General features: G+C 70.4%; 54 protein-coding genes and 4 pseudogenes (2 of these 58 cut by a window edge). 33 read left to right on the top strand and 25 right to left on the bottom strand.

Annotation, left to right across the window (positions count from 1 at the left end):
• On the bottom strand, positions 1-227 hold the 5' end (the start) of the coding sequence (locus A8W25_RS26695; RefSeq protein WP_067165942.1) for an FAD binding domain-containing protein. 664 nt of this gene lie to the left of the window's left edge; 227 of the gene's 891 nt are visible here — the first part of the coding sequence; the start codon lies at positions 225-227; its stop codon lies off the left edge, out of view.
• A gap of 258 nt (positions 228-485) precedes the next feature.
• Between A8W25_RS26695 and A8W25_RS26690 the strand changes: the two genes are divergently transcribed.
• From A8W25_RS26690 to A8W25_RS26685, 3 genes and pseudogenes are all read left to right on the top strand, one after another.
• On the top strand, positions 486-2,162 hold the full coding sequence (locus A8W25_RS26690; RefSeq protein ID WP_067165941.1) for a PucR family transcriptional regulator: 1,677 nt from the start codon (positions 486-488) through the stop codon (positions 2,160-2,162).
• Positions 2,163-2,353: 191 nt separating this feature from the next.
• A pseudogene (locus A8W25_RS35185) lies at positions 2,354-2,818 on the top strand (hypothetical protein); the annotation flags it as partial.
• A 112-nt stretch (positions 2,819-2,930) separates the two neighbouring features.
• Entirely contained in the window at positions 2,931-3,230 is a 300-nt protein-coding gene (locus tag A8W25_RS26685; protein ID WP_067165938.1) for a hypothetical protein, read from the top strand.
• Here the strand turns inward: A8W25_RS26685 and A8W25_RS26680 are convergent.
• Entirely contained in the window at positions 3,227-4,405 is a 1,179-nt protein-coding gene (locus A8W25_RS26680; protein WP_079126412.1) for a YihY/virulence factor BrkB family protein, read from the bottom strand. The genes A8W25_RS26685 and A8W25_RS26680 overlap by 4 nt on opposite strands.
• Positions 4,406-4,422: 17 nt before the next feature.
• On the opposite strand from A8W25_RS26680, the gene A8W25_RS26675 reads away from it, so the two are divergent.
• The 3 genes from A8W25_RS26675 (at position 4,423) to A8W25_RS26665 (ending at position 8,283) form a co-directional block, all read left to right on the top strand.
• Positions 4,423-6,057 (top strand): acyl-CoA dehydrogenase family protein, encoded by a 1,635-nt coding sequence (locus A8W25_RS26675; RefSeq protein WP_067165934.1) that lies wholly within the window; start codon positions 4,423-4,425, stop codon positions 6,055-6,057.
• 365 nt (positions 6,058-6,422) lie between these two features.
• Positions 6,423-7,676 carry a helix-turn-helix domain-containing protein gene (locus A8W25_RS26670; RefSeq protein ID WP_067167262.1) on the top strand — a complete coding sequence of 418 codons (1,254 nt, stop codon included), beginning with the start codon at positions 6,423-6,425 and terminating at the stop codon, positions 7,674-7,676.
• Positions 7,677-7,719: 43 nt separating this feature from the next.
• Complete coding sequence (locus tag A8W25_RS26665) at positions 7,720-8,283, top strand: GNAT family N-acetyltransferase (protein ID WP_067165931.1); 564 nt, start codon at positions 7,720-7,722, stop codon at positions 8,281-8,283.
• Here A8W25_RS26665 and A8W25_RS26660 read toward each other — a convergent pair.
• A complete protein-coding gene (locus tag A8W25_RS26660) occupies positions 8,280-10,901 on the bottom strand; it encodes an NACHT domain-containing protein (protein ID WP_067165928.1) in 2,622 nt (873 codons plus the stop codon). The two genes, A8W25_RS26665 and A8W25_RS26660, sit on opposite strands and share 4 nt — an antisense overlap.
• Before the next feature lie 179 nt (positions 10,902-11,080).
• On the opposite strand from A8W25_RS26660, the gene A8W25_RS35640 reads away from it, so the two are divergent.
• The 11 genes from A8W25_RS35640 to A8W25_RS26610 all read left to right on the top strand — a co-directional run bounded on the left by A8W25_RS35640 (position 11,081) and on the right by A8W25_RS26610 (position 20,561).
• Complete coding sequence (locus A8W25_RS35640) at positions 11,081-11,164, top strand: putative leader peptide (RefSeq protein ID WP_310591794.1); 84 nt, start codon at positions 11,081-11,083, stop codon at positions 11,162-11,164.
• A 115-nt stretch (positions 11,165-11,279) separates the two neighbouring features.
• A complete protein-coding gene (locus A8W25_RS26655) occupies positions 11,280-12,977 on the top strand; it encodes a nitrite/sulfite reductase (protein ID WP_067165925.1) in 1,698 nt (565 codons plus the stop codon).
• On the top strand, positions 12,974-13,153 hold the full coding sequence (locus A8W25_RS26650; protein ID WP_067165923.1) for a hypothetical protein: 180 nt from the start codon (positions 12,974-12,976) through the stop codon (positions 13,151-13,153). Before A8W25_RS26655 ends, A8W25_RS26650 begins: the two co-directional genes overlap by 4 nt.
• Positions 13,150-13,857 carry a phosphoadenylyl-sulfate reductase gene (locus A8W25_RS26645; protein ID WP_067165920.1) on the top strand — a complete coding sequence of 236 codons (708 nt, stop codon included), beginning with the start codon at positions 13,150-13,152 and terminating at the stop codon, positions 13,855-13,857. Before A8W25_RS26650 ends, A8W25_RS26645 begins: the two co-directional genes overlap by 4 nt.
• On the top strand, positions 13,857-14,426 hold the full coding sequence (cysC, locus tag A8W25_RS26640) for an adenylyl-sulfate kinase (protein WP_107470796.1): 570 nt from the start codon (positions 13,857-13,859) through the stop codon (positions 14,424-14,426). The genes A8W25_RS26645 and cysC overlap by 1 nt, the downstream gene beginning before the upstream one ends.
• The gene (gene cysD / locus A8W25_RS26635; RefSeq protein WP_067165918.1) at positions 14,423-15,361 is read left to right on the top strand and encodes a sulfate adenylyltransferase subunit CysD; all 939 of its coding nucleotides are present in this window, start codon (positions 14,423-14,425) and stop codon (positions 15,359-15,361) included. Before cysC ends, cysD begins: the two co-directional genes overlap by 4 nt.
• A complete protein-coding gene (locus A8W25_RS26630; protein WP_067165916.1) occupies positions 15,362-16,702 on the top strand; it encodes a sulfate adenylyltransferase subunit 1 in 1,341 nt (446 codons plus the stop codon). It abuts the gene before it with no gap.
• A 240-nt stretch (positions 16,703-16,942) separates the two neighbouring features.
• Positions 16,943-18,055 carry an aliphatic sulfonate ABC transporter substrate-binding protein gene (locus tag A8W25_RS26625; protein ID WP_067165913.1) on the top strand — a complete coding sequence of 371 codons (1,113 nt, stop codon included), beginning with the start codon at positions 16,943-16,945 and terminating at the stop codon, positions 18,053-18,055.
• A gap of 36 nt (positions 18,056-18,091) precedes the next feature.
• Positions 18,092-18,880 (top strand): ABC transporter ATP-binding protein, encoded by a 789-nt coding sequence (locus A8W25_RS26620; RefSeq protein ID WP_067165910.1) that lies wholly within the window; start codon positions 18,092-18,094, stop codon positions 18,878-18,880.
• The gene (locus A8W25_RS26615) at positions 18,867-19,787 is read left to right on the top strand and encodes an ABC transporter permease (protein ID WP_067165909.1); all 921 of its coding nucleotides are present in this window, start codon (positions 18,867-18,869) and stop codon (positions 19,785-19,787) included. The genes A8W25_RS26620 and A8W25_RS26615 overlap by 14 nt, the downstream gene beginning before the upstream one ends.
• A 6-nt stretch (positions 19,788-19,793) precedes the next feature.
• Positions 19,794-20,561, top strand: a complete 768-nt coding sequence (locus A8W25_RS26610) for a sirohydrochlorin chelatase (protein WP_067165906.1) — start codon at positions 19,794-19,796, stop codon at positions 20,559-20,561.
• Between the two features lie 6 nt (positions 20,562-20,567).
• Here A8W25_RS26610 and A8W25_RS26605 read toward each other — a convergent pair whose 3' ends face one another.
• On the bottom strand, positions 20,568-21,551 hold the full coding sequence (locus A8W25_RS26605) for an ArsR/SmtB family transcription factor (RefSeq protein ID WP_067165903.1): 984 nt from the start codon (positions 21,549-21,551) through the stop codon (positions 20,568-20,570).
• Between A8W25_RS26605 and A8W25_RS35180 the strand changes: the two are divergent.
• Positions 21,435-22,757 (top strand): annotated as a pseudogene (locus tag A8W25_RS35180) (MFS transporter); the annotation flags it as partial. The gene A8W25_RS26605 and the pseudogene A8W25_RS35180 overlap by 117 nt on opposite strands.
• A 25-nt stretch (positions 22,758-22,782) precedes the next feature.
• On the opposite strand, the gene A8W25_RS26590 reads toward A8W25_RS35180, so the two are convergent.
• The 4 genes from A8W25_RS26590 to A8W25_RS26575 form a co-directional block, all read right to left on the bottom strand.
• On the bottom strand, positions 22,783-25,242 hold the full coding sequence (locus tag A8W25_RS26590) for a right-handed parallel beta-helix repeat-containing protein (protein ID WP_079126409.1): 2,460 nt from the start codon (positions 25,240-25,242) through the stop codon (positions 22,783-22,785).
• Between the two features lie 121 nt (positions 25,243-25,363).
• On the bottom strand, positions 25,364-25,990 hold the full coding sequence (locus A8W25_RS26585; RefSeq protein ID WP_067165893.1) for a DsbA family protein: 627 nt from the start codon (positions 25,988-25,990) through the stop codon (positions 25,364-25,366).
• A 112-nt stretch (positions 25,991-26,102) separates the two neighbouring features.
• Complete coding sequence (locus A8W25_RS26580) at positions 26,103-26,651, bottom strand: DUF1697 domain-containing protein (protein ID WP_067167258.1); 549 nt, start codon at positions 26,649-26,651, stop codon at positions 26,103-26,105.
• A 76-nt stretch (positions 26,652-26,727) separates the two neighbouring features.
• On the bottom strand, positions 26,728-27,936 hold the full coding sequence (locus tag A8W25_RS26575; protein WP_067165891.1) for a S8 family peptidase: 1,209 nt from the start codon (positions 27,934-27,936) through the stop codon (positions 26,728-26,730).
• Between the two features lie 411 nt (positions 27,937-28,347).
• Here A8W25_RS26575 and A8W25_RS26570 point away from each other — a divergent pair, with 411 nt between their 5' ends.
• A complete protein-coding gene (locus tag A8W25_RS26570) occupies positions 28,348-30,618 on the top strand; it encodes an MMPL family transporter (protein ID WP_067165888.1) in 2,271 nt (756 codons plus the stop codon).
• Positions 30,619-30,782: 164 nt separating this feature from the next.
• Here the strand turns inward: A8W25_RS26570 and mgt are convergent, their stop codons facing one another.
• From mgt to A8W25_RS26550, 4 genes are read right to left on the bottom strand one after another with little or no spacing between them, the layout of a single operon-like run.
• Positions 30,783-32,033: a macrolide-inactivating glycosyltransferase gene (gene mgt / locus A8W25_RS26565; RefSeq protein WP_067165885.1), complete on the bottom strand. Its 1,251-nt coding sequence runs from the start codon at positions 32,031-32,033 to the stop codon at positions 30,783-30,785.
• A gap of 41 nt (positions 32,034-32,074) precedes the next feature.
• Positions 32,075-33,367: an ABC transporter substrate-binding protein gene (locus A8W25_RS26560; protein ID WP_067165882.1), complete on the bottom strand. Its 1,293-nt coding sequence runs from the start codon at positions 33,365-33,367 to the stop codon at positions 32,075-32,077.
• Complete coding sequence (locus A8W25_RS26555; protein ID WP_067165881.1) at positions 33,367-34,215, bottom strand: carbohydrate ABC transporter permease; 849 nt, start codon at positions 34,213-34,215, stop codon at positions 33,367-33,369. The genes A8W25_RS26560 and A8W25_RS26555 overlap by 1 nt, the downstream gene beginning before the upstream one ends.
• Positions 34,212-35,141: a carbohydrate ABC transporter permease gene (locus A8W25_RS26550; RefSeq protein WP_067165878.1), complete on the bottom strand. Its 930-nt coding sequence runs from the start codon at positions 35,139-35,141 to the stop codon at positions 34,212-34,214. Before A8W25_RS26550 ends, A8W25_RS26555 begins: the two co-directional genes overlap by 4 nt.
• A 147-nt stretch (positions 35,142-35,288) precedes the next feature.
• On the opposite strand from A8W25_RS26550, the pseudogene A8W25_RS26545 reads away from it, so the two are divergent.
• From A8W25_RS26545 to A8W25_RS26535, 3 genes and pseudogenes are all read left to right on the top strand, one after another.
• Positions 35,289-35,675: pseudogene (locus A8W25_RS26545) on the top strand (hypothetical protein); the annotation flags it as partial.
• 589 nt (positions 35,676-36,264) lie between these two features.
• The gene (locus tag A8W25_RS26540) at positions 36,265-36,678 is read left to right on the top strand and encodes a hypothetical protein (protein WP_158942743.1); all 414 of its coding nucleotides are present in this window, start codon (positions 36,265-36,267) and stop codon (positions 36,676-36,678) included.
• Between the two features lie 179 nt (positions 36,679-36,857).
• Positions 36,858-37,268 (top strand): VOC family protein, encoded by a 411-nt coding sequence (locus A8W25_RS26535; protein WP_067165874.1) that lies wholly within the window; start codon positions 36,858-36,860, stop codon positions 37,266-37,268.
• Here A8W25_RS26535 and A8W25_RS35475 read toward each other — a convergent pair.
• From A8W25_RS35475 to A8W25_RS33000, 4 genes and pseudogenes are all read right to left on the bottom strand, one after another.
• The gene (locus A8W25_RS35475; protein ID WP_067165872.1) at positions 37,265-37,663 is read right to left on the bottom strand and encodes a transposase; all 399 of its coding nucleotides are present in this window, start codon (positions 37,661-37,663) and stop codon (positions 37,265-37,267) included. The genes A8W25_RS26535 and A8W25_RS35475 overlap by 4 nt on opposite strands.
• A gap of 187 nt (positions 37,664-37,850) precedes the next feature.
• A complete protein-coding gene (locus A8W25_RS26525; RefSeq protein WP_067165869.1) occupies positions 37,851-38,399 on the bottom strand; it encodes a winged helix-turn-helix domain-containing protein in 549 nt (182 codons plus the stop codon).
• A 125-nt stretch (positions 38,400-38,524) separates the two neighbouring features.
• The gene (locus tag A8W25_RS26520; protein ID WP_067165866.1) at positions 38,525-39,403 is read right to left on the bottom strand and encodes a GNAT family N-acetyltransferase; all 879 of its coding nucleotides are present in this window, start codon (positions 39,401-39,403) and stop codon (positions 38,525-38,527) included.
• A gap of 187 nt (positions 39,404-39,590) precedes the next feature.
• A pseudogene (locus tag A8W25_RS33000) lies at positions 39,591-39,776 on the bottom strand (IS5/IS1182 family transposase); the annotation flags it as partial.
• A 398-nt stretch (positions 39,777-40,174) separates the two neighbouring features.
• Between A8W25_RS33000 and A8W25_RS34535 the strand changes: the two are divergent.
• From A8W25_RS34535 to A8W25_RS26505, 4 genes are all read left to right on the top strand, one after another.
• Positions 40,175-40,351 (top strand): hypothetical protein, encoded by a 177-nt coding sequence (locus A8W25_RS34535; protein ID WP_199831834.1) that lies wholly within the window; start codon positions 40,175-40,177, stop codon positions 40,349-40,351.
• A gap of 182 nt (positions 40,352-40,533) precedes the next feature.
• Positions 40,534-41,001: a peptidase inhibitor family I36 protein gene (locus A8W25_RS26515; protein ID WP_079126407.1), complete on the top strand. Its 468-nt coding sequence runs from the start codon at positions 40,534-40,536 to the stop codon at positions 40,999-41,001.
• Positions 41,002-41,507: 506 nt separating this feature from the next.
• The gene (locus A8W25_RS26510) at positions 41,508-41,792 is read left to right on the top strand and encodes a hypothetical protein (RefSeq protein WP_067165860.1); all 285 of its coding nucleotides are present in this window, start codon (positions 41,508-41,510) and stop codon (positions 41,790-41,792) included.
• Positions 41,789-42,184, top strand: a complete 396-nt coding sequence (locus A8W25_RS26505; RefSeq protein ID WP_067165858.1) for a hypothetical protein — start codon at positions 41,789-41,791, stop codon at positions 42,182-42,184. The genes A8W25_RS26510 and A8W25_RS26505 overlap by 4 nt, the downstream gene beginning before the upstream one ends.
• Before the next feature lie 62 nt (positions 42,185-42,246).
• Here A8W25_RS26505 and A8W25_RS26500 read toward each other — a convergent pair whose 3' ends face one another.
• A complete protein-coding gene (locus tag A8W25_RS26500) occupies positions 42,247-42,660 on the bottom strand; it encodes a hypothetical protein (protein ID WP_067165855.1) in 414 nt (137 codons plus the stop codon).
• A gap of 128 nt (positions 42,661-42,788) precedes the next feature.
• Between A8W25_RS26500 and A8W25_RS34160 the strand changes: the two genes are divergently transcribed.
• Positions 42,789-43,343 carry a hypothetical protein gene (locus A8W25_RS34160; protein ID WP_158942741.1) on the top strand — a complete coding sequence of 185 codons (555 nt, stop codon included), beginning with the start codon at positions 42,789-42,791 and terminating at the stop codon, positions 43,341-43,343.
• Between the two features lie 299 nt (positions 43,344-43,642).
• Here the strand turns inward: A8W25_RS34160 and A8W25_RS26490 are convergent, their stop codons facing one another.
• Together A8W25_RS26490 and A8W25_RS35170 are read right to left on the bottom strand one after the other, a co-directional pair.
• Positions 43,643-44,185: an MOSC domain-containing protein gene (locus A8W25_RS26490; protein ID WP_067165850.1), complete on the bottom strand. Its 543-nt coding sequence runs from the start codon at positions 44,183-44,185 to the stop codon at positions 43,643-43,645.
• Positions 44,186-44,567: 382 nt separating this feature from the next.
• A complete protein-coding gene (locus A8W25_RS35170; RefSeq protein ID WP_067165849.1) occupies positions 44,568-44,891 on the bottom strand; it encodes a hypothetical protein in 324 nt (107 codons plus the stop codon).
• A gap of 486 nt (positions 44,892-45,377) precedes the next feature.
• Here A8W25_RS35170 and A8W25_RS26480 point away from each other — a divergent pair, with 486 nt between their 5' ends.
• Positions 45,378-45,866: an RICIN domain-containing protein gene (locus tag A8W25_RS26480; RefSeq protein WP_067165846.1), complete on the top strand. Its 489-nt coding sequence runs from the start codon at positions 45,378-45,380 to the stop codon at positions 45,864-45,866.
• Between the two features lie 170 nt (positions 45,867-46,036).
• Here the strand turns inward: A8W25_RS26480 and A8W25_RS34530 are convergent, their stop codons facing one another.
• From A8W25_RS34530 to A8W25_RS26465, 3 genes are all read right to left on the bottom strand, one after another.
• Positions 46,037-46,228: a hypothetical protein gene (locus tag A8W25_RS34530; protein WP_067165843.1), complete on the bottom strand. Its 192-nt coding sequence runs from the start codon at positions 46,226-46,228 to the stop codon at positions 46,037-46,039.
• 5 nt (positions 46,229-46,233) lie between these two features.
• Positions 46,234-46,701: a hypothetical protein gene (locus A8W25_RS26470; protein ID WP_234386588.1), complete on the bottom strand. Its 468-nt coding sequence runs from the start codon at positions 46,699-46,701 to the stop codon at positions 46,234-46,236.
• 225 nt (positions 46,702-46,926) lie between these two features.
• Positions 46,927-47,910 (bottom strand): GNAT family N-acetyltransferase, encoded by a 984-nt coding sequence (locus A8W25_RS26465; protein ID WP_067165838.1) that lies wholly within the window; start codon positions 47,908-47,910, stop codon positions 46,927-46,929.
• A gap of 403 nt (positions 47,911-48,313) precedes the next feature.
• Between A8W25_RS26465 and A8W25_RS34525 the strand changes: the two genes are divergently transcribed.
• From A8W25_RS34525 to A8W25_RS26445, 4 genes are all read left to right on the top strand, one after another.
• A complete protein-coding gene (locus A8W25_RS34525; RefSeq protein WP_067165836.1) occupies positions 48,314-48,529 on the top strand; it encodes a hypothetical protein in 216 nt (71 codons plus the stop codon).
• 322 nt (positions 48,530-48,851) lie between these two features.
• The gene (locus A8W25_RS26455) at positions 48,852-49,985 is read left to right on the top strand and encodes a hypothetical protein (RefSeq protein WP_158942739.1); all 1,134 of its coding nucleotides are present in this window, start codon (positions 48,852-48,854) and stop codon (positions 49,983-49,985) included.
• A gap of 103 nt (positions 49,986-50,088) precedes the next feature.
• Positions 50,089-51,660: an NF041680 family putative transposase gene (locus tag A8W25_RS26450; protein ID WP_324616328.1), complete on the top strand. Its 1,572-nt coding sequence runs from the start codon at positions 50,089-50,091 to the stop codon at positions 51,658-51,660.
• A 90-nt stretch (positions 51,661-51,750) separates the two neighbouring features.
• On the top strand, positions 51,751-52,143 hold the full coding sequence (locus tag A8W25_RS26445) for a peptidase inhibitor family I36 protein (protein ID WP_067165831.1): 393 nt from the start codon (positions 51,751-51,753) through the stop codon (positions 52,141-52,143).
• 312 nt (positions 52,144-52,455) lie between these two features.
• Here A8W25_RS26445 and A8W25_RS33670 read toward each other — a convergent pair whose 3' ends face one another.
• From A8W25_RS33670 to A8W25_RS26430, 3 genes are all read right to left on the bottom strand, one after another.
• Positions 52,456-52,650 (bottom strand): hypothetical protein, encoded by a 195-nt coding sequence (locus tag A8W25_RS33670; protein WP_067165828.1) that lies wholly within the window; start codon positions 52,648-52,650, stop codon positions 52,456-52,458.
• A gap of 385 nt (positions 52,651-53,035) precedes the next feature.
• Positions 53,036-53,350: a hypothetical protein gene (locus A8W25_RS26435; protein WP_158942737.1), complete on the bottom strand. Its 315-nt coding sequence runs from the start codon at positions 53,348-53,350 to the stop codon at positions 53,036-53,038.
• Positions 53,347-53,538, bottom strand: a complete 192-nt coding sequence (locus A8W25_RS26430) for a hypothetical protein (protein WP_067165823.1) — start codon at positions 53,536-53,538, stop codon at positions 53,347-53,349. The genes A8W25_RS26435 and A8W25_RS26430 overlap by 4 nt, the downstream gene beginning before the upstream one ends.
• Before the next feature lie 450 nt (positions 53,539-53,988).
• On the opposite strand from A8W25_RS26430, the gene A8W25_RS26425 reads away from it, so the two are divergent.
• A protein-coding gene (locus A8W25_RS26425) for a helix-turn-helix domain-containing protein (RefSeq protein ID WP_067165820.1) crosses the window boundary here: on the top strand, positions 53,989-54,971 show its 5' portion. 205 nt of this gene lie beyond the right edge of the window; the window shows 983 of its 1,188 coding nt (coding positions 1-983); its start codon is at positions 53,989-53,991; its stop codon lies off the right edge, out of view.

The following is a 54,971-nucleotide window of genomic DNA, read 5'->3' as shown; positions in this document are numbered from 1 at the left end:
ATGATCTGGGTGTACGACACGGACGCGCCGAGCCGTACGGTCTCCTCGCCGACCTCCCACGCGCGCAGCAGCTCGATGCGGTTCAGGTCCAGAAGGTACTCGGGCCGGCGGTGGTCGAAGTTGATCTCGACCATCACATCGGTGCCACCCGCAATGGGCACAGCCGTGGGGTGCTCGGCCTTGGCGGCGAGCGCCTCCTCCCAGCTGGCGGGGCGAAGGAAGTCCATGAGTGGCTCTCTTCTTCTCAATCGGGGTCGTTCGCGCGGGTCCCGGGGACGGCAGGCCCTTGGCTATGAAGTCGTTCATGTGCTGTTAACGCTGTGTGGCCCCAGTACACAAGCCTCACTCCGCCGGGTGCAGTCACCGAAACCATGAAGGAGTTGGCTGGTCTCCATCTACGTCTTGTAGATTCGTATGAAAGGCGGTGCTCAGTTACCCCACCGCTTTCCACCGGCAACAACAAGACAGATCGGCGGCGACACGCGATGCGGCTGCGCGCACTTCTGGAGACCGACGCGCTGGGGCTGCGGCTACTCGGCGGCGAGGACGAGCTGGACCGCACCGTACGCGGTGTGATGACCACTGACCTGCGCGATCCGAGCCGCTATCTCTCCGGCGGCGAGCTGGTCCTCACCGGCCTCGCCTGGCGCCGTGACGCCGACGATTCCGAGCCATTCGTACGGATCCTGGCCGGAGCCGGGGTGGTCGGCCTGGCGGCCGGCGAGGCCGAGCTGGGCGCGATCCCGGATGACCTGATCCGTGCGTGTACACAGCACCGGCTGCCGCTGTTCGCGGTGAACGAGTCGGTAGCCTTCGCCACCATCACGGAGCACGTGGTGCGCCAGGTGTCCGGCGAGCGGGCCGGGGACCTGGCGGCCGTGGTCGACCGGCACCGGCGGCTGATGACGTCGGGGCCCGCGGGCGGCGGCCCGGAGGTCGTCCTGGACCTGCTCGGCTCCGACCTGGACCTGCGGGCCTGGGTGCTCTCCCCCACCGGACGGCAGATCGCGGGCGCGGGCGAGCCGCTCGCCCCGTCCGTCGCCGCCACTCTGTCGGGTGAACACCTCGGCGCGACCCGCACCGGCCGCCGGGGCCCGCACCGGGCCGTGGTGCAGGGCACCACGTACTCGCTGTTCCCGATCCGCCACAGCGGGCGCGGGGCCGCCCCGGCCGCCCGTGATGTGCGCGAGACGGTCCTGTCGGACTGGCTGCTGGCCGTGGAGGCGGACGCGGGCGACTGGCCCGCCGCCCGGCTCGACCTGCTCCAGGGCGTCACCCAGCTGATCGCCGTGGAGCGCGACCGCCGCGACGCGGCCCGTACGGTACGCCGCCGGCTCGCCCAGGAGGTCCTGGAGCTGGTACAGACCGGTGCCGCGCCCGCCGAGATCGCGGCCCGGCTGCGGGTCGCCGCCCCCGTGCTGCTGCCGGGCCTCGGCTCGGCGCCGCACTGGCAGGTGATCGTGGCCCGGGTCGACTGGAGCCAGTCGGCCGCCACCACCGCGGAGATCGCGGGCGGTCCGGTCGCCCAGGCCCTCCTTGAGGAGGTCCTGGTCGACCCGGCCGTCACCGGCTCCGACTCCTCGGACCGCATCGCGGTCGCCCATGCGGGCGACGAGGCGATCGCGCTGGTCCCGCTGCCCGCGGTCGGCCCGGAGGGCAGCGAGGCCGGGCTGCACGCGGACGCGCTGCTCGCCGCGGTCCAGGCTCCCCTCTCGGCGGGCCTCGCCGACGACGGACGCCTGACACTGGGTGTCAGCGCCGCCGTGCACTCGGCGGAGGGGCTGCGCGGCGCCCTGGAGGAGGCCCGGCACGCCCGCCGGGTCGCCGCCGCCCGCCCGGGCCGGGTCTGCGCGGCCGGCCACCACGAGCTGGCCTCGCACGTCCTGCTGCTGCCGTTCGTCCCGGACGACGTGCGCCGCGCCTTCACGGCCCGTCTGCTCGACCCGCTGCGCGACTACGACCGGCGCCACCGCGCCGAGCTCATCCCGACCCTGGAGGCGTTCCTCGACTGCGACGGCTCCTGGACCCGCTGCGCCACACGACTGCATCTGCACGTCAACACCTTGCGCTACCGGGTCGGCCGGATCGAGCAACTGACGGGGCGTGATCTTTCGCGCCTGGAGGACAAGCTGGACTTCTTCCTGGCCCTGCGGATGAGCTGAGGGGGCGCGCGGCCGACGCGGCGGGGCCGGAACACCACCGGGACGCGCCGCAATTCGCCGTTTGTGAAGGAATTCACGCGTGGGCCTTGGCCCGGCGTGCCAATCCGTGCTGAGATTCGCCACACGGCTCAACAGCTCGGACTCAACGGCTCGATGGCGCGCTCGGGGAGGGCAACGTGGCGTACTCCGCCATGTCTGATTCCGGAACGACTGCAGAGAACGGGGATCCGCTCCATCCGCTCCAGACGGCAGTGTGGCGGCTGCGCTCGCGCGGCTGCTGGACGGACGCGGCGGCCCTGCTCGAACCGCACGGTGCCCAGCCGGAGGCGGCGCTCCAGCGGGCCGCCCTGCTCACCGAGCAGTGTCTGTACACCGGGGACGGCTGGGCCGAGGCCGAGGAGGCCCTGCGCGGCGCGGAGGCGGTGGCCGGGGACGACGAGGAGCGCGGCGCGGCGGCGTGCGAGCGCGGCCAGCTGGCGTACGCCTCGACGCTGCTCGGGGTGCGCGACCGCGCCGACGAGGCCCGTTCGGCGCTGGGCCGGGCGGCGGCGCTGATCGCCCCGGCGGCGCGGGGGCGGGCGCTGCTCGACTTCCGGCGGGGGCTGCTCGCCGAGAACGTGGCGGACGCGCCGCAGGCGGCCCGGGCCGCCTACCGCCCTCCTCGCCCCCGTCCGCACCGTCCTCGTCGACCACGACGGCACCCTCTCCCGCCCCCACGCGCGCGAGGCGATCCGGGCGCTCGTCGGCTCGGGGCGGCGGATCGTCGTGGTGACCGGTGGCACGGTGGAGGCCGTGGAGAGGGTGCTCGGGGACGCGGCGGGCGACCTGGCCGGGATCCGGGCGCGGACGCAGATGGGCGAGGACGCGATCCTCCAGTCCCTCGGCACCGTCGCAGGGGCGCTGGTCGTCGGCCGGATGCCCGGCGCGGCCGCGACCGCCGCCCGGCTCGGCGTCCCCTACATCGGCCTGGCCGACGGGGCCGCCTCGGCGGCGGACCTGCGGGCGGCCGGGGCGACGCTGGTGACCACCTCGCTGGGGGCGATCACCGACGCGCTCCAGGAGAACTAGGGCCTGTCCTTGCCCTGCCCGTCCCGCGTCCCGTGCAGCCGGGACTTCACGTCGTCCGGCGGCAGGAAGCGCGACCACCGCTCCGGGTACTCCGAGGGCATTCCGGCGTCGGCGGGGTCCAGGTCGTCCAGGTCCTCCGGCTCGGCCTGGTAGGCGGCCCGGGCCTGGGCCGCGCGGGCCACGATCTCGGCGGCCTGGGCGGTCTTGACCCGCTCGTTGGCGGCGCGGGCGGCGGCCGTGGCGACCGACGGCCACACCCGGTCGATGGCCGCGTTCACGGCCGCGCCCACCAGGACCGCGAAGGCCGAGACGCCGATCCACAGCAGCACGGCGACGGGCGCGGCCAGCGAGCCGTAGATGGTGGGGCCCTCGACCGTGTTGGTGAGGTAGATCCGCAGCAGGAACGACCCGAGCACCCACATGGCCAGCGCGACCAGGGCGCCCGGCACGTCCTCGATCCACGGTGAGCGGACCGGTACCGAGACGTGGAAGAGGGTGGTCAGAAATGCCACCGAAAGGAGGATCATCACGGGCCAGTACAGAACGCTGATCAGATCCGTGCCCCACGGGATCAGCTCGACCACCCGGTCCGGGCCGACCACAGCCAGCGGCAGCACCACCGCGCCGATCAACAGGGCCACGATGTAGAGGAGCAGCGAGAGCATCCGGGTGCGCACGATGCCCCGGTGGCCGTCGAGCCCGTACATCACGGTGATGGTGTCGATGAAGACGTTGACGGCCCGGGAGCCCGACCAGAGCGCGAAGGCGAAGCCGAGGGAGACGATTTCCGGCCGTTTCCCCTTGGTGACGTCCGCCAGGAGCGGCTCGGCGAAATCGTGGACGCCCCGGTCGGAGAGGACCGACTGGGCGGCGTTGATGATGTTCTTGTTGATGGTGGCGACGGTGTCCGTGTTGGTCCAGCCGTCCACGTAGCCGAGCAGCGCGATCAGGCTGAGCAGCAGCGGAGGCAGCGAGAGCAGGGTGAAGAAGGCCGCCTCGGCCGCGAGCCCGAGGATGCGGTACTCGATGCACGAGTTGACGGTGTCCTTCAGGAGCAGCCAGGCCATCTTCCGCTTCGATACGTTGCGGTAGAGGACGCGGGCCCGATGGAGACGGCTCGGGGCCCGGTGGAGTCGGCCCGATGGCCGCTCGGGTGTTTCATTTGCTGGCTGCACCTCCTTACCGTATCGGCATGGCAGCCACCACCCACACAGTGACCAACCAGGCTCCACCCCTGGTGGGATACGACGTCTTCTTGTCCGACCGCGCTCTTGCCGAGGGGGTGGAACGGCATCTGGCGCCCGAGATCGCCGCGGAGGCGCGGGACGAGCTCAGCGGGCTCGGACGCACGGCGGGCTCCGCGCAGGCGCAGGAGTGGGGCGTGCTCGCGAACGAGAACCCACCGAAGCTGCGCACCCACGACCGCTACGGCAACCGGATCGACGAGGTCGACTTCCACCCGAGCTGGCACCGGCTGCTCGGCCACGCCGTGGGGGCGGGGCTGACGGACGCCTGGGGGCGGCCGGGCGGCCATGTGCGGCGCGCCGCCGGGTTCCTGGTGTGGACGCAGGCCGAGGCGGGCCACGGGTGCCCGCTGTCGATGACGCACGCGGCCGTGCCCGCGCTGCGGGCCGACCCGGCGCTGGCCGCCGAGTGGGAGCCCCGGCTCACCTCCCATGTGTACGAGGAGGGGCTGCGGCCGGCCGGTGACAAGGCCGGGGTGCTCTTCGGGATGGGCATGACGGAGAAGCAGGGCGGCAGCGACGTCCGGGCCAACACCACGCAGGCCAGGCCGCTCGGGGACGCCGGTGAGTATCTGCTGACCGGTCACAAGTGGTTCTGCTCGGCGCCGATGTGCGACGGGTTCCTGGTGCTGGCGCAGGCGCCCGGCGGGCTGACCTGCTTCCTGGTGCCCCGGGTGCTCGACGACGGCACCCGGAACACGTTCCGCATCCAGCGGCTCAAGGACAAGCTGGGCAACAGGTCCAACGCCTCCAGCGAGGTCGAGTTCGACGAGACGTGGGCGCGCCGGGTCGGGGACGAGGGGCGCGGGGTGCGCACCATCATCGAGATGGTGGCGGCGACCCGGCTCGACTGCGTGGTCGGCTCGGCGGCGCTGATGCGGCAGGGCGTGACGCAGGCGATCCACCACGCGGCGTACCGCAGCGCGTTCGGCGGGGTGCTGATCGAGAAGCCGCTGATGAGGAACGTCCTGGCGGATCTGGCCCTGGAGTCGGAGGCGGCGACCACGCTGGCGCTGCGCCTCGCGGCCGCCAACGACTCGGGTACGGAGGAGGAGCGGGCGCTGCTGCGCCTCGCGGTGCCGGCCGCCAAGTACTGGGTGACCAAGCGCTGTACGCCGGTCGTCGCCGAGGCCCTCGAATGCCTGGGCGGCAACGGGTACGTGGAGGAGTCCGGGCTGCCCCGGCTGCTGCGCGAGTCGCCGCTGAACTCGATCTGGGAGGGCTCGGGCAACGTCCAGGCGCTGGACGTACTGCGGGCGCTCCAGCGTGAGCCGCACGCCCTGGACGCCTTCCTCCAGGAGGTCGGCCGCGCGCGCGGCGCGGACCACCGGCTGGACGGGGCGATCAAGAACCTGCTCACGGAGCTCGCGGACCTGGACGGCATCGAGGCCCGGGCGCGCCGTCTGGTGGAGCGGATGGCGCTGGTGCTCCAGGGTTCGCTGCTGGTGCGCTGGGCGCCGTCGGAGGTCGCGGACGCGTTCTGCGCGTCCCGGCTCGGCGGCGACTGGGGCACGGCCTTCGGGACGCTGCCGCACACGCTCGACCTGGGCGCGGTCGTGGAGCGGGCGCGCGCGCAGGTCTGACCGGCGGTGGGAGCGGGCGCCCGGGGCCTCAGCGGCCCGGGCGTCCTGACCGGGACGTGCGTCGGGGGTGGTGCTGCGCCGACACGGCACCACCCCCGCACTCCCATGCGCCCTTGCGGGCCATGAATGACCGGACGTCCGGTGTTCCACCACCTTCGTACACACGCACGGCCGTTCGCGAGAGTTGCAAAGGGTTGCAACCTTGTGAGGCATATCGCCCCGCGCCAACGCCCGGGCGGGCACGATGAATACGTGGCACCCGCGTTCACCGACACGCTCTGAACTCCCCCCCCTCGGAACGCCGGTGCCGGCAGGAGGACCCAGTGCAGGACACCACCCCCCTCGACCCGGCCCGGCTGGCCGCGATGGACGTACGGGAGGCCACCCGGCTGCTGAAGGGCATGCGGGCGGCCGCGCTCGCCGGACTGCCCTCCAGGCTCGCCCCGCGCGCGGAGATCGACGCCTCCTGGCGCCGGGTGCTGGGCCGCGGCCTGGACCCGGACGGCGCCGGCCACGCCGGGCTGCTGCCGCTGGCGGAGGTGGAGCGGCGCCGGCAGGCCTCGCCGCTGCGGGAGGTGCTGCCGGTGCTGCGGGAGGCGCTGGTGTCGGTGGCGGACGCCGCGCAGCACATCATGGTCGTCTCCGATGCCGACGGGACGCTGCTGTGGCGCGAGGGCCACGCCTCCGTCCTGAAGAACGCCGACGCGCTGGGGTTCCAGGTCGGGGCCGACTGGAGCGAGGGGGCGGTGGGAACCAACGGGGTGGGCACCCCGCTGATCACCGGCCGCCCGATGCAGGTGTACTCGGCCGAGCACTTCGTCTCCACCCACCACACCTGGACGTGCGCGGGCGCGCCGGTCGTGGACCCGCGCGACGGACGGCTGATCGGCGTGGTGGACGTGAGCGGCCCGCTGTCGACGATGCACCCGGCGACCCTGGCGTTCGTCACCTCCGTCGCCCGGCTGGCCGAGGCCGAGCTGCGCACCCGCCATCTCGCCGCCGTGGAGCGGCTGCGGACGGTGGCCGCGCCCGTGCTGTGCCGGATCGGCGGCCGGGCGCTCGCCGTGGACACCAACGGCTGGACGGCCGCGGTGACGGGGATGCCGCCGGTGGACCGGCTGCCGCTGCCGAAGTCGTTCCGGGCGGGCCGGGTCTGGCTGCCCTCGCTCGGCATGTGCGCGGTCGAGCCGCTGCCGGGCGGCTGGCTGGTGCGGGCGGTCGGCGACGGCGCGGGGCGGGCGGACGCGCTGCCCCGGCGGGTGGTGCTGGATCTGCGCCGCCCGCGCCGCTCGTCGGTGACGGTGTCGGGGGACGCGGGCAGCTGGGCGCAGGAGCTGAGCCCGCGCCACGCCGAGCTCCTGTATGTACTGGCCCTGCACCGGGCCGGGCGCACGGCCGCGCAGCTGGCGCACGACATCTTCGAGGACCCGACACGTACGGTGACGATACGGGCGGAGATGTCCCGGTTGCGGCGCCATCTGGCCGAGGTGCTCGCCCATCGGCCGTACCGGTTCGCGGAGGACGTGGAGGTGGAGGTGATCCAGCCGGCCCATCCGGCGGACCTGCTCCCCCACTCCACGGCCCCGGCGGTCCGAGGTGCCCGCCACCACCCGTACTGACCTGCGCTTGAAGGCGGGCCCTTCCCCGTGATTCGGTGACGGCATGAGCATCCCCGTCACCACCTGGTCCCTGGAGCAGACGTCCCCGGCCGACCTGCGCCCCGCCGCCGAGCCCACCGGAGACATCCGGATCGTCCGCGCCGAGGTGCCCTCGCCGGAGTTCAGCCGCTTCCTCTACACGGCGGTCGGCGGCGACATCCACTGGATCGACCGCCTGGCGTGGCCGTACGCGAAATGGCGGGAGTTCCTGGCCCGGCCGGGCGTGGAGACGTGGGTGGCGTACGAGAACGGCACCCCGGCGGGTTACGTCGAGCTCGAAGCGCAGGACGAGGGCGCGGTGGAGATCGTCTACTTCGGCCTGCTCCCGGCGTTCCGGGGCCGCCGCATAGGCGGCCACCTCCTCTCCCACGGCATCGCCCGCGCCTGGGACCTCGCCGACCGCTGGCCGGACCGCGCCGCCACCAAGCGGGTGTGGGTGCACACGTGCTCCCTGGACGGGGAGCACGCGATGGACAACTATCTGCGGCGCGGGTTCCGCCTCTTCGACACGAAGGTGGAGGAAGAGGCGGAGGTGGAGACGCCGGGGCCGTGGGCGGGGGCGCACTAGTCCGGCCGGTCCGCCTGGTCGGGTGAGCGCGGTTTCAGGTGGTCCCGGACCAAGCCGCGCAGGAGCGCGTCGAAGGCGCGGGCGTGGCGGAGGGGGAACCGCGATCGCGCGCCCTGTGCGCCGGCCCGTTCCCAGTCGGCCCTAGGGACCACTCCGAACTGGCAGAGCAGGGCCCCGGCGAACGACCGCTCGGGGGCGGGAAGCTGGGCGAGCATGCGGACCTGGACCGCATGGAGGCCGGCCAACAGGAGAAAGCGCTCCCCCACCTCCGGGGCGACACCGTCGTACAGAGCCTGTGCCACCCGGAAACCCGAGACCGCCTCGTCGGCCCCGAGTCCCAGCTCCCGCGCCAGCCTCGCGTCGGACACCTGCGGGGCAAGGTGGGCGAGCGGTGCGCTCGCGTCTCCCACGAGGGCCAGCGCGGCCAGGATGCGCGGGTCGACCCGCACTCCGTACGGCACGCCCAGCCCTCCCTCAGCCCATATCTGCCCCGCGAACAGGCTCACCCGCTTGACGAGGTGGTCGTCCTCCCCGGTGGCGAAGGGCCTCCACACCCACAGGAAGTTGTCGTCGAAGGACCGCTGCGGGAGCTCCCGCAGCGCCTGCTCGATCTCCGGGTCCCGCAGCATGTCCCCCATGAAGAACGCGGCCGCCCGCCACATCTCGATGTGCTCCCCGGGGTAGGCCGCGAGCACCGCCGCCGCGCGCGGCGTCCGGATCTGCAACAGCAGCCGTAACGCGCCCCGTTCCCCGCGCAGCACTGCCCGCCGCAGCGCGGGGACCGCCAGGTCGCCCATGGCCACGAGGGCCGGTCCGGCCCCCGGGACCGCGGGCAGCAGTTCGGCGAGCCGTTCCGCCGCCCTCGGCAGATTGGTGGCGGCGAGCGCGGCCAGGGCCGCCTCCTGGCGGTCGGCGCGGCGGCCGTCGGCCGCGAACTCCGAGAGCATGTCGAACACGGCGGTGCCCCGTGGCCGCCGGTCCCCCGCCACCACCCCGAACGCGGCGATCACCGCCTGGCGGTCCGCGCCCGGCTCCCGGCCCAGACGGTCCCGGAACATCCCGACGATCTCGTCGACGAGCCCCCCGTCCACCACCTGCGCGTCCGCCAGACACTGGAAGGCAAGCACCGGATCCCGCTCCAGCACCGCCCGTACGACCTCCGTGCAGTCCCGCGGCTCCGCGCCGCACCACAGCCGTACCGTCTCCCGCCACGCCGCCGGGTCGCGGGCGTAGCGGGCGAGCAGGCCCGGCGGGTCCGCCGCGAGGCGGGTCGCGGCCAGGTACTCCTGGAGCGTGAGGTGCGCGAACTGGTAGCGCTCCCCGCTGTCCACCGCGAGGAGCAGCCCGCTGCGCTCGACGATCTCCTCCAGGACCTCCTGGGCCCGGTCCTCCGGACGGCCCTGCTCCGCGAGCGCGGCCCGTACGTGCGTGAGCACCGCCCGCTCGGGCAGCGCCAGGCGGTCGTGGACGTCCGAGGGGATGTCCTGAGCGGCCAGCGCCAGGCGTTGCAGGACCGCCTTCTTCACCGGGTGCGAGAAGCGCGCGTCCCGCCGGCGGTCGCCGAGCAGGCCGTCCGTGACCTGCTTGTAGAAGTCGGCGCGGGTGTGCGGAAGCACCTGGTCCGTGCCCGCGTACACATGGCTGTACAGATACGCGATCATCGTCAGGAGCAGCGGGTTGCGCGCCAGCGGCATCAGCTGCGGGGTGTCGCGCAGCGCGCCGAGCAGCTGCTCCACGGTGTCGGCGGGCAGATGCTCCGGCCAGGGCCAGCCATGCAGGAAGCGGCGCACCAGGCGCTCGTCGAACTCCTCGACCCGCAGTGTGCGGTCGGCGTCCTCGTTGAACTCGCCCCGGTAGACGGCGATCCGGCAGGTGACCACCGTCCGGCACTTCGCGTGGGTCCGCATGAACTGGCCGATCGCGTCCGCGACCTCCTTGCGCCGGGTCGTCGGCACCTCGTCCAGACCGTCGAAGTACACGGCGAGGCGGCCCTCGGCGAGCGCCCGGTCGGCCCACTTCCCGGCGCCCGGGAAGTCATGGTCCGCGAAGTGTTTCACGATGTGGTCATGGAGGTCCCCCTTCTCCAGGTTCACCTCGTGCAGCTTCAGCAGGACCGGTACGTCCACGAGCTCCCCCGGCTCCGCCCTCGGCGGGCGCCGGCGCCCGTACCAGGCGCGGCGCCGCGGCCCGTCCGGGCGGTAGCGCTCGCGGCACCAGGCGAGCACGGTGTGGCGCAGGAGCATCGTCTTGCCCGCGCCGGGGACGCCGAGGACCACGGCCCGGCGCGCCTCGCGCAGTGACGCCGCCGCCTCGTTCCGCTCGGCGCCCGCGCCGAAGCCGGAGGCGGTGCGCAGCGGGACGTACACCGCCGCCATGTCCATGGCCTGCGCGTCGTCGACCCGGAAGGAGACGGAGAAGCGCTCGTGGCGCTCGTGGACGCGGACGATATAGCGGCGCAGCGCCGTGCGGGCGAGCAGGGCGCTGCCCGCGAGGCGGTGGTAGAGGAGGGCCGCCGTCTTGTCGACGAGCGTCCTGAACCAGTCCTTCAGCTTGAGGAGCAGGACGCCGAGGACGAAGGCGCCCGCCGCCGGGATCCATGACCGGAACTGTTCCCACATGAGCGTGCCCCCCTCGCCCGCGGCCTCCCCGGCACCAGGCAGGATAGGAGCGCCGCGGGTCCCGCGTCCGGCGGACGGCCGAGGTGACCCACAACACATCGTCTCGGCATTCGGGACATTGTTGTCCACATTTTGGATAGTGGTGGACTGGCCGGAGACGCGCGTGACACGCTTCCGTCATGTCCGGAACTGGAATTGCCTTGGTGAGTCGACGACACGTCGACCTGGGCCGCATGTCCAGCGCCATCTGTCCGGCCCGCTGAGAGACCCCAGCACCGCCGCCCCCAGTCTTCTTCACCGTACTTGCGCACCGCCGCGCCCTCAGCGCGAGTGTGCAGGTCAGAGCCGCCCTCCTGCAGTCCCGAAGGACGTATCCCCATGGCCGCCACCCCAGACAAGCCCGCCTCCACCGCCGCCCGCCGCAAGCCGGGGCGCCACCGTGGTGAAGGCCAGTGGGCCGTCGGTCACTTCACCCCGCTCAACGGGAACGAGCAGTTCAAGAAGGACGACGACGGTCTCAATGTGCGGACACGTATTGAGACGATTTACTCCAAGCGTGGTTTTGACTCCATCGACCCCAACGACCTGCGCGGACGGATGCGCTGGTGGGGTCTGTACACCCAGCGCAAGCCCGGGATCGACGGCGGCAAGACCGCGATCCTGGAGCCGGAGGAGCTGGACGACAAGTACTTCATGCTGCGCGTGCGCATCGACGGCGGCCGGCTGACCACCCAGCAGCTGCGGGTGATCGGCGAGATCTCGCAGGAGTTCGCGCGCGGGAGCGCGGACATCACCGACCGGCAGAACATCCAGCTGCACTGGATCCGCATCGAGGACGTCCCGGAGATCTGGAACCGGCTGGAGGCCGTCGGGCTGTCCACCACCGAGGCCTGCGGCGACTGCCCGCGCGTCGTCATCGGCTCGCCGGTCGCCGGGATCGCCGAGGACGAGATCATCGACGGCACCTGGGCGATCGACGAGATCCAGCGGCGGTACATCGGCAGCAAGGAGTTCTCCAACCTGCCGCGCAAGTTCAAGTCCGCGATCTCCGGCTCGCCGCTCCTCGACGTGGTCCACGAGATCAACGACATCGCCTTCGTCGGCGTCGAGCACCCCGAGCACGGCCCCGGCTTCGACCTGTGGGTCGGCGGCGGTCTGTCGACCAACCCGAAGATCGGTGTCCGGCTCGGCGCCTGGGTCCCGCTGGAGGAGGTCCCGGACGTCTGGGCGGGCGTGATCGGCATCTTCCGCGACTACGGCTACCGGCGGCTGCGCACCCGCGCCCGGCTGAAGTTCCTGGTCGCCGACTGGGGTCCGGAGAAGTTCCGCCAGATCCTGGAGGACGAGTACCTCAAGCGCGCCCTGGTCGACGGTCCGGCGCCCGCCGAGCCCACCCGGCGCTGGCGCGACCACGTCGGCGTGCACCGCCAGCAGGACGGCCGCTTCTACGTCGGGTTCGCCCCGCGCGTCGGCCGCGTCGACGGCGCCACGCTGACGAAGATCGCCGAGGTCGCGGAGGCCCACGGCTCGGGCCGCGTCCGTACCACGGTCGAGCAGAAGATGATCGTCCTCGACGTCGAGGAGGCGCAGGTCGAGCCGCTCGTCGAGGCCCTGGAGGCGCTGGACCTGACCGCGAAGCCGTCCCCGTTCCGGCGCGGCACCATGGCCTGCACCGGTATCGAGTACTGCAAGCTGGCGATCGTCGAGACCAAGGCGCGCGGCGCCGCGCTCATCGACGAGCTGGAGCGCCGCATCCCGGACTTCGACGAGCCGATCACCATCAACCTCAACGGCTGCCCGAACGCCTGCGCCCGTATCCAGGTCGCGGACATCGGTCTCAAGGGCCAGCTGGTCCTCAACGACGAGGGCGAGCAGGTCGAGGGCTACCAGGTGCACCTGGGCGGCGCGCTCGGCCTGGACGCGGCCTTCGGCCGCAAGGTCCGCGGCCTGAAGGTCACCTCGGCCGAACTGCCGGACTACGTCGAGCGCGTCCTCAAGCGCTTCGAGGCCGAGCGCGAGGCCGGCGAGCGGTTCGCCACCTGGGCCGCGCGCGCCGACGAGGGGGCCCTGTCGTGAGCGAGCGAGCGGCGCCCTTCTACTGCCCGTACTGCGGGGACGAGGACCTGCGCCCTTCCGAGGAGGGCCACGGGGCCTGGGAATGCGCGAGCTGCAACCGCGCGTTCCGGCTCTCGTTCCTCGGACTGCTGGCCCGTGGGCCGCGGTCCAACGACCTGCGGGAGGAAACCTCATGACGACCCTTCAGGCACACTCGGCCGACGAGCTCAGGGCGCTGGCGGAGACCGCCGGGCGCGAGCTGGAGGAGGCCGAGCCGCTCGACATACTGAGCTGGGCGGCCGACACCTTCGGCAAGCGGTTCTGCGTGACCTCCTCGATGGAGGACGCGGTGGTCGCCCATCTCGCCTCGCGGGCGATGCCCGGCGTGGACGTGGTGTTCCTGGACACCGGCTACCACTTCCCGGAGACCATCGGCACCCGGGACGCGGTGGCGGCCGTACTGGACGTCAACGTCATCACGCTGACCCCGCGTCAGACCGTGGCCGAGCAGGACGCCCAGTACGGGCCGAAGCTGCACGACCGCGACCCGGACCTGTGCTGCGCGCTGCGCAAGGTCAAGCCGCTCCAGGAGGGCCTGACGGCGTACTCGGCGTGGGCGACCGGCCTGCGCCGCGACGAGTCCCCGACCCGGGCCAACACCCCGGTGGTCGGCTGGGACGAGAAGCGGCAGAAGGTCAAGGTCTCCCCGATCGCCCGCTGGACGCAGGACGACGTGGACGCGTACGTGACGGAGCACGGCGTGATCACCAACCTGCTGCTCATGGACGGCTATCCGTCCATCGGCTGCGCTCCCTGCACCCGCCGGGTGGCGGAGGGCGAGGACGCGCGGGCCGGCCGCTGGGCCGGGCGCGACAAGACCGAGTGCGGGCTGCACGGCTGATGACCAACACCCAGGAGAACCAAGTGAGCGGGCACACCACCGGAGCCACCGTCTGGCTGACCGGGCTGCCCAGCGCGGGCAAGACCACCCTCGCGTACGAGCTGGCGGACCGGCTGCGCGACGAGGGGCACCGGGTCGAGGTGCTCGACGGCGACGAGATCCGCGAGTTCCTCTCGGCCGGGCTCGGCTTCAGCCGCGAGGACCGGCACACCAATGTGCAGCGGATCGGCTTCGTCGCCGAACTGCTCGCCGCCAACGGCGTCAAGGCGCTGGTGCCGGTGATCGCCCCGTACGCCGACAGCCGTGACGCGGTCCGCAAGCGCCACCAGTCCGAGGGCACCGCCTATCTGGAGGTGCATGTCGCCACTCCCGTGGAGGTCTGCTCCGAACGCGATGTGAAGGGCCTGTACGCCAAGCAGGCGGCCGGCGAGATCAGCGGGCTCACCGGGGTCGACGACCCCTACGAGGCGCCCGAATCGCCCGACCTGCGGATCGAGTCGCACCAGCAGACCGTGCGGGAGTCCGCGTCCGCGCTCCACGCACTGCTCACCGAGAGGGGTCTCGCATGACGACGACCGCCGCCGCCCCCACCGAGGGCAGGGACACCCCGTACGCGCTCACCCACCTCGACGCCCTGGAGTCCGAGGCGGTGCACATCTTCCGCGAGGTGGCGGGCGAGTTCGAGCGGCCGGTGATCCTCTTCTCCGGTGGCAAGGACTCGATCGTCATGCTGCATCTGGCGCTGAAGGCGTTCGCCCCCGCGGCGATCCCCTTCACGCTGCTGCACGTGGACACCGGGCACAACTTCCCCGAGGTCCTGGAGTACCGCGACCGCGCCGTCGCCCGGCACGGCCTGCGCCTGCACGTGGCCTCCGTCCAGGAGTACATCGACGCCGGAAAGCTGCGCGAGCGCCCCGACGGTGTCCGCAATCCGCTGCAGACCGTGCCGCTGACCGAGGCCATCCAGCAGCACCGCTTCGACGCCGTGTTCGGCGGCGGGCGGCGCGACGAGGAGAAGGCCCGGGCCAAGGAGCGGGTGTTCTCGCTGCGCGACGAGTTCTCGCAGTGGGACCCGCGCCGCCAGCGCCCCGAGCTGTGGCAGCTCTACAACGGCCGGCACGCGCCGGGCGAGCACGTGCGCGTCTTCCCGCTCTCCAACTGGACCGAGCTGGACGTGTGGCAGTACATCGCCCGCGAGGGCATCGAGCTGCCGCAGATCTACTTCGCGCACGAGCGCGAGGTGTTCAGGCGGGCCGGCATGTGGCTGACCGCGGGCGAGTGGGGCGGCCCCAAGAAGGACGAGAGCACCGAGAAGCGGCTGATCCGCTACCGCACGGTCGGCGACATGTCCTGCACCGGCGCCGTCGACTCCGACGCGACGACGCTGGACGCCGTGATCGCCGAGATCGCCGCCTCCCGGCTCACCGAGCGGGGCGCGACGCGCGCCGACGACAAGATGTCCGAGGCCGCGATGGAAGACCGCAAGCGCGAGGGGTACTTCTAAATGACCACCACGATCGAGCAGTTGGCGGGTCTCTCCGCCACCACCCTGCTGCGCTTCGCGACCGCCGGGTCCGTCGACGACGGCAAGTCCACCCTGGTGGGCCGGCTCCTGCACGACTCCAAGTCGGTCCTCACCGACCAGCTGGAGGCCGTCGAGGCCGCCTCCGCCAAGCGCGGCCAGGAGGCCCCCGACCTGGCGCTGCTCACCGACGGCCTGCGGGCCGAGCGCGAGCAGGGCATCACCATCGACGTCGCCTACCGCTACTTCGCCACCCCCCGGCGGCGGTTCATCCTGGCCGACACCCCCGGGCACGTGCAGTACACCCGGAACATGGTGACCGGCGCCTCCACCGCCGACCTCGCCCTGGTCCTGGTCGACGCCCGCAACGGCGTGGTCGAGCAGACCCGCCGGCACGCCGCGGTCGCCGCCCTGCTGCGGGTGCCGCACGTGGTGCTCGCGGTCAACAAGATGGACCTGGTCGGGTACGAGGAGAAGGTCTTCGCGGCGATCGCCGAGGAGTTCACCACGTACGCCGGCGAGCTGGGCGTACCGGAGATCACCGCGATCCCGATCTCGGCGCTGGCCGGCGACAACGTGGTGGAGCCGTCCGCCCACATGGACTGGTACGGCGGCCCGACCGTCCTTGAGCACCTGGAGACGGTCCCGGTCAGCCACGACCTCACCGGCTGCCACGCCCGGCTGCCCGTGCAGTACGTGATCCGCCCGCAGACCGCCGAGCACCCCGACTACCGGGGCTACGCGGGCCAGATCGCGGCGGGCACCTTCCGGGTCGGCGAGAGCGTGACCGTGCTGCCCTCGGGCCGCACTTCGAAGATCTCCGGGATCGACCTGCTCGGCGAGTCGGTGGACGTGGCCTGGACCCCGCAGTCCGTGACGCTGCTCCTCGACGACGACGTCGACATCTCGCGCGGCGATCTGATCGTGCCGAGCGGGGACGCGCCCGCGACCACGCAGGACGTGGAGGCGACGGTCTGCCATGTGGCCGACCAGCCGCTCGCCGTCGGCCACCGCGTGCTGCTCAAGCACGGCACCCGTACGGTCAAGGCGATCGTCAAGGACATCCCGTCCCGGCTCACCCTCGACGACCTGTCGCTGCACCCGCACCCGGGGCAGCTGGCCGCCAACGACATCGGCCGCGTCAAGATCCGTACCGCCGAGCCGCTGCCGCTCGACTCGTACGCCGACTCCCGCCGCACCGGTGCCTTCATCCTGATCGACCCGGCCGACGGCACCACGCTCACCGCGGGCATGGTCGGCGAGTCGTTCGCCGCTCCCGAGCCCGTCAGGGCCGAGAACGAGCCGGACGGGTGGGACTTCTGACCATGACCACCCACGACTTCTACTCCACGTTCGCCAAGGAGGGCGGCCGCGTCGGCAGCGGCGTCCTCGGCAGCGGGCAGGGCGGAGTGGGCCGATGTGCGCGATGACGTACGCGCACCGCTCGCGCGCCCAGCGGCTCCACCCGCAGCACCGCTCCAGACGAAAACCCGCCGACCTCCCGGCCACCTTCCCCGTCCCCAGGGGGAGTTGACCGCCGGGCCAACGAGAGGAACACCTCCCGTGCCTGCCAATCACCCCGCTCTCCGCCGCGGCCTCGCCGCCGCCGCGGCCCTCCCCCTGCTCGTCCTGGCCGCCTGCAGCTACGGGTCGCAGAAGGACAAGTCCGACGGCGCCCAGAAGGCCGGGGTCGCCGCCGACGCCAAGAAGCTGTCGGCGGACTCGGTGAAGATCGGGTACTTCCCGAACCTCACCCACGCCACCGCGCTGGTGGGCGTCCAGGAGGGTCTGTTCCAGAAGGAGCTGGGCGGCACCGAGGTGAAGACCTCCACCTTCAACGCGGGCCCCTCCGAGATCGAGGCGCTGAACGCCGGGGCGATCGACATCGGCTGGATCGGCCCCTCCCCCTCGATCAACGGCTACGCCAAGTCCAAGGGCCAGAACCTGCGCATCATCGGCGGCTCCGCCTCGGGCGGGGTGAAGCTGGTGGTGAACCCGGACAAGATCAAGTCCCTGGACGACGTCAAGGGCCACAAGATCGCCACCCCGCAGCTCGGCAACACCCAGGACGTGGCCTTCCTCAACTGGATCGCCGAGAAGGGCTGGAAGGTCGAGGCCCAGAGCGGCAAGGGCGACGTCTCCGTGGTCCGCACGGACAACAAGATCACCCCGGACGCCTACAAGTCCGGCTCCGTCGACGGCGCCTGGGTGCCGGAGCCGACCGCGTCCAAGCTGGTCGCGCAGGGTGCGAAGGTGCTCCTGGACGAGGCCGACCTGTGGGCCGACAAGGAGTTCGTGATCACGAACATCATCGTGTCGCAGAAGTTCCTCAAGGCGCACCCCGACGTCGTCGAGGCGGTGCTGCGCGGCTCGGTGAAGACCAACGACTGGATCAAGGCCGACCCGGACAGGGCCAAGGCGTCCGCGAACGCCGCACTCAAGTCGCTCAGCGGCAAGGCGCTGCCCGCGAACGTCCTGGACCCGGCGTGGCAGTCGATCAAGACCACCGACGACCCGCTGGCCGCCACCCTCGGCATCGAGGCCGACCACGCGGTCAAGGCCGGTCTGCTGAAGAAGCCCGACCTGGACGGCATCTACGACCTGGCCCCGCTCAACAAGGTCCTCAAGGGCCTGGGCAGGCCCGAGGTCGCCGACGCCGGCTTCGGCGTCAAGTAACCCCGTATCCGCACCAGTTCCCAGGAGGTGACGACCATGGCCACCGCAGTCGCCGCGGCCGAGGAGCGTGCCACGACGGAGTACGCCGCCCGGATCGGGCACGTATCGAAGTCGTTCGCCGGCCCCGCCGGCCCCCAGCTCGTGCTCGACGACATCACCCTCGATGTCGCACCGGGCGAGTTCGTCACCCTCCTGGGAGCCTCCGGGTGCGGCAAGTCGACGCTCCTGAACCTGGTGGCGGGCCTCGACAAGCCGACCGCCGGAACGATCGAGACGCCCGGCGGGCGGCCCGCCCTGATGTTCCAGGAGCACGCGCTCTTCCCATGGCTGACCGCGGGCAAGAACATCGAGCTCGCCCTGCGGCTGCGCGGGGTGCCCAAGGCCGAGCGCCGCGGGCGCGCCGAGGAGCTCCTTGAGCTGGTGCGGCTGACCGGCGCGTACGGCAAGCGGGTGCACGAGCTGTCGGGCGGGATGCGCCAGCGCGTGGCGATGGCCCGCGCGATCGCCCAGGACAGCCAACTGCTCCTGATGGACGAGCCGTTCGCGGCGCTCGACGCGATCACCCGGGACGTCCTGCACGACGAGCTGACCCGTATCTGGCGCGAGACGAACCTGTCCGTCCTGTTCGTCACGCACAACGTGCGCGAGGCCGTCCGCCTCGCCCAGCGCGTGGTGCTCCTGTCGTCCCGGCCGGGCCGGGTGGCGCACCAGTGGACCGTGGACATCCCGCAGCCGCGCCGTATCGAGGACTCCGACGTGGCGGAGCTCTCCGTAGAGATCACCGAACAACTGCGTGGGGAGATCCGCCGCCATGGCCAGCACTGAGACGTCCGAGGCCGAGAAGGCCGGCAAGGCCGTCGGGGCCCCCAGGGACACCCATGACCTGGCCGGTCTGGAGGCGGGCCTCGACGCGCTGGAGACGGTCCAGAGCGGGCGCACCCCGCTGCGCGAGACCCTGGTCCAGAAGGTGCTGCCGCCTGTCTCGGCGATCGCCCTGGTCCTGGCGGTCTGGCAGGGCCTGGTGTGGGCGGAGGTCGCCGACAGCACCAAGCTGCCTTCGCCGTCCTCGGTCTGGTCGGGCCTGCGGGAGCTGTGGCTCCAGGGCACCCTGCTCGACATCGTCTGGACCAGCGTCTCGCGCGGACTGCTCGGCTTCCTGCTCGCGCTGGCGATCGGCACCCCGCTGGGGCTGATCGTGGCCCGGGTGAAGTTCATCCGGGCGGCCATCGGGCCGATCCTGTCCGGTCTCCAGTCGCTGCCCTCGGTGGCCTGGGTGCCCCCGGCGGTGATCTGGCTCGGCCTGAACAACTCGATGATGTACGCGGTGATCCTGCTGGGCGCGGTGCCCTCGATCGCCAACGGCCTCGTCTCCGGCGTCGACCAGGTCCCGCCGCTGTTCCTGCGCGCGGGCCGCACGCTGGGCGCGACCGGGCTGCGCGGCACCTGGCACATCGTGATGCCCGCCGCCCTGCCCGGCTATCTGGCGGGCCTCAAGCAGGGCTGGGCGTTCTCCTGGCGCTCGCTGATGGCCGCCGAGATCATCGCCTCCTCGCCCGATCTGGGCCTGGGGCTCGGCCAGTTGCTGGAGAACGGCCGCAACAACTCCGACATGCCGGGCGTCTTCCTCGCCATCTTCCTCATCCTGATCGTGGGCATCGCGATCGACCTGCTCATCTTCAGCCCGCTGGAGCGCTATGTGCTGCGCAGCCGCGGTCTGCTGGTGAAGAGCTGAGCCACGATGTACGGACCCGTCCTCCTCGTCATCGCCCACGGCAGCCGCGACCCGCGGCACGCGGCGACCGTGCACGCCCTGGTGCGGCGCGTGCGCTCGCTGCGCCCGGGGCTGCGCGTGGAGACCGGCTTCCTGGACTTCAACGCCCCGGCGGTGCCGCGGGTCCTTGAGCGGCTGGCCTTCGAGGGCGTACGTGAGGTCGTGGCCCTCCCCCTGCTCCTGACCCGGGCCTTCCACGCCAAGTCCGACATCCCGGCGGTGCTCGACCAGGCGCCGCCGCAGCTGGACATCCGCCTCGCCGATGTCCTCGGCCCCTCACCGCTGCTGCTCTCCACGGTGGAGCGACGGCTCCAGGAGGCCTTGTACGAGGCGGGGCTCGCCCCCGCCGACAAGCGCTCGACCGGGGTCGTCCTGGCCTCGGCGGGCTCCACGGACCCGGAGGCGATCGCAGTGATCGCAAACGTAGCGCGGGAGCTGCGGCACACCGGTTGGTGCGCCGTGCGACCTGCGTTCGCCTCCGCTGTGTTTCCCGGGGGCTATCCCCGTACGGAGGACGCCGTACGGGAGTTGCGGGCGTCCGGTGTGCGGCGGGTCGCCGTCGCCCCGTACGTCATCGCCCCGGGTTTCCTGCCGGACCGTATCGCCCGGGGCGCCGAGGGCGCGGACGTCCTCGCCGATGTGCTGGGCGCGGCCCCGGAGCTGGCCCGGCTGCTGCTCGTGCGGTACGACGAGGCACGGCAGCGGGCGCGGTGCCCGCAGGTGCTCAGCGCCTGACCGGCCTCACCCTCTGAGCAGTTCGTTCCCGAGCGCCGTGCGGGCGTACTCCACTCCCCGGCCGCGCCGGCTCCGGTGCAGCAGCCCCGCGTCGTAGAGCACCGACAGATGCTGGCTGACCGCGCCCGGGGTGACGTCGAGGCGCCGGGCGAGCTCGGTGGTGGTGGCCGGATCGGCGAGCAGGGTCAGCAGCCGCGCCCGGGCCGGGCCGAGCAGCCGGACCACGGCGCGGTCGCTGACCGGAGGGGGCGTCTCGGCGAGCCTTCCCCGGCCGTGCGCCGGGTAGTTGAGCACCGGCGCCCGGGTGGTGTCGACGGAGGTGATGGCGCCGCGCACGAACGTCGTCGGGACCAGCACCATGCCCCGGCCCGCCACCTGGACGTCGGCGGCCGGCCAGATGGCCGGGACCGGGTGCCGCAGCCGCAGTACCCCGGGCCGCCAGGTCAGCCGCGTGTCGAGGCCGCAGAAGAGCCCGGCCGCCCCCTGCTCGGCCAGCACCCGTGACTGATGGGCGAGATCGGCCTCCAGGACCGCCCTGGCCCTGGGCCACCAGTCGGGGGCGAGACACTCGTGCCAGTACCGGTCGAAGGCCGAGGCGATGCGCTCCAGGAGCGCGGCCGGGTCGGCGAGCCCCTCGGCGACGACCGGCGGGAGCGGCACGCCGGGACCGAACGTCCGCCGGAAGTCGGGCTCGATCGACTCCACGGGCGTGGCCCGCAACTGCGCCAGCTGCTCGGCGAACGAGGGCCGCACACGCTCCGGCCGGGGCGTGAGGAAGTCCGGGATGAAGCCGTGCGGGGCGATGAGCGCGTCGAACAGCTCGGTGTCCTGACGCTCGTACAGCGGCCGCAGCCGCCGCAGCCAGGGCCGCTGATGCGGGAACCGGGAGCCGTCCCACCAGCCCCAGAGCGAGAAGACCGCCTCCTGGTAGGGCGAGTACGCGAAGGACGTACTGGCCAGATCGCCCACACCGAACCTGAACTCGATCACTCCCGGCCCCCGTGCCCCCGGCATCCTTTTAGCCGGACACTAAATGAGTGCCCCTGGCGTGTACACAGCGGGTTGGCTGTCCCCATGACCACCGCGCAGACCCGCCCCCGCCCCATGGCCAGATCCGCCTTCGTCCCGGACGAGCCGGTGCTCCGCCGGCTCGCCCTGATGACCGCCCTCAACTCCTTCGGCAACGGCCTGTTCTTCCCGGTCAGCGTGCTCTACTTCACCCGTATCTGCGGTATCGGGACGACCCAGGTCGGCTTCGGCCTCACCATCGCCGGGCTGTTCGGCGTCGCCGCCGGCATCCCGGCCGGGCGTGCCGCGGACCGCTGGGGCAGCCGCCGGGTGATCGCCGCGCTGTGGCTGGGCTGCGGAGTGGCGATGGCCGGGTACTCCCTGGTCCACGGGTACGCGGGCTTCCTGGTGGCGGCTGTCTGCTTCGGCGCGCTCAACCAGTCGAGCTGGGGCGTCAAGGGCGCGCTCTTCGCGGACGTGCTGCCCGCCGCGACCCGGGTGGAGGCGCGCGGCTATCTGCGGATGGTCACCAACGCGACGATGGGCCTGGGCGGGGCGATCGGCGCGGTGGCTCTCCAGATGGACACCCGGGGCGCCTACATCTCCCTGATCCTCTTCGACGCGGCGACGTATCTGATCCCCGCCGTTCTCGTACGGACCCTGCCGCTCAACGAGGCCGCGTCGGCCGCGCGAGAGGCGAACGGCTCGGCCGACACCCCGTCCGAGAGCCGCTGGCGCGCGGTCCGCGACCTGCCGTATCTGGCGGTGACCGTGCTCAACGCCGTGACGACCCTCCAGTTCAGCCTGCTCGAAGTGGGCATGCCGCTGTGGATCGCCGAGAACACCGAGGCCCCGCGCTGGTCGGTCGCCATGGTGATGATCGTCAACTGCGTCCTGGTGGCGCTGCTCCAGGTCCGCGCCACCCGGGGCGCCTCGGACGTGCCGGGAGCGGTACGGGCGATGGGCCGCGCGGGACTGCTCCTGGGCGCCTCCTGCGTGGTGTTCGCCCTGTCCGCCGGCCTCTCCCCCCTGTGGGCGGTGGCCGTGCTCGCGGCGGGCGCGGTGGTCCAGGTCTTCGGCGAGGTACTGTCCTCGGCCGGCGGCTGGACCCTGGGCTACGAACTGGCCGACTCCCGCGCCCACGGCGTCTACCAGGGCGTCTTCAGCTCCGGCTCGGCCGCGGCGATGATGGCGGGCCCGGCCCTCGTCACGATCACGGCAGTGGGTCACGGCTTCGCGGGCTGGGCCTTCCTGGCAGCCCTCTTCGCCACAGCGGGCCTGGCAGTACGCCCGGCGGTGCGGTGGGCCCAGCGGGACGGCGAATGGAGAGGAGAGAAGCCGGCGTAGGCGCGGCTTCGGGGCGGGGGGCGTCCCCGGCGAGAAAGCGCGGGCACTCCACCCCGTCCGGGGACACGGACCCGTCCCCGCCCAACCCAACCCCCCTCAGGACCGCGACCCGCTTGAACTCCGCCACGTCGACACTCGCCCGCCCCGCCTCCGTACCGTCGGGCCGCAGGGCGTACGCCGTATAGCCGGTGACCGGCGAACCCCCGTCGACGAAGCTGGGGTTGAACGTCACATACAGCCCGTCGCCGCCGCCCGTACTCGTCCCCACCCGCGCCGGCGCCTCCGGCACGGACACCGCCCCGACCCTACGGGTGAGCACACTCGCGTACGCGGGCTCGATCCCGGCATGGGCGACGGTCTCCGGGGGCGCCTCGGACAGCCCGGCCATGATGTGGTTCCCCCTGGTCACCAGCCCCTTGTTGGAGCCGTCGGGAGCGCCCTCCTCCCACCAGTTCCCCTCGATCAGCGTCGGATCGTTGTTGCCGAGCGCATCGCGGTAGTCGGTGTGGCGGCTGCCCACGTTCGCGTAGGCCGCCCCGAAAAGAACATTGCCCCGCACGGTCTCGTACGTACAGCCGTTGTCGGTGTAGACGCTCTTGCCCAGGCCCCACTGGTCGTGGATGACGTTGCCGGTGACCTGCTCGCCGTCGGCCATCGAGGTGCCGGTCAGGCCCTGGGTGTAGATGCCGCCGCCGTCGTCGAGCAGCTGCATGTAGTCGAAGATCAGGTTGTCGCGCACCGCGTTGTCGTGGCTCGGGTTGGGCGTCGCGGGTGAGCCGATCTTGTCGGGCCAGCCGCCCCAGCCCAGCGAGATCGCGCTGTAGCCGAGGTGGTCGAGCTGGTTGTGCGCGAGGGTGGTGTGCTGGGTGTACCCGTCGAGAATGCCGACACCGCCGTGGTACTCGCGCGGAAGCCCGTAGAGGTGATTGTTCGTCACCTCCACTCCTGAGGCGGCCTGTTGGCCGTCCACCCCACCGATCTCCAGCCCATTGCCCGAGATGTCGGTGAAGACACTCCCCCGCACGACCGAGTCCGTGGTCCCGGCACCGAGGTCGAGCCCGGCCGCGCCCAGGTGCGCGAAGACGCAGTCGCTGATGCCGATGCGCTGCCCGTACGCGAAGGACACATTGCCCGGCATCTTCGTCCAGGAGGCGAACGGGCAGCTGCCGCCGTCGACGAAGCCGCAGAGGCCCTGCGTCGCCCAGCCCTTGGCCCCGGTGAGGGTGTAGCCGGCCTGGATCTCGGAGAAGCCCTCGGGCCCGGACGGCGTCAGCCAGGTCGCATAGCCGAACTGGACGCCCTGGAAGGCGATGTCGTGCAGGGGCGCGGCCCGGGTGCCCCGCCCCTCCACGAGCTTCTCGGCGAAGGCCGCCTCCACATCGGCGCGGCCCAGGTCCTCGCCCTTGCGCGGCAGGTAGTACACGGTGTGCGCAGCGCGGTCGAGGTACCACTCGCCGGGCCGGTCGAGGAGTTCGTAGGCGTTCTCCACGTACGAGGCCCTGCCGCTGTTGGTGAGACGGCCCGGACCGACCATGCTCACGGTCCGGCCGGGCCGGTCGGGGAACTCCACGCGCCTGGTGGAGTTGTCCCAGCAGGGCTGGGCCATGGTGATCGCGGTGCCGCGCGCCGAGGCGATCCGGCAGCGCGGCTCGGTCCACTGGCCGAGGCCGTTGCGTTCGACGTTCCAGAGCGCCTCGCCGCTGGTGTAGACGAACTCGGCGTCGGAGGGGTGGCGCCAGCGCGCGAGCGTGTCGGCGGTGGCGGTGTAGCCGGTCGCCGTCACGCCCAGACCGACCGGGACCTCGCCGCGGGCGCGCTGGGCGCGCACCCCGTCCACGTACAACTGCCGGGTGTCGGTGAGCCCCTGGGGCGCGGGGGCGGACCAGAGCCCGGGGCGCCCGGCCACCGGGCGCCAGCCCTCGACCCTGCGTCCGCCGCTGATCAGGGTCGATTCGGCGCCCGCGCCCTGCCAGACGATCCGGTGCCCGGCCGGGCCGGAGTCGCGCCCGTCCAGGACGAGCGGCCCGGTCGTCCGGTACGTACCGGGGGCCAGGTGCACGGTGATGTCGCCGGAGTAGCGCGCGGAGCCGTAGTGCGCCGCCTTGTCGCGCGCCAGGTCGCGGGCGCGGGTGAGGGTGCGTACGGGGTGGCCCGACGTGCCGTCGGCGGCGTCCCGGCCGGAGGGGGAGACATGGACGTCGGCGGTGCGCGGCACGGCGTGGGACCCGGCCCCGGCCGACGGCACCAGACCGGGGCCGGTCAGGACCAGGGCGGCGAGCACACCGGTCAGTACGGCTCGTAGGGGCGTGCTCCGGAGCGCGGGCATGCTGCCTCCTCTGGGGTCCAGGGAAACATAGGAGCACTGACGCCGGACGGTCAACGCGTGAGCCGAATTTTCTCCGTACTGGCACTCAACTCCCGCCAGTCATCGGATCACTTGATACGGCTCAGTCGAAGCGGAGACCGCCGGTACGGGTCCGCTTCAGCTCGAAGAAGTCCGGGTGGGAGGCGATCACGCGCACGCTGTCGAAGAGGCGGGCCGCCTCCTCGCCGCGCGGGATGGATCTCAGCACCGGACCGAAGTAGACCGTCCCGTCGAGGTGCATCGTCGGGGTTCCGACATACGCGTCCGCCTCCGGATCCTTGCCCGCGTCGTGGCTGCGCCGCACCGCCTCGTCGTACGCGGGGTCGTGGGCGGCGTCCGCGAGCGCCGCCGGAAGGCCGAGCTCGGCCAGCGCCTGCGCGATGACCTCGTCGAAGTCCGCGTTCTTCTGCTCGTGTATCCGGGTGCCGTACGCGGTGTAGAGGTCGCGCAGCACCCCCTCCCCGTGGTCCCGCGCGGCCGCGACGGCCACCCGTACCGGACGAATCGAGTGGTCGACCAGCTCCCGGTACCAGTCCGGGAGTTCATTGCCGACGTTGTGCAGATAGAGGCTCATCACCCGGAAGCGCAGGTCGATGTCACGGTGCCGCTCGACCTCCAGCATCCAGCGCGAGGTGATCCAGGCGAACGGGCAGGCGGGGTCGAAGTAGAAGTCGACGGTGGTGGGACCGGTGTGCTCGATGGTGTCCATAGGACGAAGGTAGCGGCGGATTGGCACGGGAGTCCGGGCCATTCGCACGTCAGTCGACTGGGCCACTTCGAGGACCTCCCGGGGCCCGGGGGCCCCGGCGTCCCCCGCTCCCTCAGGCGTCGGTCATCTCCACGAGCGCCTTGACGGTGTTCCAGTTTCGGGCCGTCGCCTCGATGCCCTTGAGCAGGGCGGGCTTCGCCAGGGCCTCGGCGAGCTTGGAGCGGCCGATGCCGTCGGGCGCGTACAGATAGAGGACCCGGTCGCCGAGGCGGAACGTGTCGGGCAGGAAGGCCTTGGTGTCGATGCCCGCGAAGCGCTCGGGGTCGGCGGGGCCGGAGAAGAAGGTGGCGTGCAACTGCCTGCCCTCCAGCTCGTCGGCCGGGAAGGGGCAGGCGTCCGCGACGGCCTTCAGATAGGCGCCGGTGCGCACCATGCAGGCGACCCGGAAGCCGAAGTGCTTCTCGATGGCCTGCTCCAGCTCGGCGGCGAGCGCCTCGGGGTCGGCGGAGTCGCTGCTGAAGACCGCGTTCCCGCTGTTCAGATAGGTGCGTACGGAGCCGTGGCCGAGCTCGGTGAGCAGTGCTCTGAGCTCGGCCATCGGGACCTTCTTGTTGCCGCCCACATTGATGCCGCGCAGCAGAGCGGCGTACATCCTCGTCATGTCCACACGATAGGACGGCCCCCGTGCCTCGTGGGGGATGGCACGGGAGCCGTCGTTCACGACTGCCGGGGAAGGGTTACTCGACGACCTTCAGCAGCTTGTTCGGGGTGCCCGCGCTGGGGTTGGAGATCTTGTCGGCGGTGGCTCCGCCGGTCAGCGCGTCCGAGACCTGGGCCGGGGTGGCGTCCTTGTGGCCCGCGAGGTAGACGGCGGCGGCACCGACGACGTGCGGGGTCGCCATGGACGTACCCGAGATCGTCTTGGTGGCGTTGTCGTCCGTGTTCCAGTCGGAGGTGATGTCCGAGCCGGGGGCGTAGATGTCCACCACCGAACCGAAGTTGGAGAAGTCGGACTGCTTGTCGTCCTTGGTGGAGGAAGCGACGGTGATCGCCTCCTTGACCCGGGAGGGCGAGCCCTGGCCCGCGTCGGCGGACTCGTTGCCCGCCGCCACGGCGAAGGTCACACCGGAGGCGATGGCCTTCTGCACGGCCGTGTCGAGCGCGGGGTCGGCGCCGCCGCCGAGGCTCATGTTGGCGACCGAGGGGCCCTTGTGGTTCTTGGTGACCCAGTCGATGCCGGCGACGACCTGCTCGGTGGAGCCCGAGCCCTCGTTGTCGAGGACGCGGACGGCGACGATCTTCGCCTTCTTGGCGACGCCGTGCGCGGTCCCGGCGATGGTCCCGGCGACGTGCGTGCCGTGGCCGTTGCCGTCGTCGGCGGTGTTGTCGTTGTCGACCGCGTCGAAGCCGGAGGTGGCCCGGCCGCCGAAGTCCTTGTGGCTGACGCGGACGCCGGTGTCGATGACGTACGCGGTGACGCCCTCGCCGGCGCTGTCCGGGTAGGTGTACTTGCTGTCCCCGGCGGTGTCGGCCTGGTCGATCCGGTCCAGCCCCCACGACGGCGGGTTGGCCTGGCTGGCGTTGATGTGGAACTTCTTGTTCTGGACGACCTTGCCGACGGCCGGGTCGGCGGCCAGCCGCTTGGCCTCGGTCTGCGAAAGCCCGCTCGCCGAGAAGCCGTTGACGGTCGAGGCGTAGTCGCGCTGGAGCTTGCCGCCGTACTCGTCGGCGAGCTTGGCCTTGGTGTCCGCGGAGGCCTTCTCGTCCAGGAGGACGATGTAGCTGCCGTCGATCGCGCCCTGGGCGTCGAGTCCGTACACCGTGCCCTCGGCCGGAGCGGCGGCGCCGGCCATCTGGGTGGTCATGACGGTGACTCCGGCCGCGGCCGCCACGGCGGTTATCCCGGCCGTGAGCTTGAGGCGGCTTTTGCGCTTGTGAGTTGCCATGAAGAGGGGTCTCCTCGTCAGTTTTTGTGGGGGGTTGGCCTGCCGGATGGAAACCTTCCGGGGCTGGTTCGAAACCCTTGCCGATTGACGAGCGCAGATCAAGGGCTCCACGCAGCTGTGACTTACGCAACAAGGTTTCGTAATAAAAAACAGGCCAGGCCTGGTCAACTCGCCCTTTGTGCAGGCTTGGTGGATACCCCGTGGCGACACGGAACCGGATCTTCCCCCTCAATCGGCTTTACGTGTAAGGGGCTTCAATCCCACTTGTAGGGGATGCCCCCACATCCCAGGGAGTAGATACCGGAGGCCCGGTTCACCAGGGAGTACGACGAGACGGCCGAATCCAGCCCCTAGCGTCGTACCTGGATGGCGGCGACGGGCTGCCACCGCTCGTCAGGGGGGCTTCTCGCCATGGTCAACGGAGTCACAAGAGTGCGCGGTGTAGCCGCGCGGGCCGGCGGTTGGAGCGCCCGCCACCGCTGGGCGGCAGTGGTGATCTGGGTGCTCTTCGTGGTCCTGGCCATGGGCATCGGCTCGGCGGCCGGGCGCGTCGACGTGAAGGACAACGCACTGCCCGGCGAGGTCGGTCAGGCCCAGAAGATCATCTCTGACGCGGGGCTGGAGGAGCCGGCCGGCGAGACCGTCTTCGTCCAGGGCCTGGACGGCACGACGAAGGCGACCGACCCCGAGTTCCGCGCCGCGGTGGACGCCGTGATCAAGGCGGTCAACGGCACCGGCCAGGTCACCAAGGTGACTTCTCCGTACACCGCGAAGACGCTCTCCAAGGACGGCCGCAGCGCGCTGATCCAGTTCGAGGTGACCGGCGACGCCGACACCGCGCCCGACCGCATCGAGCCGGTGCTGGACGCGGTGAAGAAGGTGCAGGGCGAGCACAAGGGGCTGCGGATCGAGGAGATCGGCAGCGCCAGCATGGGCAAGACGTTCGAGGACGCCTTCGGCGACGACTTCAAGAAGGCCGAGTACTCGGCGGTCCCCGTCGCCCTCGGCATCCTGCTCATCGCGTTCGGCGCGCTGGTCGCCGCCCTGCTGCCGGTCGCCCTCGCGCTCACCGCGATCATCGCCACCATGGGCCTGATGGCGATCGTCAGCCACGTCCAGGCGATGAGCGACACCGCCAACTCCGTGATGCTCCTGGTGGGTCTGGCCGTCGGCGTCGACTACTGCCTCTTCTATCTGCGCCGTGAGCGCGAGGAGCGGGAGGCCGGGCACGACGCCCAGACGGCCCTGCGCATCGCCGCCGCGACCAGCGGCCGGGCCATCATCGTCTCCGGCGTCACCGTCTGCGTCGCGATGGCGGGCATGCTCTTCACCGGCCTGGCGGACTTCGAGGCGATGGGTCTCGCGTCCCTGATGGTGGTCGCGGTCGCCATGGTCGGCTCGGTGACCGTGCTGCCCGCGCTCCTCTCGCTCCTCGGTGAGCGCGTCGAGAAGGGCCGGCTGCCGTTCCTGAACCGCATCAAGCGCGGCAGGCGCAACAAGCGCGGCACCGGCGCCGAGAGCCGTTTCTGGCGCGCCGTCCTCGGCGCGGTGCTGCGCCGCCCGAAGGCCGCCCTGGCGCTGGCGGCGGGCGCGCTGATCGCGATATCCCTGCCGGCCCTCGGTATGCACACCCAGAACCTGACGCTGGACCAGGAGTTCGGCGACTCGCTGCCCATCGTCGGCACCTACGACCGCGTCAACGAGACCTTCCCCGGCGGCGCCAGCCCGGCCAACGTCGTGATCAAGGCCGCCGACATCAACGCTCCGGAGGTCAAGCAGGCCATCGCGGACTTCCGTACGCAGTCGATCAGCCGGGGCGCCTCGGACGGCCCCATCAAGATCACCCTGCACAGCGCGGAGAACGTGGCGGTCGTCGATGTGCCGCTGATCGGCGGCTCCGACCAGAAGAAGGCGGAGAAGAGCCTCGACCTGCTCCGTGACCACATCCGGCCCGACACCCTGGGCAAGGTGCGCGGTCTGGAGGCGCCGATCACCGGTCAGGTCGCCGGGTCCAAGGACTTCAACGCCCGGATCGTCGGCGCGGTGACCCCGGTCTTCGCCTTCGTGGTGGTCTTCGCCTTCCTGCTGATGCTGCTCTGCTTCCGCTCGCTGACCATCGCGGTCACCGCGATCATCCTCAACCTCCTCTCGGTGGGCGCGGCCTACGGCGTGCTGACCGCCGTCTTCCAGCACGGCTGGGGCGCCTCGCTCGTGGGCGCCGAGGGCGTCGGGGCGATCGTCTCCTGGCTGCCGCTGTTCCTCTTCGTGATCCTCTTCGGTCTGTCGATGGACTACCACGTGTTCGTGGTGTCGCGGATCCGCGAGGCCCGGCTCCAGGGCCGCTCGACCCGCGACGCCATCCAGCACGGCGTGGTGACGACGGCCGGTGTGGTGACGAGCGCGGCGATCATCATGGTGGCGGTGTTCGCGATCTTCGGAACGCTGTCGATGCAGTCGATGAAGCAGATGGGTGTCGGGCTCGCCACCGCCGTACTGATCGACGCCACGGTCATCCGGGGCGTGCTGCTCCCGGCGGTCATGGCCCTGCTGGGCGAGCGCAACTGGTACTTCCCGAAGTGGCTGCGCTGGCTGCCGGACCTCACCCACGACGAGTCGGCCGCCGTACCGCCGGTCGCCGCCCACCACGGCGACGAGGACCGCGACCGGGTGGTCCGGGTCTGACCCGCACGACTGCCCCTCACGGAGGCGGGCCGTACGAGCGAGCCGTGTGAGGTGGTGAGGGCCGGGGCCCGGGGAGCAACTGCTCCCCGGGCCCCGGCTTGTCCGGGCAGTGGGTCCGGCGCCCCCTGGCGGACGAGGCGGTCCGGACGAGGCTGCGCCGGGCGTCAGCGCGCGAGGGCCGCCTCGATCAGATCCGCCGCCTGCCGGGTGCCGCCCTCGCGGGCCAGGCCCTGGCGGACGGCCTCGGCGCGCTCGGCGACCTCGGGGTCGTCGACCAGCGCCAGGACCGCCTCCCGCAGGGTGTCCGCCGTGGCCTCCTCCATCGGTACGTGGCGGGCGACCCCCAGCGACTGGAGTACGTCCGCGTTGCCGAACTGGTCGACGGCCTGCGGGACCGCGACCATCGGCGTCGCGGTGGCCAGGCCCTCCTGACTGCCGCCCGCGCCCGCGTGGGTGATGAAGGCATCGGCCTCGTGCAGCACCGCCAGCTGGGGCACCCAGTTGTGCACCTCCACGTTGGCGGGGACCTCCCCGAGCTCCGACGCGTCCACGAACTTGCCTATCTGCAGCACCACATGCCACCCCGGAAGGTCCCCGAAGGCCTTCAGGCACTCGCGGTAGAACGCGGGCTGCTTGGTGAAGGTCGAGCCGAGCGACACCAGGAGGACCTTCTCGGCCCCTTCCGGACGCTGCCACTCCCCCTGCTCGGCGCGATCGCCCTGGCAGGCGCCGACGAAGGTGTAGACGGACTCGTCGACCCGGTCGGCGTGCGGCTGGAGCGCCCTGGGGATCAGGACGAGCGAGCGCACGGGACGGCCGACGAGCCGGTCCGGGTCGGTGTGGTGCATCCCGTGCTCGTCGAGCCACGCCCGGTACCGGGCGTAGTACGCCTTGCCCCGCTCGGAGGCGCGCAGCTCCGCGTACATCGGGTCCGCCACCTCCTCCTCGTACCCCTCCCACGCCACCAGGTTCGGTGAGAGCTGGAGGTAGGGAACGCCCCAGCCGTGGGCGAGCACCGGGGCCGGGTAGGAGGTGATGTCGCTGATGACCAGGTCGGGCCGGTCTCCCTCGAAGGCGTCCGCGAGCTGGGGCAGCGCCTGCACGGCGTCCGCGAGGAACGGCTCGATGTTGTCGATCAGTTCGGTCCCCCAGTCCTCCGGATGCTCCTCGGTGGGCAGTGTCGATCGGTAGATCACCGGCTCGGCCCCGGTCTCCGCGACCTTGGCGGCGAAGGACTCCGGGATCGCGTAACTCACCCGGTGGCCACGGGCGACGAGTTCGCGGATGACCTCCAGGCTCGGGTTCACATGCCCGTGGGCGGCGATGGAGAACATGGCGATGTGGGCACGCTTCGATGCGGTCATGACGCGAACATAAGCGAGACGAGACGTCTCGTGCAATGTATTTACGGCCATCCGGGCGCGCCCCCTCTCCGAGCGGTCCTTGGGTCGCGGGGTCAGCGCTGATAGCGGGCCAGCACTCGATTCCCGTCCTTGACCAGGCGTTTTCGCAGCTGTGCGAGGTCGATCGCCCCGCTGTAGTACTGCTGGAGCGCGGGGGTCGCGACCTTGTCCTTCCACTCCGGGTATCCCCGCACCGACTGGGCGGGGGCCGAGCGCAGGGCCTTCGCGAGCGCGGCGCCGGTCGCCCAGCCGTACCGCTCGGTGTGCAGGGCCGGATCCTTCAGCGCGGCGGTGCCGGTCGGCAGCATCCAGTCGCCCTGCGCGAGCCGGACCATGTTGCCCGGCCGCAGCAGGAAGCCGATGAACTCGGCCGCCTCCTTCTTGTGCGGGCTGTCCTCGGCCACCGAGAGCGTCTGCGGACTGACGCCCTGCGCGAGCCCTTCGCTCCCGGCCGGGGCGGGGAGCACGGTCCAGTCGAACCCCTTGGGCGCCTGCTGGACGATCTGCTGACGGTACGAGAAGCCCAGCGCGGCCATCGCGTACCTCCCGCCGAAGAAGCCCGGCAGGGTGTCGGATCCGCCCATGCCGAGCGTGGTCCGCGCGGCGCTGCCGTCGACGTTCACCTGATCGTGGACGACCGAGGGGACGCCCGCGTCGCCCTCCTCGAACGCCACCCGCACCTTGCCGTCCGCCTCCCGGTGGAACAGCCGGCCGCCGGTGGAGAGCCCCAGGTTCAGCGTGATCGACACGGGCTCCTTGAGCGGCCAGGCGATCCCGTACCGCCCCCTGCCGGTCAGCCTTCTGGTCACCTGCCGGAACTCCTCCCAGGTCCACGGCTGTTCGGGGGTGGGGATCCGCACCCCGGACGACGTGAGGATCTTCGTGTTGGCCATCAGGACCCTCGGCTCCTGGAGGAACGGCACTCCGTAGACCCCCTTGCCGAAGGTCGCCGTCTCCCAGCTCCGCGCGGGGATGTCCTCCCTGAGCCCGGCGGGCAGCAGGCCGCTCAGATCGGCGAGGTAGCCGCCGTAGGCGAAGTCCGCGAGGTCGTCCGAGGCGTCATGGATGACATCCGGCGCCTCACCGCCCTCGAACGCGGTGAGCAACTGGTCGTGGACGGTGTCCCAACTGCCCTGTACGTACTGGACCTGGATGTCGGGGTGTGCCGCGTTCCACTCCTTCACCAGCTCCTTGGTGGCCGCTACCGAGTCCTTCTGCCAGGCCAGCGACTGAAAGCGGAGTCTCACCTTCCCGTCACCGCCCGAGCCGCTGTCCGAGCAGCCGGTCAGGGTGGAGAGCAGCAGGGCGAGCACCGCCCCGGCGAGCGTCAGCAGGCGTGTACGCATCAGCTCTTCACCGCCCCGGCGAGCATTCCGCTGGTGATCCGCCGCTGGATGAGGGCGAAGACGGCCAGCGAGGGCAGGGTGGCGAGGAAGGCGGCCGCCGCGAGCGGGCCGAGGTCGGCGGCCCCCTCCGCGCCCAGGAAGTGGGTGAGGATGACCGGCAGGGTCTGCTTCTCCGGTGTTTTGAGGAGAACGAGCGCGAAGAAGAATTCGTTCCACGCGGTGATGAAGGCGAAGAGGGCGGTGGCCACGAGGCCGGGGGCCAGCAGCGGCGCGGTGACCGAGACCAGCGTGCGCAGCCGCCCCGCCCCGTCGACGGCCGCCGCCTCCTCCAGCTCCGGGGGAACGGCCCGGACGTACCCGACGAGCATCCACAGCGCGAAGGGCAGCGACCACACCACGTACACCATGACCAGCCCCGCCACCGAGTCGACGAGGTGGAGGTTCTTGAGGACCAGGAAGAGCGGAATGATCAGCAGGACGAAGGGGAAGGCCTGGCTGACCACCACCCAGCCGGTCGCCGCCGTCGCCAGCCTGCCGCGTCTGCGCGCCATCACATAGGCCATCGGGGTCGCCACCACCACGGCGATCAGCGCGGCCGAGACCGCCGCGACCAGGCTGTTGAGCCCCGCCCGCAGCAGTGGCTGCTCGTCGAAGGCCTGCCGGAAGTTGTCGAGGGTGGGATGCCGGGGGATCCACGTCGGGTGCAGCGAGCCGAGTTCGCGCGCGGGCTTGAAGGCCGTGGAGAGGAGCCACAGGAACGGGAACGCCAGGAAGACGAGATAGCCGAGGAGCGCCAGATACTGCCCGGCGCGCCCCCATGAGCCAGGTGAACCGCCACGGGTCCTCATCGGTCCTCACCCCCGCCGAGCCGCGCCGCCAGATGGAACGCCAGGAACACCGAGACCACCGCGACCATCACGCAGCCCATCGCCGCCGCGTACCCGAACTGCCCGTACCGGAAGGCCTCTTCGTAGGCGAAGAGCATGGGCAGCCGGGTCTTGCCGCCGGGCCCGCCGTTGGTCAGCACATAGACCAGGGCGAACGAGTTGAAGTTCCAGATGAAGTTGAGCGCGGTGATCGCCAGGGCCACGGGCCGGAGCGCGGGCCAGGTCACCGTACGGAAGCGGCGCCAGGCGCCGGCGCCGTCGATCGCCGCCGCCTCGTGCAGTTCGTGCGGGGTGTTCTGGAGGCCGGCGAGCAGGGCAACCGTCGTCTGCGGCAGACCGGCCCAGACGCCGACGACGATCACGGCGGGCAGCGCGGTGCCGAGTCCGGTCAGCCAGTCCCGGCCGTCACCGAGTCCGAGGTCGCCGATGGTCTCGTTGAGGATTCCCGCGTCCGGGTTGTAGACGAGCCGCCACATGATGCCGACGACGACCTCGGGCATCGCCCAGGGGATGATCGCCAGCGCCCGCGCCAGCCACCGGAAGCGGAGGTTCTGGTCGAGCAGCAGGGCGAGTCCGAGTGCGAGCAGGAACTGGGGCACGGTGACCCCGACCGCCCAGAGCAGGCCGATCCTGAACGACTCCCAGAACAGGGTGTCGTGCAGCAGGTCCCCGAAGTTGAGCAGCCCGGTCCACCGGGTGGGAGCGGTGCGGCCCGCCTGGGAGTCGGTGAAGGCCAGGGCGATGCCGTAGAGCAGTGGTCCCACGCTCAGTACGAGGATCGGGATCAGCGCGGGCAGGACCAGGAACCAGGCCCCGTGGTCCGGGGGTTTGCCGGGGCGGCCGCGTGAGCGTCTCCCCGACCGTGCCTTTGCGATGACCGATGTCATTGTTCGACCCCTTTGCCGGGATTGCCGAATGACCCCCGTCATCGTGCTGACGGTCTGTCGGTTCGTCAAGACAACCTGCCTCCTCACCAAGACGACCTGCGTGAATGCGAGACTTGGCCGGTACGGAACGATCACCGGGAGCGAACAGTGGACGAGGCACGGGCGCGCGAGGTACTGGCCGCGGCGGGACTCACCGCAACGGAGCCCGCCGGGGTGGCAGCGGGCGCGGCGGGCACGAAGGCCCCTGCCGAGCTGCTCGCCCTCGGTGAGAACGCCGTCTTCGCGACCGGCGATCTGGTGGTCAAGGTCGGCCGCGACGCAGCCTGGCACCCGGAACTACTGGCGCGCGCCGAGCGCGAGGTGGCCATCGCGGGCTGGCTCGCGGAGTGCGGCGTCCCGGCGGTGCGGGCCGCCGAGCCCGCGCCCCGGCTGGTGGACGGCCATCCGGTGACGCTCTGGCACCGGCTGCCCGCCGCCGTCCGCCCCGCGGGCGCGCGCGACCTGGCCGAACTGCTGCGGCTCGTCCACGCCCTGTGGTGACCTGCAACGTTCACCACAGTGCCGCAAGGTAAGGGCAGGAGACTGTTCAGGGGATAGCGCAGGAGATCGTGCAGGGGACCCCCGGGGCTTGATCCGACTGGGAATGGTCAGTGATCCGACTCAGGAGGCGGATCACTGACCATTCCCGAACTCCTCGAACTCCAGGACAGCTACCAGCAGCGACCGTAGGCCCATAGGTCACCTCTGCCTTGGCCTGCGGCCCTGGCAGGCCCTCAACTCCCGTGGTCACAACCGGGTTGGCTCGGGGAGTTCGGGGAGCTCCCCGAGGGTGACCAGGCGGACGACGTCGCCGGGGGTAACGACTTGGGCGCGGAGTCGGGCGCGTTCGGCCAGGGCGGCACCGTCGGCGGTGAGGGGGCGCAGCGGGTCGCGGTCGGGGTCGTCGGTGGTGCGGGGGCCGTCGCCCCAGACGGCTTGCCACTGGATCAGGGCCTGTACGGCGGGCTGGGAGGTGAAGTAGCAGGCTGGTGCGTACGAGGGTGGTCAGATCGGCGGGCAGACGGATGGTCAGGGTCTCGCGGGGGCCGGTGGTGCCGGGGACGGGGCAGGCGCGGACGCGGTCGTGTCCGGTGCCGACCGGGCGTCCGGGGGAACCCGCGATGGTGGTGGCGGGCAGGGGCGGCCACTGGTGGTTCCAGCCCTGGGCGGTGAGGACGTCGCGCACGCCGTGGGCCACCACCAGGTCGTGTGTGCCGCGCAGCTCGCCCGCAGCGCGCAGGGCGGCGCGGTCGGTGCGCAGCTCGGTGCGCATGCGGGCCAGGTCGGTGAGGTGGGCGGTGCGGCGCGCGGCGTGGTCGCCGGCCTCGGGGCCGGCGGGACGCGGCAGCGCCTGCGCGTGCTCCTAGGTGCGGGCGCGGCGGTCGGCCAGCCATGCCTTCTCGCGGGTGGCCTCGGTGGCGACGACAGCGGCCAGCAGCGCCCGGGACCCGGCAGGGACATCGACCGTGACGTGGGGGTTGCCATGCGCAGACGCTAAGCGGCTCCGCCGAAGTCCGCTGCTGATCCGCACCTGGGTACAAACCTGGCTGCCCTTGGTGAACGGGGTCTGGGGGCCGAGCCCCCATAGCCCCCCAGGAACTTTCTGTTCCCGCACCTCAGCGGAGCCGCTCAGGGCCTGTCTCGAAGTCGGGTGTGAGCTTGTGCCAAGATCACGGGATGCTGCGACTCACAGATTTCATTATCGACTGCCCGGACACCATGAAGCTGGCGGCTTTCTACTCCGAAGTGACGGGCCGTCCGATCAAGGAAGGCAGCTCCGAGGACTGGGCCGGCATCCAGTTCGGCGAGATCGAGCTGGCATTCATCCGGGTGGACGACTACCGCGCTCCGCAGTGGCCCGACAGCGAGCACCCCAAGCAGTACCACCTCGACTTCGAAGTGGACGAGATCGAGTCCGAGCAGCGCCGCGTCCTCGACCTCGGCGCGACGCTGAAGCAGGACTCCATCGGCCCCAACGGCTACGGCTGGCAGGTCTACACCGACCCGATAGGCCACCCGTTCTGCCTGTGCCGCAACAAGGGCGTCATCTGGACGGACCAGGGCCCGATCTGGCCCAAGCGCAACTAAGCGGCTCGGATACGGTTTGTTGCTGACTGTCGGATCCGGTCGCGTTGATGGTTCATGGCCTGATCGACGGCCTTGCCGATGGCGTCGGTGCTGTTCTGCGTGCGATGCGGGTAGTCCTGGTACTTCGCCTGGCGCCAGACCAGTTCGATGTCGTTCAACTCCGGGCTGTACGGGGGCAGGTAGAACAGCTCGACTCCGATCTTCGCCAGCTGCCGGCGGCGGCCCTTGAATGCCTTGGCCGCATGCGCGGAAGCGTTGTCCAGCACGATCGTGCACGGCCGTCGCCGCTCCCAGACCGGTATGACGTCGATGCCGAGGCCGTCGGCGGCCAGGTCCAGCACGGCTGCCCCGCCGCCCAGACCCGCCAGGCGGACACAGGCGAACTCCAGCAGCATCCCGGCTCGATCTTGCCGCTGGTGCGCTGCCAGACCAGGTCCGGCTCGCTGCCGACGATCTTCGCGCCGAGCACGTTGACCCGACGGTTTCGGGTGGCCTCCTTCGCCACCACCGCCCGCTGCCCGACCCTGGACCAGGTGTATCCGGTGGGCATAGTCGGAGCGAACCCGGACTCGTCCAGGAAGATCAGATCCCGCCCGCCCGCGTGCGCCTCCATCCGTAAGTCCGCAAGTCCTCCAGCTGCGCCTTCGCGGCCTGCTGGAGGACGGGGTCGGCCTGGTGCCGCACGCTGTCACGGGTCCGTTTCCAACGGAACCCGTCACGGCGCAGCAACTCCCACAGCCAGTCAGCAGAGATCTCCACCCCGCGCCGCTCGCGCAGCCAGTCACGCAGGGCCGGGACGGTCCAGGCGACGCCGGCCGCGCCGGACCGGTCCAGCAGATCGGCCAGCCCGGCGCGGTCCACGCCGCCCAACACCCTCGCTCGCCGACCCGGACGCGCGGCGTCGGGCAGCGCCCCAATTCCGCCGTCGTTGAAGCGGTGGACCGCCGCGCGGACGGTGACCGGATTGCATTCGAGCAGGTCAGCGACCTCGGATGCGGTCTTGCCGCGATCGATCAGGCGGATGCACTCCGCCCGCTGCCGCGTATGACGGGTCAGGTCCCGCCGTGCCAGCAGAGCGTGCAGCTCGCCACGCTGATCGTCAGTCAACTCGACGCGGAGGATATTCGACATGGCGTCCCTCCCACGGGACGCCTACCCAACCCACAGCCGACTTCACCCAAACCGCTTAGGCCGTGTATCGAACGCACGGACAGGCAGGGCGGGGTGATGCCCCGGTCCGGCCCGTCCGCTCTCTGCTAAAGGTCGAGCTGATGCTGGTGTGTCGTGTGCGTGGGCGTGTAGCCGAGACCGTCGTTGATCCGTCGCATGTGCGTGTTGCTGTCGGCGGTATCGGTCAGGAGGCCGTCGAGGTCCGGATAGTCCCTATGGGCTTGTCGGATCGACTCGGCCTTCATCCATCGGCCGAGGCCGTGACCACGGTGCTCGGGCAGCACGCCCGTGCCGTAGTGCTGGCCGTCACCTGCGCCGTTGCCGGGGATGACGAGTTCGGTGAACCCAGCGATCGAGCCATTGGAGGCGTTGATGGCGACGACGGTGTGCAGGTGGTCGCCGCGCTGTTCGACGGCCTTCGCCGCGGCCCGCACGCGGTCCACGTCCCAGGCCACGGTGCCGTACTCGGCGTCGTCCATGGGCATGTCGTCCATGGCGCGGCGTGAGACGGCGAACGTCCGGGCGAGGTCGTCAGGGACGGTTCCCTGCCATGACATCAGCCGGTAGCAGGGATGAGGACGCTCGACGATCCCAGCGAGGATGGTGGTGTCCACCTCGGCCATTGCCAGGCGGGTGTACCTGAAGGTGAGAACCTTCCGGAAACCGCGGGCTGCCAGGAAGTGGTCGCCGGGCGATCCGGCTTCTGCCTGCGCGACGACGCGGCGTCGGGCGTTGTCCCGGGCGCTGGCCACGGCGGTGTCGAGGAGCCGGGAGCCGACGCCCTTGCGGCGCTCCGCGGGATGAACGCGGAGGTCGAGCTCGGCGAGGTGCTCCTGTCCACCGTCGAGCAGGCGCAGGAAGGCGGTCCCGGCAGGGATGGAGTCCGCGTCCGACGCCAGCCAGGCGAGACGCCGGCCGTGCGGTCCGTGAGCGGGGTCGGTCAGTGGGGTGATGCGAAGGAACAAGGTGTCTCCGTCGAGAGGAGGTGGCAAGGGTCAGTACGCGAGCTCAACTCCTGGGCACTCGTGCGCATGTGCTCCACACCTCCTGGTCGACGGCGCCGGCCTGCACCAATGCGGGCGGCTGGGCGAACCTAACTGGCCGCCGGACCCCTGGGCAACGGATTAACGAAAAGGCGGTGCGCGTGTGTGGTCACAGCCACTCGTTGATAGCCGCGACGAGGACGGTCGCCTCATAGCGGACCGCGAGCTTGTCGTATCTCGTGGCCACGGCGCGATGCCTTTTGAGACGATTGATGCCACATTCGACCGCGTGCCGAGCCTTGTAGTCCTCGGCGTCGAACTCGGGCGGCCGACCGCCGCGAGCGCCGAGTCTTACCTCCGGAGCGCCTTTAGGTGCACCTGTCCAGACAACGGTGCAGACAACCGTGGATACCACCCCAGGGGCAACGGCGCGGCCTGGAAGGCCGGGAGGGACCCGCAGCGGCCATGACCGGATGACTGCGGATCCCCGCTAAGGCCCCGTGGGGATGGAGCTGAACACCCCGTTCAACGAACCCGGGACGCCTCCGTCACGACGGCTTGCCCGCCGTCTCGGCGTCACACTGTTCGATTACCTGTTCTATTTTACTCACGTGTGCCACGCCCCGAAAAGACGCAGGTCAGGACGTTGCCGCAGCCTGCAGAGCGGCGGCTACCTACGGTGGAATGCGAGGTACATCCCTTTATGTGAGCCTGGTGAGGCCCTTCCGATCCCACCCCGAGGAGCGAAACCGCATGGGTAGCAAGGACCAGTTCCAGGACATGGCCCAGCACTTCAGCAACAAGGTGAACAAGGCGGCGGCCCACGCCAAGGACGACGACATCAGCGACCGCGCCTCACAGGCCCAGGACGTGGCCAGCGATCGCGCCACGGAGGCCGAGGACGAGTTCGACCAGGACTACGACGCCTGACGCGGCACTGCCTGTGCCCAGTGAGGCCCGCCCGGGGCACCGGGCGGGCCTTCTCATGCCTGTGTGGCGTGCTCGTTGCGCTGCGAGTGCGCCGGGAACTGCGCTGATGCGCGCCCGCCCATTGGGGGGATCCTGCCAGGGCGTGGGATTGCGACGGGTTTGTGGCAGGTAGGACGACAGGCATGATCAAGAAAATTGCGCTCGCGCTCACTATGGCGCTGGCTGCTGGTCTGTCGTCGGCTTCCGTCTCGTCTGCCGCTGCCGCGCCCGTACGGGAGATCTGGGGAAGCGGCCTCGACGCCTGCCCGCAAGAGTCCCTGTGCCTGTACCAGAACGACGACTTCAACGGCAGCTCCGACGCCCGTATCTGGATCGTCACCGGTGATGTGGGCAACCTCAGCACCTACGACGCCAACGACCGGGCCACATCCGTCTACTACAACGCGTCCCACGGTTCCGCCACCCTGTACGCAAACAAGCACTACAACAACGGAAACCTCGACGACATGCTCCGCCTCTCGGGAGGCGACAGGTACGCAGACCTCCACGAGTCGCTGCCGGGCCTCCACGGATCGGACGATGACGGTGAGAGGCCGGCCACGGTGAAGATGAACGACCGCATCAGCTCCGTCACCTTCTCCACCTTCTGACCGGACCGCAGTCACCCGGTGAGCACCCCAGCCCATGACACGGGTCGGGACACTCAAAGCCCCTCTCTGAACTCCTCGCCGTTCTCAGCAGGGAAACCCGGCCCGACGCTCGGGGGCACGCTCCAACAGGGCTCCCGAGCCACGTTGCTCCGGTCGATCCCAACGAGGTCAGTGAGCCCGGCGGAAACGTTGTAGCCGTTCGCTCAGACGTCAGGTTGACGTCTGAGCGAACGCCAAGTCGGCGCCGAAGAAACTCCGAGACTGGCCTTGAACTGGGCTTTCCGATTTCAGAAACATCGCCGATGTTCATCGCCCCGGTTCCCGCACCCCACACCGCCTCGGTTGCAGCCATCGGTCGCCGCCGGGCGCGCGGTTGCCGTGCTGGCGTTGGCCATCGCCGCTGCCGTAAGCGAGGTCATTTCCGGGGCCGCCGGCCCACGTCTCATGTCGTCGCGTGTCTGGCGCGGTGACACCGCAAGCCACTATAGGAGTGCTATGGTCACTCTATGGCGAATACGACGATCCAGGTGACGAAGCAGACCCGCGACCACCTCGCCCAGCTCGCCGAGGAACGCGGGCTCAACATCGGGCAGCTCGTCGACGTGCTCGCGGCCGCGGAGCCCACCGCCGCCCAGAAGGCGGCGCAGGTGGCCGCGGCCCGGGCGCATGCGCGTGAAGTGATCGGCGTCGACATCAGCGATGAGGAGTTCGCGACGCTGGATGTGCTGGGGAATCTGCGGCGGATCGCGGCGGAGAAGCTTCTGGCCCTGCCCGGCAGGGACGCCGCGTGATCATCGTCGACACCAGTGCCGTCATGGCCCTGGCCGCGGGCCACAAGGCCCTCAACGCGCTCGCGGTCAACATCACCGCCAGCGGCGACCGGCTGCTGGTACCGGCCCTGTGCCTGGCCCAGGCCGAGGCGAGCCAGGCGGGGGCCGCCCGGGCGGTCCTTGGATACCCGTGCGCGGACGTCGAAGCCCTCGCTCAGATCGACGCACCGGCCGTCGGCACCATGGTCCGCGACGGCTACGGAGCCCTGGACACCTGCCACGCCCTCTACAGCGCCCTGCGCCGCACCGGCACCGGCGGCATGCCGATCCTGCTGACCGACGACGAGGACCGATACCCGCCCGGCATCCTCGCCATCGGCATCGACACACCCGGCATGCTCGGATTCCACTGACCCCGCCGCCAGACCTGGCCCCGGCGCGCCGGTCGACGACGGGGACTGTGCAGCCGCCTTGATCAGCAGCTTCCGAGCCACGAGGCGCGCGACCAGCTCGTGTACTGGGTACCTGCAACGTTCGTCTGCGTCAGGGAGGCCACGTACCAGTGGCCGCCCTTGGCGCACTTTGCGGAGATGGACCGGCCCCCGAACTTGCTCCAGTAGGTGCCGCTACGGGCGACTTCGCGGTACTTGCCACCGGTGTTGCGCCAGAGCTTGAACTGCGACCAGCCTGCGTAGGTGCAGGTGTTCCAGCCGTAGGTGTAAGCCCGGCCGGAACCGCTCCAGGGCTGGTCAACCCCCGAAGAGCACTTCTTCGCGCTCACCGTACCCGTCGTATTCGGCGCGGCAGCCTGTGCCGGCCCTGTGGCCGTCCCCCCTGCCAGCACCGCGCCGGCCACGAGCGATGCCGCGAACAACCGCTTGGTCTTCATCCCGCTCCCCCAGTTCCTCTCAGTCGTGAGCCACCCACCACTCTCCGCCAAGCGGGCGGAGTCACGCGTCACGTACCGGGTTGAACTTCAACTCCACCCAGCGGTGTACCGCGCGAAGGCACTGCCGCGTGAGTGGGAGAAACACGAACGCCGAGGAGCTGAAGCGTGCCCTCAGAGCGGCACCCGCCGGTGAAGGCTCCGAGCGCGCGTGCCATCTCGCCCAGGTCCTCGAAGGCGAACCGCTGCCGACTCTCCAGGAGTTCGTCCCGGTCGCGCCCGCCCGCGACGTCCCCTGTCCAGTCGCGCAGCCGGCCGGCCAGGACCTCGATGGCCCGCACGGCCCACCCGGCATGGTCGGCGACGCCGCCCGGCCCCTCGACCGCTACCGCGCCGACCGCCCGCGCGACCGCGTCCCACTGCCCCTCGACCTACCGGAGCCCCGCCTGCACAGCGGCCTGGTCGAACTCGTCAGCCCTCAAGGCCTCCAGGAGCACGGTGGCCGCATCCCGCCGGGCCAACAGAACCGTCGCGCACGCGCTGTAGGCCTGGCGCCGGGCCCTCCGCTCCTCAGTGTTCATCTGCACCCGGCTGGTGATCCTGGCCGAGCCCAGCGTGGCGGCCGCTCCAACGACCCCGCCCAGCAACGTGCCACCGATGCCAACCAGGCCAAGCAGCGCCGTTGAGTCCACGCAGGCATTCTCGGGAAAAGGGGAGCACCGCCGGGCACCGCACGCCAGCCCGCACCACCCAGAAGGAGGCTCTGCGAAGACGTCACCCGCCGACACGGACTCATGTCACCACAGCATCCGGACCACTGACACCAAACCCAGACAGCCAACCAGCACATAGATAGCTTCCACCGACGACACGCGAAGCCGGACATCTCAGCGACAGACCCCCCGAACGTCACAGGCGTGCTTGATCTTCACACCCCAGGAACTCGCGCGGCCGTCTTCATGGCACGGCCTGCCCGGGAAACCGGTCAGACCCGGTCCAGGGATCGGTGCGGACCGCTGGGAAGCTCCATTTCGATCGTGTCGCCAGGCCGCACTACGCCGCCTTCCCTCACGATGCTCATGATTCCGGCTTTGCGCACGATGTTCCCCGCCTCGTCGCGGCCGACGACCTGCTTCAGCAGCCCGTCCCGGAAGTTGTCGATCTGCAGGCAGGGATTGCGGAGGCCGGTGACTTCCAGGACGGCGGAGTCGCCGATACGCAGCAATGTGCCGACCGGCAGACCGAGCAGATCGATGCCGCCCGTGGTGATGTTCTCGCCGAGTTCGCCCGGCGCCACCTTGAAGCCTTCTTCACCGACCTCGGCGAAGAGCTCTTCATGAATGAGGTGGACCTGGCGCAGGTTCGGCTGGGTGGGATCCTGCGCGACGCGCGAGCGGTGCTTGACCGTCACACCAGCGTGAACGTCCCCCTCCACACCAAGACCAGTGAGCAATCTGACGCTGTCCCGGTTCGGCTTGGTGAACGAATACTCCCCGTTGCTGCTGACCGCCGTCACTCGCCCGCGCATACCTCGGAACCCCCTCGTCGGTAACCGTGATCAGCCACGAGCCTAGCCCTCGCCCCTCAAGGCACAGCATCCACGATCAATCGCGGGTGAGGCCGTTAGTCCGGAAAAGTTCGGTCGCGGTCGCGGTCGCGGAGGAGATGGCGGAGCGCCTGCGTGCGGCAGGGGTCGGGGTGGAGGTCGAGCATCGGCACATCGGGCGGCCACTCCTGCCGTGACGTGGCACCCGCAGCTCACCCGGCACGAGAGGGCCGCGCTCCGGCTGCTCACACGCGGCATGCCACCCCCCACCGACTGCTGCTCACTTTCGCTGAACGAGCAAACCTCAGTCCCGCCCAGTACAACTGAACAACCTGCAGGTCACGGTCATCTCCACTGATCAGAATCACTGGTTCTCAACAAGGGTGGCCAGATCGGCCGGGAGACGGACCGTCAGGGTCTCGCGGGGGCCGTCGATGCCGGGCCCGCAAGCCGCCAAGGCCTCTGAGAGCCTGTCTTTGAACCCCCGTCTGCGCGCCACGACGCCCGGCACGATCGAACGCGCCGACCGCTGCTGCGCCCGCTCTCCGAGCAGACGACGCGGGTTCAAAGAGGCGCTGTGATACCGATAAATGCGTGCAGTCACCGGGTACGCGAGATCGCGGATGCGGAGCAGGAGACCGTCCGCGAGATCGTCGGGGACGGCGGACGGCTTCCGGGGGTCGGGCACCGGCAGTAGGGGCGGCCCTGCGCGCGCGCTCCATAGGGCAGCACCGCCGACAGGACGGCCAGAGTCCGTTAGGTCACAGTACGTGCCGCTCTACCGTGCCGAGGACGCCCATGGCCGCATGGTGGCTGACAATGCACGCGCAAGGCCCCGTCCGTCCTCGTGAGCCGAGCCGAGGGCCTCGTTGTCCGCGGACAATCACCTTTGTCCTCCCGAAAGGGCAGCGTGGACCTGCGGCTTGCCGACAAGGGGGTCCGGACAATATGAGCTTTCACCAGGGTTGCTCTCGACCGGACAGAAACCGTCCACGAGGTCCAGCAACGGAGGGTGTCGATGAGCTTTGTAAGAATCCGCGCGCAGGTGAGCCGGTGGAGGATTCTAGCGATCCTCTGCGTGCTCCTGTCGGCTCTAGCGGTCATGGTCTCTCCCGCACAGGCGCAGACACAGGCTCGGACTCAGACACCGGCCAGAACGCTTGCGGGAACGGAGGTGAACTTCTACAACGTGGCGACGGAATGGTGCGCGGATCTGCCGAACTACGGCGCCACATACAACTCCTATGTCTACCAGCACGCGTGCGACTACACGTCGGGCGACAACCAGCAGTGGGAGATCGTCCCCACGCGCTCAGTGGACGTCGGCGGTACGCGACAGGACCTGTTCTTGATTCGCAACGTCAAGAGCCGCCAGTGCATGGACCTCCCGGGCTCCGGCGCCAACCCGGCCACCACACCGATCTGGATGCACAAGTGCATTGCCACCGACGACAACCAGGAATGGTTTTTCATGCCCGGCAATTCCGGCGGCTGGTACTACGTGAACCTGGCCGCCAACATGTGCCTCGATGTCCCGGGATGGGCCCGTGACGGCTCAGACAAAGGCAACCCCAACCCGCTGACTATCTACCCGTGCTGGGACAAGGACTGGGCCTTCGACGGGGCCGACGACCACTTGTGGATCCTGCGCCAGCTCGCCTGAGCCCTTCCCTGTGAACCCGCCTGCGCCACGACGCCGGCACGATCGAACACGCCGACCACCGCTGCGCCCGCCCTCTCCGGGCAGACGACGGGGTTCAAAGACAGGCTTTTACAGCTCGGGCCCGGCCCTCCGGTAGGAGGGCCGGGCCCGACAACTGTGCAGGCGGTGTTTCAGCGGGTCTCGGTGTTCCCCTCCGGCCGCACCGCCTTGTTCAGCGTGGGGTTGTCGCTCTTCTTGTCGGAACCGATCATCGCCGTGTTGGTGAAGGCGGCGACGAAGTCTGGCTGCGGCGCCGGGGCCGGGGCGGGACAGGCCGGCGCGGGAGCAGGCTGGCCGCTCCCCTGATTCTGTCCGTTGCTCATGGGGCTCAAGTGTGCAGCAGGAGTGCGACAGTCGACAGGCCGAGCCCCGCAACCAGCGACCACAGGCTGATCCCCCAGTACCGGGCCTTCAGCTTCTGGCGTCGCGCATTGACCTCGAAGATCGATGCCCGGGACGCCGCCAGTGCGGCCAGGACCTGACTCTTGGGCAAGTGGACGTGGTTAGCGATCATCTGGGGAGGCTCCAGTTCCTTGTGTTCCGCCACGCGGATCGTCAGCACTCCCGTGAACAGGGCGCCGGCGTACGCGGCCAAAGCGAAGTAGGCGAGGACGTCGTGGTGCTTGTGTGTCGCCAGGAACTGCGCGGCGGTGGCCGCGAACCCGATGAGGAACACCGTCTTGGTGTCGATCTTCGCTAGCGATTCCGACTGGCGCGTCAGGCGCGAGGCCGCCTCGTTGTTGAGGAGTTCCAGCGTTTCCTTCTGCGCCTCGAGTTCAGCCGGTGTCATCGTCATGCCGAGAGCCTAGGAGCCAGGGCCGGAAGGGTCGCAGCCCGCTCTACGGATCGGGTCGGCCGGCGGAAACGACTCACGTGCCCTCGGACTCCTTCGCGCGGCGGATCTTGCACTGATCGAGCAGCCGGGCGAAGTAGCTGTAGGCGGCCAGCCGCTCCATGCCCATGCCGATGCGAGGAATTGTCAAATTCTGTGGACCGACCGGACAGCCCAATGAGAGGTCGATCAAGCAAGCGGCTTGCGGTATCGGACATACTCGTTCTGCCTCCGGAACCCCACGCTCTCGTAAAGATCGTAGGGCCGGTGCGGATTTGCCGTGCCCGTGTACAGCCTGGCGGTCGTTGCACCCTGCTCGCAAAGGCTTCGCAACCCGTCCAGCAGCAGGACCCGGCCGATTCCGAGGCGTCGCTGGTCTGTTCTGACACTCAGCTCTTCCACCTCGCCCACGGTGTGGTCGTGACGGCGGATGGAGCAGAGGGCCACGCCGAGCATGTCCTGCCCGTTCCAGGCAGCCCTCCAGCATGTCGGGTCGGCGGTGTCGACGAAGTCCTGGAAGGACCATTTCTGCGTGAAACCGGTGTCCGCATACGAATCGGCGACCGTCCTCCACGCTGCACGGTAGTGGCTGGTCCCGATCGGCCCCGTCCGTATCCCGGCCGGGAGCTCGCTGCCCGGCTCGGGCAACTGCCGCAGATCGCCCAGCTCCAGCTCGACCAGGCTGAAGACACGCCGATAACCGGCCGCGAGCAGAAGCGCCGTGGCGTCCCGCTCGGAGGCCACGGCGTTCGCGCCGATCACTGCCGTCCGCGCCGTGCCATGTTCTTCGACGAGCTGGCGGATCCGCTCTTCGGCCCAGCTCAGCATGGCTGATCCGATGCCCTGGTGGCGATGCTCGGGCAAGAGGTAGCCGCGGTGCAGGTAGAGCCACGTATCGTCCCGCTCCTGCCACCACCGGATCGTCGCATAGCCGACGACCCTCCCGTCGTGCACCACCAGGATCTGGTTCTTGGACGGCTCCTGAAGCGTGGCAGAGGCTTCGGCGATCTCGGCCGCTGTAGGGAGCCCTTCCACAACCGAACGAGCGTCGACCCGGTCCCGTTCGGCACAACCCAGCCGCACCGCGGCCATGGGGCCGTGGTCTTCGTCGCCCCGATATGGCCTCAACCCGAAGCCGGCTGGGAGGTCCTGTCCTGGCGTGTCACCCGACATGATCGGATGATCTCGAACTTTGAGGCAGGTCCGCCACCCTGTTCATGATTCATGCGGCGGTCGTTTCTCCCTTCCCCAGTGCCCGGCTGAAGGACAGTGAGCAGCCGGTCGGCCTCGGCCTCCGGCATCCATCGGAGGTTGTCGGAGGAGAGGTAGATCAATGTCACTGTTCGGTCCCGCTTCCCGTGTTCCAAGGCCCAGCACGGGCCGTAGCCCACGCGGCTGAGCGCCAAGAGTACGGAGAGGGATCGGCAGTCGAGCGTTCGTCTACTCCGGGCCAGGATCACGTAGCGGGTTGCGGTTCCCGCAGTCCCAGCACTTCACTGTCCCGGGGAGGTTCTCGAACCGGGTACCGGGGAACGCCTTGAGATCGCCGACGCGGTAGAGGAGTTCGGCGCCGCGCTTGTCTGCCGAGGCGGGGAAGCGGTTCGAGGGGATGGCCGCCCGGTACGTGAATAAGGCGTTGGCGGGCGCGGCGCAGCTGGCGCAGACGTTCGCATCGCTGGCGGTCGCAGCCCGGATGGAGCGCATGGACTGGCGTATGCGGGTGCTGGGCTGCCAGCTCGGGGGCGTGGAGACGGCGATGACCCTTCTTCGCCACAAGCTGCCCGAGCGGTGACGTCCATCAGGCTGGCAGCGGCGCTGCTCACCGTGGAGCCGTGACCACACCCTCCGATGACGCGGCCAGGCCGGTGCCGGTACGGGTCGTGCTGCCCTTCGACCGGTGCTCGGGCACCCGCAGCAGCAGGTCGTAGCGCGGCTGTGGAGGCGGCGGCAGACCGGGACGGGCTGGGTATACCTCGTGGGCCTGCCGCCGTATCGGGATCTCGAAAACAGGAGATTCAGCTGGTTTGGCCGCGACGTCTTCGTTGTCAGTGGGACTGCGTATGCTCCCGCCCTGTCCACATGGCGTGAGGCATCTTCAACTCAACAGAGGCAACGTGGCAAAGATCGACCCCATCGCCCGCGCGGCGGAGATGTCCGCGCGCGGTCTGATCCTGAAAACCCCTTACCCTGGCGCGGACAAGCCCTGGCCGGCCCTCTGCGTGACGTGCAAAAACCCCACGAGGTCCAGCTACAGCAGCGTCATCACCAAGGGGCAAGGCCCCTGCTTCACGTGCGGGCAGCGCAAGAGCTCTGCTGCGGCAGCCCTCAAACGTGCCGTGCCAGCCGATGTCGCGGAGGCGCAGGTCCGTGCGGCAAATGTCGAACCGCTGGAGGACTTTCCCGGCACTCGGGGCACTTGGCGTTGCCTGTGCCTTACCTGCTTACACGAGATTGACGTGTGGTACTCCAGCGTCGTCTACGCCGGCAACGGAGCCTGCGACTACTGCTCCGGAAGCCGGGAGCTCCCGGACGCCGACACCCGCGCGGAACTCCTCGCCCTCGGTCTCGAAGCCCTCGTCCCCTACCGGGGATCGAACGTGAAGTGGCGCAGCCGCTGCACCGCGTGCAAGAAGGTCGTCGACCCAACGCTGTGCAACGCCCGCAAGACGAAGTACCCCTGCCGGTACTGCGCTCAGCGCGCTACAGATCCTGACGTCGCCGTTGAGATCATGAAGGAGGCTGGCCTGCGACCGCTCGCCCCCTTTCCTGGGAGTGTCAAAGCCGGCTGGAAGGCCGAGCACATCGCGTGCGGCAAGCAGGTCGACGCCGTATTGGACAAGGTCATTCAGCGTCGCCGGGCTTCCTGCATCCACTGTGTCCGGTACGGCTTCAAGCCGGGTCTGCCCGCCTTCCTGTACTTGATGGTCCACATCGCGTTGGGTGCCGCGAAGGTCGGCATCTGCAACGAAGGCAGCGGACGGATTCGAGATCACGAGCGCAACGGCTGGAAGCAGGTGCTGATCAGTCCGTTGCCCGGCTATCACGCCATGCGAGCCGAGCAGCACGTCTTGGACCGGTGGCTTCTGCTCGACCTTCCCCAGGGGGTCTCCCGCCTCGACATGCCGCAGGGCGGCTGGACCGAGACCGTCGCCCTCTGCGACCACACCCTGCCGAAGCTTCGCAAGGACTTCCACACGGCGGTTGCAGCCACCCTCGAAGTCGGACGCGGCGGCCACTCGAAGGAGTGAAGATGGCTCTCGCTGCAGGTGCCGACCCGGTTGTCAACCCTCCGCTGCGGGCCGGCGGAGTAGCGGGACAGCCTTTAGCTTGATCTTTAACGTCGGTCATCGAATGGCACGTCGAACTGGGTCACTCGGTTCGGTATCCGGCGGACATGGAGGCGGCCTTCGGCTGAACATGTGCTCCGACCAAGGAACACACACGTTCAGCACGAAGGCCGTGAGGATGAGTCTGCTGCATCGCGATGCCCGGTTGGAGGCCTTGACTGAACTGTCAGGCTTCCGGGGCGAGTTCTACTCCTGCCTGACAGCTCGTTCGGACGCTTTGTTCGAGCTGGCAGATGCGGTTCTGTGCGGTGACGGGCCGGTGAGATCACTGCCCGAACTGTCACTGGTGGGCGAACACCGCCGCGGCCACGGAGGGCTCTACGCCGCTCTGGCCCGTGGACGCATCGATACCGGCCGACTGCGGAGGGCACTGGCCGAAGTGCCACTGCCGCGATCCGACGACGGCCGGCTGGTCCTGGCCATCGACATCACCTGCTGGCTGCGGCCCGACGCGCACACCTCACCGGAACGCATCCTGTGCCATACCTACGGCCGGGGCAAAGACCAGTACATTCCGGTCCCCGGCTGGCCCTACTCGATCATCTGCGCCCCCGAACCCGGCCGCAGCTCATGGACCGCACCGCTGGACACGACCCGCCTGGCCCCCGGTGATGACACTGCCACCGTCACCGCCCGGCAACTACGCAATCTGCTCCGGCTACTGATCGACTCCGGGCACTGGCAGACAGGCGACCCGGACATTCTCGTCGTCGCTGACGCCGGATACAACGCGCCCCGCCTGGCGTTTCTCCTCAAGGATCTCCCCGTGCAGGTGCTGGCGCGGATGCGGTCGGACCGCGTCCTGCGCAGGACTGTCCCACGCCGTCAGCCACACACCATGGGCCGGCCACCCCGGCACGGAGGCGAATTCGTCTTCGGGCAGCCCGACACCTGGGGCACGCCGGACACCCGGACGGTCACGGACACTCGCCTCTACGGCACGGCCACCGCACGTTCCTGGGACCGGCTCCACCCCCGGCTCACCCACCGCGATTCCTGGACCGCGGCCGACGGCACACTTCCCGTCATCGAGGGAACGGTGATCCGCCTGGACATCGACCACCTGCCCAGCGGAGCAACCCCCAAGCCGGTCTGGCTGTGGTGGTCCGCCACCGACGCCGTCCCCGCGGACACCGACCGCCTCTGGCAGGCCTACCTGCGACGCTTCGACATCGAGCACACCTTCCGCCTGTTCAAACAGACCCTCGGCTGGACGGCCCCGAAGATCCGCACCCCCGAAGCCGCCGACCGCTGGACGTGGCTCATCCTCGCCGCCTACACCCAACTCCGGCTCGCCCGCCCACTCGCAGCCGACCTGCGCAGGCCCTGGGAGAAGCCACGGCCCCCGGACCGACTCACTCCCGCCCGCGTCCGCCGCGACTTCCGGCACATCCGCCCACAAGCCGACTGCCCTGCCCTGCCCGAGCACCGAAACCCTCCCGGCCCGGTCCTGGACGACCACCGGGCCGCAAGAACACCCGCCCCACGCCACAACGTGCACACACCCCGCAAATCGCAGCCACCCAAACGGCAGACGAAGACATCAACCACCCCAAAACCCCGCCGCACAGGTTAAAGATCAAGCTAGGCCCTTGACACCTATCGATACCCTCAGTGTGCGGTCAGCTACGGACCGTAGCTGGAGTTCAACACGAAGGGGACACGCATGAGCGACAACACCGGGGCTACCGGGGTAACGGTCTACTCGGATGCCAAGTTCGCCGGTCAGAGTGCGGAACTGGCCGTCGGCCGATTCGCCCTCAATCCAGACCTCGACAACACCATCTCCTCGGTACGGGTCCCGGCCGGGTACACCGTCACGCTCTACGACGGACCCGACTTCACAGGCCAGAAGCTCACCCTCACCAGCGACACCACACAGCTGGACTCCGGATTCAACGACAAGACGTCCTCCATCGTCGTGACCTCCACCGCCGCGCAGGCGCAAGCCACGGGAACCGGAGCCAGCAACCCCAACAACACGGCGGCCGTGGATGGCTCCGACTACACCGCCATCCACCAAGAAAACGTGAGCGTCACCTTCGCCGAACTCTGGTAGCACCAGGTGCCGCAAGGGCGGCGGGGCTGAATCCCCGCCGCCCACTGGCCAACTACCGTCACGCCCCCGTCGCCGCTCCACCCGGCGGGCCGGTCGGTAGGGTGACCGAGCCCGGGGCGGGTGGCTGGCGTGTGGCCGGTAACGGAACTCCCGCCCCGAGCCCTGCCGGCCGCTGCCGTCGCTGCTCCCGACCCGTCGGCTACCCGGGCCACCGCGGGTTTCAACGGAGAGCCCCGGCCGGCGCTCGGGAGCGAGCACCGGCCGGGGCCGGGGGACCGCGCCGCCAGGAGGGGAACCGGCAGCGGCACGGGATCAGGAGCGGGAGCGCTCACGCTGGCAGTGCAGACACATGTAGCCCGTGCGCAGGACCAGCCTCATGGCGTCCGGGTCCTGGTGGATGGGGCACAGCCACGACAGCTCGGAGTTCTCCGGCAGATCCCTTTTCAGGAACTTGCGGGCTGTCGCGCGGGCGCTCCCATCGCCTGAACCGGGGGTGCTACTCGTCATCTCCGTTGCCGCTCTCGTCGGGCTCCGGCTCGGGGGCGCTGATGATCTCCTCGCCCGCCACGTCGTAGCCGTTCACTTCGTCCCTGCCCATCATGGGCCTCCCTCGGTATCAACACGGACGTTGTGCGCAGTTGTGCCGAACTGCCCACCCCAGGGCCTTTCCCCGGGGCGGGCCTGCCCCTGGCGTCATCCGGCGGGAACGGACCTCACGGTTGACCGGACGGACCATGAGTGGACGCCGCCCCCTGGCCGGGACGGATCACGCACCCATGCGGCGTGACCGTGCCAGGGAGCGGAGGTCGGGTGCGCGCGGTCTTTGACGCGCAGGCCGGACAGGTCCCTCTCGCCGTGCCGCCTCATGTCTCGGCTCGCACGTGCTCGACGCTCACCCCGCACGGCCGGCTGCCGACTGCCGGGCGGCGGCCCGCTCCATCTGGAGGGCCTCGGCGCGCCGTTCCTGCTCCTGGCGGCCGTTCAGCACGACGCAGGCCATGTCTTCCACGGTGCGGGTGAACAGGGCGTGGCCCGTGGCGGCGGTGTGCTCGATGACCGCGACGCCCCCGGCGTCCAGATCACTGGTCGCGTCCAGCTCCCACCCACAGCCGTCGCCGGACATACAGCGGGCGGTGAGGGTCACCTCGCTGTCCGGGTGCCGCAGCAGCCGGTAGACCACCCCCCGCAGCGTGCTCCGGACGCTCACCGGGCCGCCTCCCCACCGGGCCACGTGCGGTGGTGGGGGTGGCAGATGATCTCTGCGTTCGTTTGCCGCACCCGCCGGTGGGTGCGGTCCTCGCGGGCCACCGCCCGCTCCGCGCGCCACGCGTCGCACAGATCGCAGCCCGCGGCGCCCTCCGGCTCCAGACCGTAGCTCGCGTCAAGCACGCTCATGATCGCTGGGCCGTGCCTGGGGTCCGGTGACGGTCCCACCGGTGGTGCCCACATCACCGCCGCCCCCGCACGGGCACGGGGGTGTTGAGGACGCGTGCCCGGACCAGCTCCTCGGGGCGGGTATCGCGCAGGGCGTCCGGCGCCGTGGCCCACTGACGGCCGCCTCCTGGCGGTCGCAGGTACACGCTCCCCTCGTACCGCTCCTCAACCACCCCGACCCTGCCACTCGCGGTACCCACTACGTACTGCGCGCTGTCCACGCCGTCTCGCCGTCCCCTCTGCTGGCCACGGCCCCGGCCGCCGTCAACACGGCCGCGGCGCCTCTGCCAGCAGTCAACGCCCGTGCGGAGGGCGGGCCTTGCACACTGTTTGCACAGTTGTGGTGCGGGTACGCAGACGGCTTGCGAGCATGGGTACACGGGCCGTCCCAACGCCGGAAGAGACACGATCATGGGCAATACAGAGACCGAACTCGCCCCGGGCGCACACGTCGCGGTGCTCCGCAAAGCACGCGGCTGGTCACAGGCCAAACTCGCCCGACGCGCGGCCGTCTCGGTCAGCCTGCTCAGCAAAATCGAGATCGGGGACCGCGCCCTTACCCCCGCCGTCGCTGCTGCGGTCGGCCAGGCCCTCGGGGTCTCCATGGACCAGGTCCTCGGCCGCGCTCCCATCACACCGACCGACGAACAGCACCTCGAAGCCCTGCGCGCCGCAATGCGGGACTACGACCTTCCCGACCGCCAGGCCGTCCAGGAGGACCTACTCAGCGCCGCCCTGGGCCAGGCGCACGAGCTACGCAACCGCGTCGACGTCACGCGGCTCCTGGCCGTACTCCCCCCGCTGCTCCGGGACGCCACCACGCACGCGTACCGGGCGAACACACCCGCAGCGTGGATGATCGTGGCGGAGGCGTACAGCATCGCGTACTGGCTCGCAGCAAGGCACCGGTGGATGGACATGGCCGAACTCGCCGTCACCCGCCAACGCTGGGCCGTCGAGCAGCAGCCCAACCCCCTGGGAGCCGCCGTCGCATGCCGCGACCGCGCCGGAACCTACCTCAACTTCGGGGACGTCGAACGCGGCCTGACCCTGGTGGACCGGGCGATCGCCGACGCACAGCACACCCTCGACAGCACCGACCGCGACCTCGCCGTGTGCCTCCTCAACCTGCGCGGCATGACCCTCGCCGGCCGACTCAGGGACAACCGCGAAGCGGTCCGCGAAGCCGAACGGCACATGCAATCCGCGATGGCCACCTCCCAGGGCATGAACCGCCCCTTGGACGTCCACGGCCTGACCGTGGGACCGCAGAACGTCCTCGCGCACCGGCTCGCCACCTACGTCGACCTCGGCAAACCCCACGACGCCCTGGGCCTGAGCGACGACCTGGACCAGGCCCTCACCGGGATGCCCGCCACCCGGGTCGCCCCCAC

Source organism: Streptomyces sp. ERV7 (assembly GCF_001653515.1).
Classification (GTDB): Bacteria; Actinomycetota; Actinomycetes; order Streptomycetales; family Streptomycetaceae; genus Streptomyces.
Note: the sequence above shows the minus strand (reverse complement) of the source record. Positions and strands in the feature narration are given on the sequence as shown.

Excerpts from the sequence above, each read along its gene's own strand:
- A8W25_RS26620 (WP_067165910.1), top strand. The coding sequence starts at position 18,092 with ATGGCCACCGCAGTCGCCGCGGCCGAGGAGCGTGCCACGACGGAGTAC.
- cysC (WP_107470796.1), top strand. The coding sequence starts at position 13,857 with ATGACCAACACCCAGGAGAACCAAGTGAGCGGGCACACCACCGGAGCC.
- A8W25_RS26645 (WP_067165920.1), top strand. The coding sequence starts at position 13,150 with ATGACGACCCTTCAGGCACACTCGGCCGACGAGCTCAGGGCGCTGGCG.
- A8W25_RS34535 (WP_199831834.1), top strand. The coding sequence starts at position 40,175 with ATGGGTAGCAAGGACCAGTTCCAGGACATGGCCCAGCACTTCAGCAAC.
- A8W25_RS26570 (WP_067165888.1), top strand. The coding sequence starts at position 28,348 with ATGGTCAACGGAGTCACAAGAGTGCGCGGTGTAGCCGCGCGGGCCGGC.
- A8W25_RS26655 (WP_067165925.1), top strand. The coding sequence starts at position 11,280 with ATGGCCGCCACCCCAGACAAGCCCGCCTCCACCGCCGCCCGCCGCAAG.
- A8W25_RS26675 (WP_067165934.1), top strand. The coding sequence starts at position 4,423 with ATGGCAGCCACCACCCACACAGTGACCAACCAGGCTCCACCCCTGGTG.
- A8W25_RS26430 (WP_067165823.1), bottom strand. The coding sequence starts at position 53,538 with ATGAGCGTGCTTGACGCGAGCTACGGTCTGGAGCCGGAGGGCGCCGCG.
- A8W25_RS26535 (WP_067165874.1), top strand. The coding sequence starts at position 36,858 with ATGCTGCGACTCACAGATTTCATTATCGACTGCCCGGACACCATGAAG.
- A8W25_RS26610 (WP_067165906.1), top strand. The coding sequence starts at position 19,794 with ATGTACGGACCCGTCCTCCTCGTCATCGCCCACGGCAGCCGCGACCCG.
- A8W25_RS26510 (WP_067165860.1), top strand. The coding sequence starts at position 41,508 with ATGGCGAATACGACGATCCAGGTGACGAAGCAGACCCGCGACCACCTC.
- A8W25_RS26690 (WP_067165941.1), top strand. The coding sequence starts at position 486 with ATGCGGCTGCGCGCACTTCTGGAGACCGACGCGCTGGGGCTGCGGCTA.
- A8W25_RS26630 (WP_067165916.1), top strand. The coding sequence starts at position 15,362 with ATGACCACCACGATCGAGCAGTTGGCGGGTCTCTCCGCCACCACCCTG.
- A8W25_RS26550 (WP_067165878.1), bottom strand. The coding sequence starts at position 35,141 with ATGACATCGGTCATCGCAAAGGCACGGTCGGGGAGACGCTCACGCGGC.
- A8W25_RS26465 (WP_067165838.1), bottom strand. The coding sequence starts at position 47,910 with ATGTCGGGTGACACGCCAGGACAGGACCTCCCAGCCGGCTTCGGGTTG.
- A8W25_RS26665 (WP_067165931.1), top strand. The coding sequence starts at position 7,720 with ATGAGCATCCCCGTCACCACCTGGTCCCTGGAGCAGACGTCCCCGGCC.
- A8W25_RS33670 (WP_067165828.1), bottom strand. The coding sequence starts at position 52,650 with ATGACGAGTAGCACCCCCGGTTCAGGCGATGGGAGCGCCCGCGCGACA.
- A8W25_RS26575 (WP_067165891.1), bottom strand. The coding sequence starts at position 27,936 with ATGGCAACTCACAAGCGCAAAAGCCGCCTCAAGCTCACGGCCGGGATA.
- cysD (WP_067165918.1), top strand. The coding sequence starts at position 14,423 with ATGACGACGACCGCCGCCGCCCCCACCGAGGGCAGGGACACCCCGTAC.
- A8W25_RS35640 (WP_310591794.1), top strand. The coding sequence starts at position 11,081 with ATGTCCGGAACTGGAATTGCCTTGGTGAGTCGACGACACGTCGACCTG.
- A8W25_RS26490 (WP_067165850.1), bottom strand. The coding sequence starts at position 44,185 with ATGCGCGGGCGAGTGACGGCGGTCAGCAGCAACGGGGAGTATTCGTTC.
- A8W25_RS26555 (WP_067165881.1), bottom strand. The coding sequence starts at position 34,215 with ATGAGGACCCGTGGCGGTTCACCTGGCTCATGGGGGCGCGCCGGGCAG.
- A8W25_RS34530 (WP_067165843.1), bottom strand. The coding sequence starts at position 46,228 with ATGAGCAACGGACAGAATCAGGGGAGCGGCCAGCCTGCTCCCGCGCCG.
- A8W25_RS26590 (WP_079126409.1), bottom strand. The coding sequence starts at position 25,242 with ATGCCCGCGCTCCGGAGCACGCCCCTACGAGCCGTACTGACCGGTGTG.
- A8W25_RS26450 (WP_324616328.1), top strand. The coding sequence starts at position 50,089 with ATGGCACGTCGAACTGGGTCACTCGGTTCGGTATCCGGCGGACATGGA.
- A8W25_RS26615 (WP_067165909.1), top strand. The coding sequence starts at position 18,867 with ATGGCCAGCACTGAGACGTCCGAGGCCGAGAAGGCCGGCAAGGCCGTC.
- A8W25_RS35475 (WP_067165872.1), bottom strand. The coding sequence starts at position 37,663 with ATGCTGCTGGAGTTCGCCTGTGTCCGCCTGGCGGGTCTGGGCGGCGGG.
- A8W25_RS26580 (WP_067167258.1), bottom strand. The coding sequence starts at position 26,651 with ATGACGAGGATGTACGCCGCTCTGCTGCGCGGCATCAATGTGGGCGGC.
- A8W25_RS26660 (WP_067165928.1), bottom strand. The coding sequence starts at position 10,901 with ATGTGGGAACAGTTCCGGTCATGGATCCCGGCGGCGGGCGCCTTCGTC.
- A8W25_RS26500 (WP_067165855.1), bottom strand. The coding sequence starts at position 42,660 with ATGAAGACCAAGCGGTTGTTCGCGGCATCGCTCGTGGCCGGCGCGGTG.
- A8W25_RS26470 (WP_234386588.1), bottom strand. The coding sequence starts at position 46,701 with ATGACGATGACACCGGCTGAACTCGAGGCGCAGAAGGAAACGCTGGAA.
- A8W25_RS26515 (WP_079126407.1), top strand. The coding sequence starts at position 40,534 with ATGATCAAGAAAATTGCGCTCGCGCTCACTATGGCGCTGGCTGCTGGT.
- A8W25_RS26525 (WP_067165869.1), bottom strand. The coding sequence starts at position 38,399 with ATGTCGAATATCCTCCGCGTCGAGTTGACTGACGATCAGCGTGGCGAG.
- A8W25_RS26670 (WP_067167262.1), top strand. The coding sequence starts at position 6,423 with ATGGACGTACGGGAGGCCACCCGGCTGCTGAAGGGCATGCGGGCGGCC.
- mgt (WP_067165885.1), bottom strand. The coding sequence starts at position 32,033 with ATGGCCGTAAATACATTGCACGAGACGTCTCGTCTCGCTTATGTTCGC.
- A8W25_RS26445 (WP_067165831.1), top strand. The coding sequence starts at position 51,751 with ATGAGCGACAACACCGGGGCTACCGGGGTAACGGTCTACTCGGATGCC.
- A8W25_RS26585 (WP_067165893.1), bottom strand. The coding sequence starts at position 25,990 with ATGGACACCATCGAGCACACCGGTCCCACCACCGTCGACTTCTACTTC.
- A8W25_RS26560 (WP_067165882.1), bottom strand. The coding sequence starts at position 33,367 with ATGCGTACACGCCTGCTGACGCTCGCCGGGGCGGTGCTCGCCCTGCTG.